51 protein-coding genes (2 of these 51 running past the window's edge) are annotated in these 57,671 nt (G+C 40.8%); 28 read left to right on the plus strand and 23 right to left on the minus strand.

Annotated elements, in window-relative coordinates:
- Window positions 1-2 carry a 2-nt sliver of an RrF2 family transcriptional regulator gene (locus AB0756_RS20920; protein ID WP_237265985.1) on the plus strand. 439 nt of this gene lie to the left of the window's left edge, so just 2 of its 441 coding nucleotides fall inside the window; its start codon lies off the left edge, out of view; its stop codon straddles the left edge of the window (only 2 of its three bases are visible, at window positions 1-2).
- Window positions 3-13: 11 nt separating this feature from the next.
- On the opposite strand, the gene AB0756_RS20925 is transcribed toward AB0756_RS20920, so the two are convergent.
- The 5 genes from AB0756_RS20925 to AB0756_RS20945 all read right to left on the minus strand — a co-directional run bounded on the left by AB0756_RS20925 (window position 14) and on the right by AB0756_RS20945 (window position 4,193).
- Entirely contained in the window at window positions 14-1,027 is a 1,014-nt protein-coding gene (locus AB0756_RS20925) for an ABC transporter substrate-binding protein (RefSeq protein WP_237265984.1), read from the minus strand.
- 91 nt (window positions 1,028-1,118) lie between these two features.
- Entirely contained in the window at window positions 1,119-2,156 is a 1,038-nt protein-coding gene (locus tag AB0756_RS20930; protein WP_038074354.1) for an aliphatic sulfonate ABC transporter substrate-binding protein, read from the minus strand.
- Window positions 2,157-2,978: 822 nt separating this feature from the next.
- Window positions 2,979-3,194 carry a hypothetical protein gene (locus tag AB0756_RS20935; RefSeq protein ID WP_050046626.1) on the minus strand — a complete coding sequence of 72 codons (216 nt, stop codon included), beginning with the start codon at window positions 3,192-3,194 and terminating at the stop codon, window positions 2,979-2,981.
- 102 nt (window positions 3,195-3,296) lie between these two features.
- Window positions 3,297-3,395 carry a hypothetical protein gene (locus tag AB0756_RS20940; RefSeq protein WP_137986623.1) on the minus strand — a complete coding sequence of 33 codons (99 nt, stop codon included), beginning with the start codon at window positions 3,393-3,395 and terminating at the stop codon, window positions 3,297-3,299.
- Between the two features lie 117 nt (window positions 3,396-3,512).
- Window positions 3,513-4,193, minus strand: a complete 681-nt coding sequence (locus tag AB0756_RS20945; protein WP_063779563.1) for a DUF1345 domain-containing protein — start codon at window positions 4,191-4,193, stop codon at window positions 3,513-3,515.
- 156 nt (window positions 4,194-4,349) lie between these two features.
- Between AB0756_RS20945 and AB0756_RS20950 the strand changes: the two genes are divergently transcribed.
- The 3 genes from AB0756_RS20950 (at window position 4,350) to AB0756_RS20960 (ending at window position 6,465) form a co-directional block, all read left to right on the plus strand.
- Window positions 4,350-5,186, plus strand: a complete 837-nt coding sequence (locus AB0756_RS20950) for a sulfite exporter TauE/SafE family protein (protein WP_050046899.1) — start codon at window positions 4,350-4,352, stop codon at window positions 5,184-5,186.
- 1 nt (window position 5,187) lies between these two features.
- Window positions 5,188-5,625, plus strand: a complete 438-nt coding sequence (locus AB0756_RS20955; protein ID WP_050046627.1) for a DUF1634 domain-containing protein — start codon at window positions 5,188-5,190, stop codon at window positions 5,623-5,625.
- Between the two features lie 165 nt (window positions 5,626-5,790).
- The gene (locus AB0756_RS20960) at window positions 5,791-6,465 is read left to right on the plus strand and encodes a hypothetical protein (RefSeq protein WP_050046628.1); all 675 of its coding nucleotides are present in this window, start codon (window positions 5,791-5,793) and stop codon (window positions 6,463-6,465) included.
- A 69-nt stretch (window positions 6,466-6,534) separates the two neighbouring features.
- Here AB0756_RS20960 and AB0756_RS20965 read toward each other — a convergent pair whose 3' ends face one another.
- Both AB0756_RS20965 and AB0756_RS20970 read right to left on the minus strand, forming a co-directional pair.
- The gene (locus AB0756_RS20965; RefSeq protein WP_038074361.1) at window positions 6,535-6,948 is read right to left on the minus strand and encodes a hypothetical protein; all 414 of its coding nucleotides are present in this window, start codon (window positions 6,946-6,948) and stop codon (window positions 6,535-6,537) included.
- Window positions 6,949-7,239: 291 nt separating this feature from the next.
- Window positions 7,240-7,365, minus strand: coding sequence for a hypothetical protein (locus tag AB0756_RS20970; RefSeq protein WP_408019754.1), 126 nt, complete (start codon window positions 7,363-7,365; stop codon window positions 7,240-7,242).
- A gap of 369 nt (window positions 7,366-7,734) precedes the next feature.
- Here AB0756_RS20970 and AB0756_RS20975 point away from each other — a divergent pair, with 369 nt between their 5' ends.
- From AB0756_RS20975 to AB0756_RS21010, 8 genes are all read left to right on the plus strand, one after another.
- On the plus strand, window positions 7,735-7,980 hold the full coding sequence (locus tag AB0756_RS20975) for a DUF7219 family protein (protein WP_038074363.1): 246 nt from the start codon (window positions 7,735-7,737) through the stop codon (window positions 7,978-7,980).
- Window positions 7,981-8,086: 106 nt separating this feature from the next.
- On the plus strand, window positions 8,087-8,314 hold the full coding sequence (locus AB0756_RS20980; RefSeq protein ID WP_038074366.1) for a hypothetical protein: 228 nt from the start codon (window positions 8,087-8,089) through the stop codon (window positions 8,312-8,314).
- A 171-nt stretch (window positions 8,315-8,485) separates the two neighbouring features.
- Window positions 8,486-9,034 carry a DUF2808 domain-containing protein gene (locus tag AB0756_RS20985; RefSeq protein WP_038074368.1) on the plus strand — a complete coding sequence of 183 codons (549 nt, stop codon included), beginning with the start codon at window positions 8,486-8,488 and terminating at the stop codon, window positions 9,032-9,034.
- A 29-nt stretch (window positions 9,035-9,063) separates the two neighbouring features.
- Window positions 9,064-10,797 (plus strand): ABC transporter permease, encoded by a 1,734-nt coding sequence (locus tag AB0756_RS20990; protein ID WP_038074370.1) that lies wholly within the window; start codon window positions 9,064-9,066, stop codon window positions 10,795-10,797.
- A 13-nt stretch (window positions 10,798-10,810) separates the two neighbouring features.
- Window positions 10,811-12,145: an ABC transporter ATP-binding protein gene (locus tag AB0756_RS20995; RefSeq protein WP_038074442.1), complete on the plus strand. Its 1,335-nt coding sequence runs from the start codon at window positions 10,811-10,813 to the stop codon at window positions 12,143-12,145.
- 325 nt (window positions 12,146-12,470) lie between these two features.
- Window positions 12,471-12,965, plus strand: coding sequence for a hypothetical protein (locus tag AB0756_RS21000; protein ID WP_038074372.1), 495 nt, complete (start codon window positions 12,471-12,473; stop codon window positions 12,963-12,965).
- A 109-nt stretch (window positions 12,966-13,074) separates the two neighbouring features.
- Window positions 13,075-13,566: a quercetin 2,3-dioxygenase gene (locus AB0756_RS21005; protein WP_038074374.1), complete on the plus strand. Its 492-nt coding sequence runs from the start codon at window positions 13,075-13,077 to the stop codon at window positions 13,564-13,566.
- 565 nt (window positions 13,567-14,131) lie between these two features.
- Window positions 14,132-14,809 carry a DNA-binding response regulator gene (locus AB0756_RS21010; protein ID WP_038074376.1) on the plus strand — a complete coding sequence of 226 codons (678 nt, stop codon included), beginning with the start codon at window positions 14,132-14,134 and terminating at the stop codon, window positions 14,807-14,809.
- 156 nt (window positions 14,810-14,965) lie between these two features.
- Here the strand turns inward: AB0756_RS21010 and AB0756_RS21015 are convergent, their stop codons facing one another.
- From AB0756_RS21015 to AB0756_RS21030, 4 genes are all read right to left on the minus strand, one after another.
- On the minus strand, window positions 14,966-15,961 hold the full coding sequence (locus tag AB0756_RS21015) for an RNA polymerase sigma factor, RpoD/SigA family (RefSeq protein WP_038074378.1): 996 nt from the start codon (window positions 15,959-15,961) through the stop codon (window positions 14,966-14,968).
- Between the two features lie 206 nt (window positions 15,962-16,167).
- The gene (locus AB0756_RS21020) at window positions 16,168-16,344 is read right to left on the minus strand and encodes a hypothetical protein (protein ID WP_153021428.1); all 177 of its coding nucleotides are present in this window, start codon (window positions 16,342-16,344) and stop codon (window positions 16,168-16,170) included.
- Window positions 16,345-16,380: 36 nt separating this feature from the next.
- Entirely contained in the window at window positions 16,381-16,908 is a 528-nt protein-coding gene (locus AB0756_RS21025) for a DUF3172 domain-containing protein (RefSeq protein WP_336604394.1), read from the minus strand.
- 3 nt (window positions 16,909-16,911) lie between these two features.
- Window positions 16,912-18,219, minus strand: a complete 1,308-nt coding sequence (locus AB0756_RS21030; protein ID WP_038074382.1) for an HhoA/HhoB/HtrA family serine endopeptidase — start codon at window positions 18,217-18,219, stop codon at window positions 16,912-16,914.
- A gap of 540 nt (window positions 18,220-18,759) precedes the next feature.
- Between AB0756_RS21030 and AB0756_RS21035 the strand changes: the two genes are divergently transcribed.
- The 4 genes from AB0756_RS21035 (at window position 18,760) to AB0756_RS21050 (ending at window position 27,768) form a co-directional block, all read left to right on the plus strand.
- Window positions 18,760-19,554: a PrsW family intramembrane metalloprotease gene (locus tag AB0756_RS21035; RefSeq protein WP_038074385.1), complete on the plus strand. Its 795-nt coding sequence runs from the start codon at window positions 18,760-18,762 to the stop codon at window positions 19,552-19,554.
- A gap of 67 nt (window positions 19,555-19,621) precedes the next feature.
- Window positions 19,622-23,374 carry a WD40 domain-containing protein gene (locus AB0756_RS21040; protein WP_038074387.1) on the plus strand — a complete coding sequence of 1,251 codons (3,753 nt, stop codon included), beginning with the start codon at window positions 19,622-19,624 and terminating at the stop codon, window positions 23,372-23,374.
- A 79-nt stretch (window positions 23,375-23,453) separates the two neighbouring features.
- Entirely contained in the window at window positions 23,454-26,582 is a 3,129-nt protein-coding gene (locus AB0756_RS21045; protein WP_167844788.1) for an ATP-binding protein, read from the plus strand.
- A 97-nt stretch (window positions 26,583-26,679) separates the two neighbouring features.
- Window positions 26,680-27,768 carry a hybrid sensor histidine kinase/response regulator gene (locus AB0756_RS21050; protein WP_202048674.1) on the plus strand — a complete coding sequence of 363 codons (1,089 nt, stop codon included), beginning with the start codon at window positions 26,680-26,682 and terminating at the stop codon, window positions 27,766-27,768.
- Between the two features lie 90 nt (window positions 27,769-27,858).
- Here the strand turns inward: AB0756_RS21050 and AB0756_RS21055 are convergent, their stop codons facing one another.
- The 4 genes from AB0756_RS21055 to AB0756_RS21070 form a co-directional block, all read right to left on the minus strand.
- Window positions 27,859-30,699, minus strand: a complete 2,841-nt coding sequence (locus AB0756_RS21055) for a sialidase family protein (RefSeq protein ID WP_167844787.1) — start codon at window positions 30,697-30,699, stop codon at window positions 27,859-27,861.
- Window positions 30,700-31,700: 1,001 nt separating this feature from the next.
- A complete protein-coding gene (locus tag AB0756_RS21060) occupies window positions 31,701-32,270 on the minus strand; it encodes a hypothetical protein (RefSeq protein WP_038108657.1) in 570 nt (189 codons plus the stop codon).
- A gap of 945 nt (window positions 32,271-33,215) precedes the next feature.
- Window positions 33,216-33,809 carry a hypothetical protein gene (locus AB0756_RS21065; protein WP_050046632.1) on the minus strand — a complete coding sequence of 198 codons (594 nt, stop codon included), beginning with the start codon at window positions 33,807-33,809 and terminating at the stop codon, window positions 33,216-33,218.
- Between the two features lie 19 nt (window positions 33,810-33,828).
- The gene (locus AB0756_RS21070; protein ID WP_050046633.1) at window positions 33,829-34,266 is read right to left on the minus strand and encodes a peptidoglycan-binding domain-containing protein; all 438 of its coding nucleotides are present in this window, start codon (window positions 34,264-34,266) and stop codon (window positions 33,829-33,831) included.
- Between the two features lie 244 nt (window positions 34,267-34,510).
- Here AB0756_RS21070 and AB0756_RS21075 point away from each other — a divergent pair, with 244 nt between their 5' ends.
- Window positions 34,511-35,842, plus strand: a complete 1,332-nt coding sequence (locus AB0756_RS21075; RefSeq protein ID WP_050046634.1) for an NB-ARC domain-containing protein — start codon at window positions 34,511-34,513, stop codon at window positions 35,840-35,842.
- A 315-nt stretch (window positions 35,843-36,157) separates the two neighbouring features.
- On the opposite strand, the gene AB0756_RS21080 is transcribed toward AB0756_RS21075, so the two are convergent.
- A complete protein-coding gene (locus tag AB0756_RS21080) occupies window positions 36,158-36,529 on the minus strand; it encodes a DUF2237 family protein (RefSeq protein ID WP_038082427.1) in 372 nt (123 codons plus the stop codon).
- Window positions 36,530-36,717: 188 nt separating this feature from the next.
- Window positions 36,718-38,130, minus strand: coding sequence for a D-alanyl-D-alanine carboxypeptidase/D-alanyl-D-alanine endopeptidase (dacB, locus tag AB0756_RS21085; RefSeq protein WP_237265981.1), 1,413 nt, complete (start codon window positions 38,128-38,130; stop codon window positions 36,718-36,720).
- Between the two features lie 326 nt (window positions 38,131-38,456).
- Between dacB and AB0756_RS21090 the strand changes: the two genes are divergently transcribed.
- The 9 genes from AB0756_RS21090 to AB0756_RS21130 all read left to right on the plus strand — a co-directional run bounded on the left by AB0756_RS21090 (window position 38,457) and on the right by AB0756_RS21130 (window position 50,534).
- The gene (locus tag AB0756_RS21090; protein WP_050046635.1) at window positions 38,457-39,095 is read left to right on the plus strand and encodes a hypothetical protein; all 639 of its coding nucleotides are present in this window, start codon (window positions 38,457-38,459) and stop codon (window positions 39,093-39,095) included.
- A gap of 691 nt (window positions 39,096-39,786) precedes the next feature.
- Window positions 39,787-40,722 carry a WecB/TagA/CpsF family glycosyltransferase gene (locus tag AB0756_RS21095; RefSeq protein WP_038082394.1) on the plus strand — a complete coding sequence of 312 codons (936 nt, stop codon included), beginning with the start codon at window positions 39,787-39,789 and terminating at the stop codon, window positions 40,720-40,722.
- A 456-nt stretch (window positions 40,723-41,178) separates the two neighbouring features.
- The gene (locus AB0756_RS21100) at window positions 41,179-42,144 is read left to right on the plus strand and encodes a glycosyltransferase family 2 protein (RefSeq protein ID WP_272900275.1); all 966 of its coding nucleotides are present in this window, start codon (window positions 41,179-41,181) and stop codon (window positions 42,142-42,144) included.
- An 8-nt stretch (window positions 42,145-42,152) separates the two neighbouring features.
- Window positions 42,153-43,118, plus strand: coding sequence for a glycosyltransferase family 2 protein (locus tag AB0756_RS21105; RefSeq protein WP_038082396.1), 966 nt, complete (start codon window positions 42,153-42,155; stop codon window positions 43,116-43,118).
- A complete protein-coding gene (locus AB0756_RS21110) occupies window positions 43,115-44,551 on the plus strand; it encodes an oligosaccharide flippase family protein (RefSeq protein ID WP_038082398.1) in 1,437 nt (478 codons plus the stop codon). Before AB0756_RS21105 ends, AB0756_RS21110 begins: the two co-directional genes overlap by 4 nt.
- Before the next feature lie 129 nt (window positions 44,552-44,680).
- A complete protein-coding gene (locus tag AB0756_RS21115) occupies window positions 44,681-45,610 on the plus strand; it encodes a glycosyltransferase family 2 protein (protein ID WP_038082399.1) in 930 nt (309 codons plus the stop codon).
- A gap of 24 nt (window positions 45,611-45,634) precedes the next feature.
- Entirely contained in the window at window positions 45,635-46,975 is a 1,341-nt protein-coding gene (locus AB0756_RS21120) for an O-antigen ligase family protein (protein WP_167844786.1), read from the plus strand.
- Window positions 46,976-47,147: 172 nt separating this feature from the next.
- Complete coding sequence (locus AB0756_RS21125; RefSeq protein ID WP_038082400.1) at window positions 47,148-49,178, plus strand: exopolysaccharide transport family protein; 2,031 nt, start codon at window positions 47,148-47,150, stop codon at window positions 49,176-49,178.
- A gap of 6 nt (window positions 49,179-49,184) precedes the next feature.
- Complete coding sequence (locus tag AB0756_RS21130) at window positions 49,185-50,534, plus strand: GH39 family glycosyl hydrolase (RefSeq protein ID WP_038082401.1); 1,350 nt, start codon at window positions 49,185-49,187, stop codon at window positions 50,532-50,534.
- A 184-nt stretch (window positions 50,535-50,718) separates the two neighbouring features.
- On the opposite strand, the gene AB0756_RS21135 is transcribed toward AB0756_RS21130, so the two are convergent.
- The 5 genes from AB0756_RS21135 to qhpR form a co-directional block, all read right to left on the minus strand.
- Window positions 50,719-51,369, minus strand: a complete 651-nt coding sequence (locus AB0756_RS21135) for a response regulator transcription factor (protein WP_038082402.1) — start codon at window positions 51,367-51,369, stop codon at window positions 50,719-50,721.
- Window positions 51,366-51,926 (minus strand): S1C family serine protease, encoded by a 561-nt coding sequence (locus AB0756_RS21140; protein ID WP_038082403.1) that lies wholly within the window; start codon window positions 51,924-51,926, stop codon window positions 51,366-51,368. Before AB0756_RS21140 ends, AB0756_RS21135 begins: the two co-directional genes overlap by 4 nt.
- A gap of 22 nt (window positions 51,927-51,948) precedes the next feature.
- The gene (locus tag AB0756_RS21145; RefSeq protein WP_038082405.1) at window positions 51,949-52,881 is read right to left on the minus strand and encodes a S1C family serine protease; all 933 of its coding nucleotides are present in this window, start codon (window positions 52,879-52,881) and stop codon (window positions 51,949-51,951) included.
- Between the two features lie 198 nt (window positions 52,882-53,079).
- Entirely contained in the window at window positions 53,080-53,760 is a 681-nt protein-coding gene (locus AB0756_RS21150; protein ID WP_038082406.1) for an NADPH-dependent F420 reductase, read from the minus strand.
- A 133-nt stretch (window positions 53,761-53,893) separates the two neighbouring features.
- A complete protein-coding gene (gene qhpR / locus AB0756_RS21155; RefSeq protein ID WP_082051873.1) occupies window positions 53,894-54,904 on the minus strand; it encodes an AraC-like transcriptional regulator QhpR in 1,011 nt (336 codons plus the stop codon).
- A gap of 201 nt (window positions 54,905-55,105) precedes the next feature.
- On the opposite strand from qhpR, the gene AB0756_RS21160 reads away from it, so the two are divergent.
- Window positions 55,106-55,603, plus strand: coding sequence for an MAPEG family protein (locus AB0756_RS21160; protein ID WP_038082408.1), 498 nt, complete (start codon window positions 55,106-55,108; stop codon window positions 55,601-55,603).
- Window positions 55,604-55,906: 303 nt separating this feature from the next.
- Here the strand turns inward: AB0756_RS21160 and AB0756_RS21165 are convergent, their stop codons facing one another.
- The gene (locus AB0756_RS21165; RefSeq protein ID WP_050046637.1) at window positions 55,907-57,409 is read right to left on the minus strand and encodes an HlyD family efflux transporter periplasmic adaptor subunit; all 1,503 of its coding nucleotides are present in this window, start codon (window positions 57,407-57,409) and stop codon (window positions 55,907-55,909) included.
- A 241-nt stretch (window positions 57,410-57,650) separates the two neighbouring features.
- Between AB0756_RS21165 and AB0756_RS21170 the strand changes: the two genes are divergently transcribed.
- Window positions 57,651-57,671 carry the 5' portion of a hypothetical protein gene (locus AB0756_RS21170; RefSeq protein WP_038082409.1) on the plus strand. It continues 183 nt past the right edge of the window, so 21 of the gene's 204 nt are visible here — the first part of the coding sequence; the start codon lies at window positions 57,651-57,653; its stop codon lies off the right edge, out of view.

Below are 57,671 nucleotides of genomic sequence, written 5' to 3' on the forward strand. Positions count from 1 at the left end.
AACGGCAACTAGTTTAGTTGCACTTGGAGATTGCCTCGTTAAAAGTATTATCCCATAAAGGTTGTACATCAACCTTTGATGGGATAACACTAGCTTTGTAAAAAGTGTCTGCAACCTTTTGCTGGGATGCGATCGCGCTTTTTGAGATAGGTAACAACTGAAAGCGGCGCTGTTGCAATCCTTCCTGGGCATCCTGGTAGACAATATTTTCATCAACATTAATGGCAGAAGCATAGTTTTTGGACCAAGCCCTAATATTGGAGTCGCGCCAAACTTGAGATTTTTTAATTCGACATAGAAAGTCGGAAATTGCTGCCTTCTTATTTGGATCGGCGATGGCACTGGGTGCTGCTATAATAACGAAGTTACCGCTTAAAATGTCTTTAGCTGACTTGAGAACCCTAGCACCATCTTTCTGAGCTTGTGGGATTGAGTAACCGTAAGTTGCCCAAGCATCAAGATCTCCCTTTCTAAAGGCAGAAAGCCCGTCGGGGATAGACAAAGGAATGGCATTGACATCCTTAATTGTCAAACCGACTTGTTCCAACATCCGAATTAGAAAATAATGAGCGGTTGTCGCTTTGACATAACCCACTTTTTTGCCTTTAAGATCGGCGATTGTCTTTGCCCTAGAGTTTTTTGGCACTAACACAACTTGACCTACAGTTGGTCCTTTGGTGGTTGCAATTATTTTTACTGACGCTTGGGAGTTCGCTGCAAAAATAGGTGGAATTTCACTGGCGGATGCAATATCAATAGCATTTGCGTTAATTGCTTGTACCATTAAATTTCCACCTGTAAACTCTGAGTACTTAACTTGATAGGGAAACTTATCTAGCCCAGCTAGTTTAAGCTGGAGATCCCAACCACCTTTGTACTTAGCAACACGCAGCGTTACATTTGCTAAATTAGCAGGCGCGGCATTTTGAGAATTGCTACGAGTACTAAATGCGATCGCCAACGTTACATAGCAACTGAGAGTTAACATTAACACTGCGCTCGAAAAGAGCCTTTGCTGGTAAGACACGTTTATTCTTCCTTAAAATATAGAGACAAGCTGATAAATTCTGCCCCTAAAGATTTGAGCAGTAGTGAGGATCTGTGGCAAACTTACGCAATTAAGTACCAAGCGGACACACCGCAGCAGAAATATCGACTCGTTGGGGAATAATCTTTTGCTCTAATAACCAATCAGCAGTTTTTTGAAGATTGGCTATATCTTCCGGAGTGGGAAAAGTGTATGATTCCGGACCTCGATTCTTAGTTGCTTGCTTGGCTACAGCCTTTGAGACTTTCAGTTCTTTGACCATAAAATCGGCTGCAGCTGTGGTGTTTTGATTCAACCACTCACCATCTTTACTTAAAGCAATCAGAGCAGCTTTGACAGCAGTTGGATTTTCACTAACGGCTCCGCTCCGCACAACCATAATGCCGTAGGTAGGAGCTGGATGCGTTGTAGTAATTCTTCTTGCGCTATGCTCTAGTTCTGCAATGGAAACATAGGGTTCCCACACAGCCCAAGCATCAACAGAGCTTTGGTAGAGAGCTGGTGCAGCATCATTAGGTGACAAGTAAACGCGCTGTACTTTTTCTTTAGGTATGTTCTCTTTTTCCAAAACTTTTAATAACAAATACTCACCCGCACCTCCTTGATTCACTGCTACTTTTTTACCAATCAAATCAGCAGGTTTGCGGATAGATGAATTTCCACGGACTAGGATGGCATTGCTTAAAGCATCGAGTTTGGGCCTCTGTACAGAGCCAATACAAAGCGGTTGTTTGGCAGCAATTCCAGAAATAGAAGGGATATCACCACAGCCACCAATGTCAGCCCGATTACCATTGAGAGATTGGAGAAGTGTAGCACATCGGTCAAATGGACCGCTCCATTCAACCTTGATATTTTGAGATCCTAACTCGCGTTCTAATTCTCCACGCTGACGCGCGATCGGGATAATGCCTCCTTTTTGATAGCCCAACCGAATCACGTTATTTTTTTCTTGAGTTTGAGTGCTAACGGGTTTGGTAGAAGAATTGGCCGAGCGATCGGCACCATTCACAGCCGTTTGGGTGCAACCAGATGCCATAAAGCTAATGCAAAAAATTGCAAATAACAAGCTGCTGTACCGAAAGCGGCTCTGTTGTAAAGGAATCATGACAATTCACTCCTCAATATCAATGAATAGGAGCTTAATTAGCTAAAGCACTTATATTAACGATCTGGGTGAGATAAAAGTTAATTACTATATCTCTACTGACAAACCGTATTTTACTAAACAAGACTTTTGCATAAATAAATAGAAAAATCAAGTTGAGTTTTGTTGAGTTTTTTGGATAAGCTAGGACTGAAACCCGAGCGCTTTGGTTTGAAGCTGTTACTAACCAACCTTTTGCAACAGATCTTAACTTAACGTGAGTTCGATGAAGCCAAAACGGACCTTACCTCAAAATTCTTTCCAAGGTTTATTTTGGCTGATTTTAACTGGTAAAGCGTGACAGTATGAATTCAAATCTACCGATTTTACAGATCTATGAAGATATTTGTAAAATTTTTAGTGATGTATCAAAGTTTCGCACGGCCCCTAAATTCACACTCGCTCCACACTCCCCTTAAAAAAGAGGATTTTGAGAATATTTCTCCCCTTTTTAAGGCTAGGTTTTACAAACCTCTGAAATAGTTTCCTCAAGGAAGTTGTAACCTCAAGTTTACCCTACCCTAACCCTCCACCCGTGAAAGGGGAAGTAGCTTAACTTCTTGTGACCCCTAATACATCAGGGTGATTAAGGGAGGTAAATCCGACTTTTGAACGGTATCCTTGATGAAGGGAAATGGAGGACTCAAACTTTGAAAACATATCCTAGGGGGCTCGTGCATAAAATCTGATATTTCGAGAGACATCTTCTGAGCAGCGTCTCACTCACAAATTGGAGAGTTTTTCATTGAAAGGTTTTTAACTCGTAACTGTCCCATCTGTCGTTTACTGTTCGCATTGCTTTCTGTACAAGTATTTAGCAATAAAATAGTTAATTAATAGAAAGACTAAGAAAAAAAATCCAGTAGTTTGATAAATCTCACTGATGTCGTTAGTCCCGCTAAATTCAATAGGCTCTGGAGCTACGGAAGCTTCAGAGTGATTGTATAGTTTTGTAACATTTTTATGTGTTTGAACATGATTTTGTACTGATACAATCATTGCTTCTTCTCCTAGTTGTTCCCGTATGTTCCTTTAAAGTTAGTGACAGGATATGAAAAAAGAGATCGGTGCTAACACGTAAATCCCAACAGATTCTTTTTTTCAGACATACTTGTTGAAAGAGTATATAAGCTGTAAGTCTTGAAAAAGCCAAAACTTAAGGCAAGAATCAATTATTACAGGTATAAAGGCAAGAAACAGATAAGTAACTTATTAGTCGGCTATATAGCGTTTCCTAAGTAACCTTGCGGTACACCTAAATCCGTGTACCGCAAGGTTACTAGTCTTGAATATGTACCTCACACCAAAGGGGGACCACTATATAAGCCCTGCTATTATATTAATACTCAGCGCCAAAATAATCGTGTTGAAAAAAAACGTTAATATACTGTGTACGAGAGTCAAACGTCTCATACTGCGCGAGCGTACAGGAACATCGGAAACCTGACAAGTCATGCCAATAACAAAGGAAAAATATAAAAAGTCCCAGTAATCTGGTTGTTCTTCGTCAGGAAAATCTAAACTGGTAATTGCTTGATTGCTAAGATTCGTACTATTTTCATGGCCGTAGTAGTACATATGCGCGTATCGCAAAGCAAAGGTAGTATGTATTAATACCCAGGAACTGATGACTGTTACTCCTGCCAATATAACGTGTAGAGTCTTGAAAAACTCTGACAACCCTTTCGTGTCTGCAAGCATATAAATAATAGCTAATAAGCTGCTACAAGCTGAACATATAACAAATGTCATCAAAGCCCATCGCTTTTGATACTGACGCTTAGCTAAAAGACGCATTCTTTCCGGAGTGGCTTGGAGTATCATTAAAAATATTAAAATGAGAAAACAAATTGCTCCTGAGTTCCAAGCTATTAGTATTGATGTTGCTGGTCGTAGAATAATTTTCAGTACAAGTATATAAACTAACAGGGCAACTGCAATGGAAATAATTAATTTGAGTCTATTATTTAAAAAACCAATTGCCTTTGCTCCAGACATATATTTCACAGCTATTGCCTCAATTTTATAAATTCACGATACATACTTTGCCTCAATCTCTAACTTATTACTAAGTGGGCTATCTTGCCTGGAACCATGTCGCAATTTAACAGACGATTGAACACATGAAAAGCGACCATCATGTTGGCTTCATTTATGAACAATCTTGAATTCACTTTAGTAGTAGGTATCTGCTCCATACTAGCTGGATTGTTAGGTTCTTTAAGTGGGTTGGGGGGAGGAGTCATTTTGGTACCAATGCTGACTTTAGGATTTGGCGTTGATATCCGCTATGCCATTGGAGCTTCTTTGGTTTCTGTCATTGCTACTTCTTCTGGAGCTGCGATCGCCTATGTTCGTCAAGGCTACACAAATATTCGCCTTGGAATGTTGTTAGAAATAGCAACCACTTTTGGAGCAGTTTTTGGCGCATCAGTTGCAGCGATCGCACCTACAAGAATTATTGCAATTGTATTTGGAGCCATGTTGCTAATTTCAAATTATCTTGCCAACCAACCTCACTTAAAGCACGCAATCAGTTTCCCCACAAATCCTCTAGCAACACGTTTGAAACTTAATGGTAGTTATCCCACACTAGATGGAGATGAAGCATATTGTGTTCAGAACGTTCTTGGAGGTTTTCTCCTCATGATAGTTGCAGGTATAACTTCTGGATTACTCGGCATTGGTTCTGGCGCACTTAAGGTGCTTGCAATGGATCGAGTGATGCAATTGCCGTTCAAAGTTTCTACTACAACTAGTAACTTCATGATTGGAGTGACTGCAGCAGCTAGTGCTGGAATTTACTTTAGTAGGGGATATATCGATCCTGAATTATGTATGCCTGTTGTCTTGGGGGTTTTGCTAGGAGCCTGGTACGGAGCCAGATTATTAGTAAAACTCAACACAAAAATGCTTCATGCAATCTTTAGCATACTCATTCTAACAATTGGCGTTCAGATGATTTACAAAGGATTTACGGGAGATCTTTAGTATGGCTCAATTTACAAAGTATTTACGCCGTTCCTCCTCCAAAAAAATACTCTCACAGCAATTATATTCTAACTGGACAGATTCACAAATTGAAATTAAGGTTAGCAACCTTTTATTTGTAGGAGTTACTTTAGCAGCAACAATCATCATAATAGGAGGAGTAATTTACTTAGTTCTTAATGGTACTGGCATACCTAAAGACCACATTTTCTATGGAGAACCAGCTGATTTACGCCAGTTTCCAGGAATTTTACACGATGTTTTAGTATTGCGAGGACAAGGAATTATTCAACTGGGCATTCTATTGCTGATTTTCACTCCCGTAATACGAGTGGGCTTTTCGGTCTTTGCATTCTGGAAACAAAAAGATTCACTTTATACAGCGATCTCTCTCATTGTACTTATAGTTTTAATTCATAGTTTGCTTTTAACAAAGTAAATTAAAAAATCTCTAACTTTTTTCTAAGTTATCAATCTTCACTCCACAACACTAAAAAAGCAAAGATACTTAAAGAGAAAGATAAAGCACACCGTAGGAGCGCAAGATCTTGCTACCCTACGTTACATAATTAGCCATTTAATCAGTGAAAGGAGTTTTCTAACTATGGTTTTTACAAAACAAATATCGAAACTAATTATTACTAGTAGCTTGTTCCTATCCTGTAGCCTAGCATTAGGTCCACGTTTGACTATAGCAGCAGAAGTTCCAGTACAAGCTACTTCCTTTGCAAAGGCTCCATATAGTAAATTATTTACTACTGGCTCAGTTTATGCTGTTAAAGACAAAGATTTTACCAGTGGCGATTCATCTGTTGGTGTCTTTACTCTTTGGAGTAAAAACCCTATCAACAATGACATACAAGTTACTATCAATTATGCCTTACACGATAAATACATTGCAAATCCAAGTGCTTATTTAACTGGAATAACGCTTATGGATAATAATCAGCCCTTGCTAACCATCAATCAACTTGTGAAAGCAGATAGCGCTCACACAAAAATCACCAGACCTGGGTATTACGAATCCTTTGATGCTCTTTGGGCTGATAATTTTTGGGATAACCCTTTTTGGGGCGATGAAGATCCTGTTTATATACCTCCATCAACTGCTAGTGGGGGATTCAGTCAGTTTGATATTTCTCAACTCTCGAATGACATCGCTCAATTACCAAACCACAATCTTCAGATGCGATTGATGTTTAACAATGGAGAAATACAAACATGGCATTTAGGCAAACGTACAGTAGAAGCGTTAAAAGATCTAGTGGCAATTGATTAAAAGCTTGCAGGGGTGTATCTATAGTACCCCTGCAACGCGATCTCTTAGCTCTTTTTTTAGGAAAAGAGACTACTTAATAGCAACCGTCATGTTGTATCTAGTCCATTGCGATGACGGGTTATCGATAACAAGCTTGTAGTTCTCTGACATTGGCAAATGTCCGTAATAAATATTGCTACCAGTTTTGCTTCCGTTACTTAATAGAGTTCCATCAAGCCCATACACTGTTAGAGTATCTCGAGAGGGAGTCGAGTTGACATTCACTGACATAAACTGTCCCGCTCTAGCTCTTAATATATATGTACGTTGACCGCAGGCAGGCATACTAGATTGAATAAATGTTGAGGTAGTTCCTGGAGCAAACTCAATTTGTTGCGGGGGAAGTTCATTAGCACCAGCCGCACCCGTTGGAATCGTTGTTGCTCCAACAATTTCCAAACCAAAAATTCCAGCAGCGATCGCGCCTTTTAGTATCTGTTTCATAGCATTCTCCTTTAAAGTTTGAAATGATTGGGTTAGATTTGCTCAGCTAATACTTGCATCAAATCTTATGAAGTTGTACTTAAAATTTAAATGTTGAAAGTCAAGAATGAGGAAAGATAAGATAAGCCCATTCTATTTAATTTTTGAACTATAGCAATCCTAAATGTTAGGTGAGAAAATACGTAGCAATTGTTTCTGCTCTTGATGTCAAATTTCATTCAGCCTTTGCAAATATAATTCGCAGCTATACAGGCAAAACCTGGCCAAACACGGGATATCTCATCCACAATCCTATTGCTTAAAAGGCTGATGCATAGGAGGATTTTGGCGATCGTATCCAAAGTTCAAATGGGTAGGCAATGCTAGCCCGGTCAAGGCTAGTATTGCCTGCTCCAGAGTATTTACAGCGCTTTGCATCTGAATGAGGTACACCCTTTCATCCCCCCTTACCAAGCTACGGTGGTGTACGAAGTCTTACAGAGTGCATTCATTGCGGTTTCGATCCCCCCTAACCCCCCTTAAAAAAGGGGGGAACTTCATTCCAATTCTCTCTTTTGACGATGTTTCATCTCTTTTCTAGAAATCTGTACACCATCGTAACCTTACTAGGGGGAGACAGAGGGGGTAATTTTTGTACCTCACCAAGTTGAAATCCGCTGTAAATCTTAAACTTCTAAGTTGTCCTTAACTTTTCCCATAACTTGCTCATCTTAACCCCATTTCTTTCAGGTATGAACAAAACTAGAGATAACGAAAAATGACAGCTAACAACTCAAAGGAGGAGATATGAAACAGCAAGATAAACAAAACCTTCTTTATCCTCAATTTCGCTATCATGGTAAATTCACACCGCAAGCTCTAGTATTTAACGCCAATTTACAAGAATTTACAACAAAAGTTAGTTATATTTCCAATTTAGAGACTGCTGGAAAAATATCTTCTCAAGAAGCGTACCAACAAATTAAAAATCTTTGGAAACAGTTAGAGTTTAGCTATTCAACACTGGAAATTGGTAAAGATAACATTTCATGAATCTTGGAAATTTACCATTTGCTTACTACGCAATTATTGAACTGAAAAATCAATAATTTCACAAGAATGCATTTACGTGTAAAACTCCAATAACATAATTTATCGAATGAATAGCAATCTTAACCTTATTTTTCTATTTCTGTCATGTTTGAGTCTTATCTGCATCGGGTTTTGGTATAGAAATTACCAAAGTTTAATACGATTTCAGCACATAAAGACCTTAGAACAAATTTGGGAACTGACAGAAGAACAACAAATGCCCGCATCAACACACTTCGAGCAAATCGAAGCTTTAGAAGAAATTTGGCAGTTACCAGCCAAACGTGAGTCATAGTATCAGTTATCGAAATCTGCGCGTTAATTTTACTGTTGACTTAGCGATCTTATCTAGTGTGTAGATAATAACATGACTTGCTTGCATATTGCAGAAATTGACTTATTGTAAGATGGGCATTCTTCGCGCCCGTTCATTGAAAAATTCAGTCATCAATTTCCGAGGTTGAAAATGAAAATTATTAGAAATATAGGATCGCTTACATATACTTTAATTATTATTCTAGGAACTAGTTTAATACTAGTTCCTACAGGCAAAGCAGTTCAATTAGATGACGGAACTGTTTATTTTAATGAACCTCCTAGCTTGGGAAAAGTGGAAACCAGTGATAATACGGTTAATAGCAAAGATGCAACTTATTTCTTTAATGTTAATATACCTGACATCGCTGACGAACCATTAAAGAAAATCAATCTTACTCAGAAAAAAGGAGAAGTTAACATTCAATTTAATCTAAAAAACGTTGTAGCTTTCCAAAATGACAATCATCAACAACGTTTATCACTCGAACAAGTCACTTATGATAAAAAGACACAAACAATTTCTATTATTTTTGCGTCTCCAGTAAATCCTGGCTCAAGTGTAACAATTGGCGTGCAACCTTTGCAAAATCCTTCTGAAAGCGGAACCTATTTATTTGGTATTGAAGCGTTTCCTCAAGGAAATAAAGCCCACGGACAGTTTTTAGGTTTTGGTCGATTAGAGTTTTTTAGTCGCTAGCCAAATTAGTAATCGGTGACCGTTTTCCTATGTTACAAAAAACTTTTCCATCTCCTGAAACGCTTCAACGTTTCTCTTGTGGTTTGTCCGACGTTGCGGTTACTCTTGGTACTTTAGTTTTATTGGGTGTTATTGCTTATATAAGTCAAGGAACGTTTGTACCTTTTGTACCGCCTAATACAGTCCCGAGCATCAGTCTCGATCCACACTACTTGCCTTATTATGCCGGACGTTCAACGTTACGGATGTTTATTGCCTTGTTCTGTTCGACGATATTTGCTTTAGTCTACGGTTATGTTGCGGCTCGCAACCGCTATGCCGAACGCATCATGGTACCGTTACTGGATATTTTACAATCTGTTCCAGTATTGGGATTTCTTTCTGTTACGGTAACAGGGTTTATTGCTTTGTTTCCCGGTAGTCTTTTAGGTTTAGAGGCTGCATGTATTTTTGCTATCTTCACAAGTCAAGCATGGAACATGACGTTCTCGTTTTACCAGTCTTTAAAAATGGTTCCTCACGAGCTAGATGAGGCTGCTACTCTCTATCAATTTACAGGTTGGCAACGGTTTACTCAACTGGAGTTACCAAATGCTACCATCGCTCTGCTTTGGAATGCGATGATGAGCTTTGGGGGTGGCTGGTTTTTTGTTGCTGTTAGCGAAAATATCAGCGTACTGAATCAAAAATATACGTTACCTGGGATTGGCTCTTATGTAGCAGCAGCAGTGGCTGCTAAGGATTTATCCGCTTTGGGTTGGGCGCTCCTAACTATTATTGTGGTCATTGTGTTGGTCGATCGCTTGTTCTGGAGTCCTCTAAATGCTTGGGCACAGAAGTTTCGATTGGAACAAAGTGTGACAACTACTGGTACTGAGTCTTGGCTGCTGGATCTACTCAAAGCTGCTCGATTGTTGCGTCTGATGCGTCAGATTTTTGCTCCCATAGGAGAAATTTTTAACCGCTTTATGTCTTTTCTGACACCGCCTAGATCGTTTCAACCCCGCGAGACGACTGGGCAACAGTGGAGCGATCGCATCTACAATTTAATATTACTGCTACTGGTTGGAGCTTTATTAGTTGCTGGAGTACATTTTATTCTTGCAACCGTTGGGCTAAGCGAAGTCTTTAAGACCTTTTTACTCGGACTCTTAACTCTTGGAAGAGTATTAATAGTCCTAGTTATAGGAACGTTAATTTGGACACCTGTTGGTGTCGCTATTGGCTTTAACCCCAAATTAGCAAATTTATTGCAACCAGTCGTCCAGTTTTTGGCATCTTTTCCTGCAAACTTTATCTTTCCCTTTGCTACGCTTTTCTTCATTCGCGCCAATATTAGCTTGGATTGGGGGAGCATTTTATTAATGTCCCTGGGAGCACAATGGTATATCTTATTTAATGCGATCGCAGGAGCAATGAGCGTCCCAACAGATTTGAGAGAAATGGCATCAGATGTGGGATTACGCAATGGGTTACTGTGGCGTAAATTAATCCTTCCCAGTATTTTTTCTGCATGGATCACAGGTGGTATTACAGCTGTAGGGGGTGCTTGGAATGCCAGCATTGTTTCTGAAGTTGTTTCTTGGGGACAAACAACTCTCACCGCCCGTGGATTGGGCGCATATATTGCCCAAGCAACAACCGTGGGAGATTGGTCTCGCATCACTTTGGGAGTTGGGATGATGAGTTTGTACGTTATTGGGATGAATCAACTGGTTTGGAGACGCTTGTACCAACTTGCAGAAAACAAATATCATCTTTAAAGGAGATAGAAAAATGGCGATCGCACAACAAATAGATAGCATTCTGATTGCCGTCGAACAAGTCAGTAAAACTTTTTCTCTCCCAGAAAGCAAAAGTGAGTTTACAGTTCTTCGCAACATTAACTTAACAATTAAAGCAGGTGAAGTCGTCGCATTATTAGGGCGAAGTGGTAGTGGAAAAAGCACCTTATTACGTATCATGGCTGGTTTAATTCCACCAAGCGAAGGGTGCGTATTCAGTAGTGGTAAACCTTTGCGTGGTTCCAATCAAGAAGTCGCAATGGTTTTTCAAAGTTTTGCCCTGCTACCTTGGCTAACAGTATTAGAAAATGTAGAAGTGGGGCTTCAAGCACGAGGTGTAAGTCGGAAAGAACGTCAAGAACGTTCCTTTCAAGCAATAAATTTAGTCGGTTTAGACGGCTTTGAAAATGCTTATCCAAAAGAGTTATCTGGAGGAATGAAACAAAGAGTAGGGTTTGCCAGAGCTTTTGTCATAGAGCCAAAAGTCTTATTTATGGACGAACCCTTTAGCGCTCTTGATGTATTAACCGCAGAAAACCTACGCGGAGAAATCGATGATTTATGGAATGCAAATCTATTTCCATCTAAAAGTATCTTGATTGTGACCCATAATATCGAAGAAGCTGTACAGTTAGCCGATAGAGTCATTATTCTAGGAGCCAAACCAGGTCATATTCGAGGTGAAGTTACTATCAATTTACCCAGACCGCACCAGCGCACCCATCCCCGCTTTAAAGCACTAGTAGACTATATATATACTGTCATGACTAATCCAGATGTTGAAGTCACTGGAGAAGTCGATACAACAAACTCTATATTCAAAAATCAAACACGTTCTCCTTATGCACAACCGTTACCCCATGCAAGAGTTGGTGGTATCAGTGGTTTAGTAGAACTCATATTAGAACAGCCACACGGACGAGATGACATATCACGCCTAGCAGAACGATTGCAACTCAACGTTGATGACTTACTACCAATTTTAGACGCAGCAGAATTACTAGGTTTTGCCGAAGTTGTTCAAGGAGACATCCAACTCACAGAAATTGGACGAGACTTTGCCACAGCAACAATTCTCTGGAGCAAAGAACTGTTTCAGCAACAAGCGATCGCAAACGTACCAATGATTGTCAGTATAGTAAAGACACTGCAAGAAAAACAGAATAAGACAATGTCAGCCGATTTCTTCTTAGATTTTCTAGATGAATACTATCCGCGTGAAGAAACCGAGCGACAATTTGCGACTGCAGTTGATTGGGGACGTTATGCAAAACTCTTCGAGTATGATGCACGAGAAGAATTACTGTATTTACCTGACGCAAGTTAAGTTATCTCCGCCTCAACCTCCCCGCACCCCCAACCTCCCCTCGTTCCGGTGGCTCCGCCTGGGAATGCTTTAGTAGAGGCTCCGCCTCTACACATCCAAGGTAATATAAGTAGGTGGGCAAGAAAAAATATAGCTATTATACATTTCAAATATTTACATTTTCTTGACATTAATTACCTATATTTAAATTAGCCAATGAGATAAGTAAGAATTAGCTTAAAAAGGTTTAAGAATAGTTTTTAATTCATAAATTTTCAATCTTTTGTAAGCTTTTATCATTTTTACGACTCATTGTTAATCATAGTAAAAACTGTGGAGTACAAAGATGAAAAATTTTAAACAAATTATGCAAAGACTAAAAAGATTGAGTCTAACAGCTTTAGCGACAACCTCTTTAGCAATTATTCCTGTTGCAACTTGGAACAAATCAGTCATGGCTGAACAACCTCACAATTTTAGCGTTGTTCCTGGAGTAGCGAATAATGCACTTAATGGCAATTGGAGGTTATTTTGGCGCTTTGACGGAGTCCCTCAAAATGCTTGGCTTCATATGAATGGCAACTATGGCACCATGACAGTTAATGCTGTTCTTCCCAATGGAAGGCGAATCATTGCTCGAGAATCTATGACTCTTACCCCAAATGGAAATGGGTTTATCTTGTCTGGTAGCCAACCTGTTTATCCAGGAACTTGGACTCCTAATTATAATTACAACCCTGATTCGTTTCAGATTCAGGAAAATTATAATGGCTCATTAAATGTCCAAGATTGTAGTAGTGGGGCTTGCGTTCCAGTCACTATGATCCACCAGTATTATTAATGTCTTATCAAGAAAGGCAGACGGCAAAAGATATATAGTTCGTGAAGAACTTTCTACCTTTTGTCTCTGTACTTTTGCCTTTGTTCACAACTCACACCCTAAAATAACCATGACGATTATTTCTGATAACCTATTAATGAAACCAAGTGAAGGCTCTGCTTCCTGGGTACTTGGGGACTTGTACACCTTTAAAGCTAAGGGCGAAGATACAGGTAAAGCTTATGCACTCATTGAGATTGTCATGCAACCTAACAATGGAGTTCCACCACACGTTCACACCCATGAAAATGAAGCTTTTTACATTCAAGAAGGTGAAATGGAATTCCAACTAGGAGAACAAACAATTGTAGCTACACCCGGAACTTTCCTCCATACTGCTAAAGGACAGCCCCATAGTTTCCGCAACATAAGTACAAAACCTGCTAAGTTCTTGTGTTGGTTAACACCAGCTGGATTGGAAGAATTCTTTATGGAAGTGGGTGTTCCTGTATCGGGGCAAAATCTTACACCCCCAGCTGTAACTCCCGCAGACGTTAAGAAATTAATGCTAACGGCTCCTAAATACGGTTTGGAAATTATTTCTCCATCCTCTGCAATTTAGACTTATCCCTCGTTCCCAGGCTCCGCCTGGGAATGCCTTACTAGAGGTTCCGCCTCCATCTAAGTTAAGGCAGTTCTGATGCAAAAATTTCACTGCTAAGTATAAAAAAGGTAAAGTAGTTCATATCTTGCACCAAAGTATTAATACTAGATTTTTGTATTTTTAATAAACATATATTTTTATCAATAACACGAAAAATTAGAATTTATAGCCTGCGTAGGCAGGCTTCATTTGTATAGCCTCACCCTTATAGGGTGTAGGTGCAAGATATCAGATAGGGCGAGCATTGTTAGCCCAGTCCGGTCAACTGCATTAAAGTCGAGGCGGAGCCTCGATCTATGCATTCCCAAACTGAGCCTGGATACGAGAATAACTGGTTACCGATCGCTAGTTATTTATTACTGGTCCTCGATTGCTAATTTTTAAATTTATGCTAAAAAGCTTTATCTTGCCTGGTATAAGCTAGAAAATAGGTAAAAAATAAATAAAGAAGTTAGTAATAAACAGGAATAAACACAAATGTATTACCGAATGTTAATGGATGCAACACTCTTACAACTGACCAATGACAAATGACATCAAGCACCCCCAATCTAATCAACAAAAATTCTTAATAATTGACGACCACGAGACAATCTTGGAGGGTACGGTTCCTGCTCTAAAGCAAAACTACCCGATGGCTCAAATTATTACAGCACAGGATGTGCAAACTGCTCAAACTCAGATAGAATATTATCATCCCACACTAGTCGTAATTGATTTAAGTTTACCAGAAAAGCCTTGCGGGTCTGCCACCCCGGAAGTAGGAATGGAATTTCTTAAACGCTTAATTGAGAGTCAGTTAGCTCCCAATATTCTGGTGCTCAGTACTAACATTAAACCTCTCATACAGCTAAAGCCGATGATTAATGCTTACGAAGGTGGCTTTGCTGCAATGGATAAGTCTCTACCCATCCGGGAGATGCTGCGATTGCTTGATTTTGCTCTCCGAGGTTCTATCTACTTACCTCCTGAGTTACGTTCTCGTTCTGAATTTGACCGCAGGTGGCTGAGAGTTTTGACGTTGAAGTTTCAGGAGGGACTAACCGATAAGGCGATCGCCAAGCAGATGCAGGTCAGCGAACGCACTGTTCGGAATTACTGGATCAGGCTCCAAGATGCGCTGGGTGTTTACGACGATCCAGATAAAGAACTCCGGATTCAAATTGAAATTGCAGCGAGAAAGTTAGGATTAATCAGTTAGTCAAAAATAGGATAAATTGATTCTAATTCCCCCTTTTTTAAGGGGGGTTAGGGGGGATCAAACCCACAAGAATACACTTGAAAAAACTTGTATCTACACGTACTTTTTTAAGGAAAGTTGAAGAAATTTAATAGTATAATGAGAGTTTGCCGAGCTTTAACTAACTAAGTAACCCCTTATTTTATCTTGATGACCGCGTAAGATATTCAAAGCTTGCATCTCTATTTGCCGTACTCGTTCTCGACTAATACCCATACGCTGACCAATTTCTGCTAAAGAAAATTCATGACCGTCTGTAAAACCAAAGCGCAAACAGATGACTTCTCTTTGTTGAGAAGATAAATTTGACAATAAGCTGTGAAGATCTTGCTGGAGAGATTTTTCTACAGCATAGTTAAAGGGAGAATGAGCTTCATCCTCTAAAATTTCTTGTAATTCTGTGTCTCGTTCCGGTCCTACTCGTAACTCTAGGGAAATAGGTCTGCGAGAAAATTGCATAACATCCCGAATTTGGCTTGGAGTTAAAGAAAGGGCTTTGGCAATTTCTACAGTTGTAGGAACTCGACCTAGCGTTTGAGATAATTCTCGTTGAACTTTCTTCATTTTGTTCAGCTTTTCAACAACGTGAACTGGTAATCGGATTGTACGTCCCTGTTGTGCGATCGCTCGTGTAATTCCCTGACGAATCCACCAATAAACATAGGTAGAAAGCTTGTAACCTTTAGTGAAGTCAAATTTTTCAATTCCTCGCTCTAGCCCTAAAGTACCTTCTTGAATTAAATCCAGCAACTCCATATTGCGTCTTTGATATCTCTTTGCGATCGCAACCACTAGTCGGAGATTAGCCTGAATCATTTTCTGCTTGGCTTTGTGTCCTTTATGAAGCACGTCAAGCACTATTTTTGGCTGTAGGTTCATTTCAGCAGCCCATTCTTCCAATGTAGGTTCATTTTCTAATTTAACAGCCAGCTTTTCCTTAACATCTAAAAAGTTCATCATTAACTGAATTTCTGTAGATAAAGAAATTTCTTGCTCTTGAGTCAATAGAGGTACGCGTCCAATTTCCTGAAGATAATAACGTATAAGATCTTCACCATAAATTGTTTTACTTTGACTTACAAAAGCTGTATTCGATGTTGTTGAATTAATCATTTCCTGAATCTCCCAAAGACAGTTAAAGTTTTGTTTGTTCTTTTATTTCTTCGATTATTGGATAATTTTTAATAAATAACCTAAAAACAATACCAATCCAAAAAACAAAAAAATAATAAGAAAAGAATCTAGAGCTAAAAATCCTATCAGCATATAGCAATCTTATTTCCAATATATACGTAGGGTATCCACCAAAAACTCACTCATCAAATGTTCACCTGGTTGAATAGTAGGTTCCATTGAGAAGGTACATAACGTGTTTCAACAATAAAGGTACGAATTATCAAAGCGGTAATAAAGTTAAAAATAACGGTTTTAGCAGAGTTATCCCAAAAGTTTTCTGACTGGATTTGGTTTATGTGTTGCTTGTTAAATACAGACATAAGTTTCAAACCTAAAGAACATTAAATATATTTAAACTAAGGTGTTGTTGTAGCAGTAGTTGCTTGAGGGACAAAGAGATTTCCAGCTGCATTATTTGGATAAACACAAGAAATTTGAGGCGAATTTTCTAATTTACCCGTGTAAGCAAAAGTATTTAAACTGTTTTTACAAGTGCTGATTTGTTGAGATGTTACCAAGTTTTTTTGTTGCAGAATTGACCAATCACTTGTACGCAAAACACATCCAGGTTGCATTCGCGGTTGAGAAACATACACCCTAAAGGGGTTCAGGGTAACAAAGATTCGAGCATCCGTAACAATAGCACTTGCTCCATACTGCACGCAGACATCAGCATCTGGCGCAGAACTGTCAATATAGGTGCTACTAGCGACATTATCTGGGCTGGAATTAGCAACAGTACTTACACTCACACCAATGAGAATTCCCACTACCAAAGCGGTTCCAATAATTGCTGCGATCGTGGTGTTAGTACGAAAAGAAAAAGACTTATTGCTGGATATTTGAGTTCGCTGTACCATAACTAAAATTTTGTCATTTGTCACTGATTACTGGTCACTGTCACTGTCACTGTCATTGTTATTTGTTGTAGGTAACACCCCCGGTTGCAAATTTACATTCAGCGTTTTTCCTTGGCGCTGAATTTGTAATTGTAAGTTTTTACCTATAGAAGTACTATCTACAATTTGTTGCAACTCATTTGAGCTATCAACAGCTTGATTGTTTGCCTTCTCAATAACATCACCTGCGCGGATTCCCCCACGAGCAGCAGGCGAAGAAGGTATCACTTTGACAACCAGCACCCCTTGAGATTCATCAACACTAATTGGAGAGTTGGGATCGCTGTTTAGTTCTTGTTTCACTTCAGGTGTAAGCGTTAACATTTGAATACCCAAATAAGGATGCTCAACTTTCCCTTTAGTGATGATTTGATTGGCGATCGTCTTAGCGACATTAATGGGAATTGCAAAACCCAAACCTTGAGTATCTTTAAGAATTGCAGTATTCATTCCAATGACTTGACCGGAGGAGTTTAACAACGGTCCACCAGAATTACCCGGATTAATAGCAGCATCAGTTTGGATATAGTTAACTCGTTCATCTGGCATTCCTACCTGAGAACTAGAACGACCTGTAGCACTGACGATACCTTGAGTGACGGTATTATCTAAACCGAGGGGATTTCCGATCGCTATCACCCATTGTCCTGGTTTGAGGCGCTCGGAATCACCCAATAACACTACTGGCAAATTATTAGCCGAAATTTTAACTACAGCAACATCTGTTACGGGATCGCTACCCATAACTTTACCTTTAAAAGTACGTCCATCTTTAAGGGTAACGGTTACTGTTTTCACTCCTTTTACGACATGAGCATTCGTTAGAATTTCACCATTAGGATTAATAATGAAGCCCGAACCAATTCCGTGGACAGTCTCATTTGATGGCACTTTAGGAATTTCAGAGCCAAAAAATTGCCGGAATAATGGATCGTTAAAAACACTAGCCTGAGGGTTTTTTACCGTTTGAGTAGAATCAATTCTAACAACAGCAGGTCCAGTCTGATTCACGACTGAGGTGATAAAGTTCAAACTATCAAGTGTAGAAGAATTAACAGGTGATTGAGTTGCATTAACTGGTTGATTGGAAGCTAGTGGTTGAGGTAGCAAAAAATGATTTGCTTGGTAGCGCATAGTAAGAACTGTCATTCCTGCGCCAACTAGCACGCATCCTAAATAAGTAATTGGTTTTTTCCATGCTCTATAAGATGGTTTGTCAGATTGTAATTTTGGATCTAATGTAAATTTATCAATTTCCTGAGAATTATTTCTGGTATCTTGGTTTAAATTATTCATGATTTTCAACTGGTTTATGCTTGTAGTCTGACTGTAGAAAGAAAAAGTTAAGAACTTGGGAAGATTTTCTTGAAAGGCAAATACGTCTGATTGGGACTGTCGCGATGGTGGTGGTGAGCACGATCCGCTTAGCCCTGTCATCGGGTAGGGCTGTTTGATTTTTTAGAGAAAAACTCTCAAACGCTTATACAAGAACCGCCTTACCATTCGTTCCTGAGATCCATCCTTGGGCTTCAACCACTGGCGACGATTTAGCAGAATTATTAAATCTGTTGTCAGTAGCTGTATCTTTTGGAGCGAGAGCATTCTCCTGTTGCGTTGAGATTGTTGCACGCAAGTGGTTACCGTGTTACAAGTATAAGTAAGTTTGCACGATCGCGTTTGTATTGGGAGATTGGATACCAAGCGGATTGTGATACCTATTTACCAGAACCCTTTAATGTTTTGTGATAAGTTATAGCTTTTCTATGCTATCTTGCCTGGACTTAATTCTAGTTTTAAGCCCATAATAACTATGTCACTCAATCATCTCGTAAATATATGGCTTTTATCAGACGCAGGTGGTTTCAAATATTCCTCAGTGGGCTGGTTCTGCTGTATCTTGTTGAAAAAGCTGTTATCACGACCAATAACCCCAACTTTATACCGAGTGTTATCTTACTAGGTTCATTCCTCGTTCCTGTTACTTTTGTAACTTATTTATATGAAAATTTACCTGATTGGGAAGACTTATTACCCCCAATGGCAATCTGTTTTCTTTGGGGTGGAGTTGCAGGCACGGTTATTGCAGGAAATTTAGAGTACGATGTCTTCAAAGCGTTGGGTTTTTTACCCATGCTTGGTGTTGGACTGATTGAAGAAAGTGCTAAACTAATTTTTCCTTTAATGTATTACTTACAAGGGCGTCATCGTTCTTTAACAGCAGGAATACTTCTAGGGACTGCTTCCGGGATGGGTTTTGCTGCACTTGAGACAATGGGCTACAGTTTCGTATCCCTTTTGGAATCAAAAGGAAATTTGGTCGTTCTTGATGGAGTTTTGCTTGCTCGTGGATTATTCTCTCCCGCCGGACACGCGGCTTGGACTGGGCTTGTATGTGCTGTTATGTGGAGACAGAGAAATCAAGTAGGGCACAATACATTATTGAATTGGCAAGTGGTAAAGGCTTTTTTAACAGCAGTATTACTTCATGCTTTATGGGATATCTTTAACAGTACAGGACGGGATACGTCTATTGAATTTATTATTTTAGAAATATTAAGTTTATCAGTTGCGTATACAAGTATAAGCTTGTTGAACAAGCAAGTCCGTGAAGCACAATTACCCTTTCAGTAACCAGTAACTCGTGCTAATCTTCTTCCAAAAGTAGTATATTAATATTTAATCTAACAGAGCCAAGATCATGGATTTGCCCGTAGGACAACGAAGTAGAGGTGTTGTACTTAGTCCTAAAGGACAAGCAAAGTTAGAGAACCGGATACGTCAGCTAGAAATCGAACGTTATCCAGTTCAAGAGTTCGTTCGTCGGTCTCAGCTTGAAGGTCAGGGTTTGCATCCCGCCACAATTAGGAAAATTTTGCGCGGACAGGGAGTCGATCGAGATTCAATAGCCTTAGTATTTAAGGCAGTGGGCTTGCAAATGGAGCCAGAAGACTACACTGGTGCAAAACAGAGTTTAAACGTAAGGACAACAACTCAAGAAATATCACCACAAGAACAATCGTCCCCCCCTCACCCCCTCACCCCTTCACCTCTTCACTCCACTCCCCATACCCTCACAGACTGGGGTGAAGCTGTCGATGTCTCCTTCTTCTGCGGTCGCGTGGAGGAACTGGCTGTACTCGAGCAATGGATTCTTCAAGAACATTGTCGGTTGGTAGCGTTACTTGGAAGCGGTGGAATTGGCAAAACGACACTGGTGACTAAGTTAGCCGAGCAGATCCAAGATCGATTTGAATTTGCGATCTGGCGGAGTCTGCGTCATGCACCTCCCTTCACAAATCTTTTAGACGATTTGCTGAAATTTTTATCCCCCCAACACGCGGTTCAACTACCAGAAACCAAAGCCGGGAAGCTTTCCAAATTGATGGAACTTCTCCGGGAACATCGCTGCTTGATTGTGTTGGACAATTTAGAAACATTAATGCAGAGTGGGGTGTATGCAGGAACGTTCCAAACAGATTGTGAAGGTTATGATGAATTGCTTCGCAATATAGGTGAAGTTCCACACCAAAGCTGTTTATTGTTAACTAGCCGAGAAAAGCCCAATGCAATCGCCATGCAAGCAGGAGAAGCTCTTCCTGTGAGAACGTTGCAACTTGCGGGGCTGAAAGCGGAAGCTCGAGAATTACTGAGTATTAAAGGGCTTTCTGTATCCCAACAAGAAAGCGAGCAATTGATTTCACGGTACAGTGGAAATCCTCTAGCCCTTAAAATTGTTGCTACAACTATTCAAGAATTGTTTGGTGGTGATGTTAGTGCTTTTCTAGAAGCAGGTATTTCTAGCTTCAACAGCATTCGCCTACTGCTAGATCGACAATTTGAACGCTTAACACATACAGAAAAAGGTGTAATTTACTGGCTCGCTATTAATCGTGAAGGGGTTTCGCTTGTGGAACTCGAAGATGATATTTACCCTAAGTTACTCAAGCATCAACTTCTAGAAGCTTTAGAATCCTTACTCAGACGCTCTCTTCTCGAGCAAAGCTTTCAAAAGAAGACAATGCAACCCGTCATTATGGAGTATGTCACTGAGCGGTTAGTTGAACAGATTAGTCAGGAAATAGGGGACTGGGGAAATGGAGTAGACCGGGGAACAGATTCTACCTTATCTCCTTATATCCCTGTTCCCCCTACTCCCCTCATTCACACTCACGCTCTCCTGAAAGCGGCTGCAAAAGATTATATTAAAGACGCACAAATTAAATTAATTGTCAATCCTATAATTGCCGAACTGCTGCGTAAATTAGGAACTAGAAAAGCCATTGAAGTGCAGTTGATTCAAATGCTTTCCTATCAGCGCCAACAAGCACCGAAGGAATCGGGATATTTAGGTGGAAACGTTTTCAACTTGCTTTCTCAACTCAAAACGGATTTAAGAGGCTTTGATTTTTCTGAATTACCGATTTGGCAAGCTAACCTTCAAGGACTCACTTTGCATCAAGTGAATTTAGCCCGTGCCGAACTTAGTAAATCTATTTTCACACAAATTTTTGGTAACGTATTAGCGATCGCATTCAACTCAAACGGTGAAATTCTAGCAACTGGTGATGATAAAGGCGATATTTATTTATGGCGAGCAACAGACGGTCAGTTGCTATTAACTTTAAAGGGGCATACAAGTCAGATAATCTCCATTGATTTTCATCCTGAGAGCCCCATTCTTGTCAGTAGAGGTCAAGACCAAATCGTTAAGTTTTGGGATGTGAATAAGGGGCAAGTTATACGAACATTGCAACGGTATACTAGCCAAGTTTTAAGCGTTCTTTTAACACATCAATGTCAAATTCTTATCAGTCAAGCAAGAGATAACACAGTCAGCCTTTGGGATGTAGAAACAGGGGAATGCTTGACAAGTTTGCAAGATAATATGAGCCCCATTCATTGCGTTGCTATAAGTTCCGATAGTCATATTTTGGCAACAGCAAGCAATGAAGAACCTATTAGGTTGTGGGATACAAAAACAGGGGAATGTTTTCTTACCTTATACGAGCATACCGAAAGAGCCCAATGTATGGCGTTTGCTCCATCCTCCAACCAGGGAACGGGAGAAATTTTAGTTATTGGCAGTGCAAGCGGTTCTGTAAAATTGTGGGATATCAAAACAGGGGAATCGATCGGAACATTACAAGGGCATAGCAGTCAAGTTCTGTGTCTGAAATTTAGCCCAGATGCATTAGTTGTTGCCAGTGGAAGTGCCGATCGCACAATTAGGCTGTGGGATACTGCTACAGGGCAGTGTATCGCAGTTTTACAAGGACACACCAATTGGGTACGAACCCTAGAGTTTAATCCTGATGGTTCAGTTCTTGCTAGTGGAGGCGACGACCGAACGGTCAAGCTATGGGATACGGAAAGCAACCAATGCCTTAAAACATTACAAGGATATACCAACCAGATACCTTCAGTATGCTTTGGTTTTTCCTTAAACAGGAGCGAACAAGCAGAGGTCGTTCTTGCCAGTGGGAGTAATGACCATTTGGTAAGATTGTGGGATAGCGAAACCGGGCAATGCTTAAAAGTGTTGCAAGGGCATACAAACCAAGTTTCCGCCATTGCATTTCACGAAACTCGAGAAGCAAGGAGCATTTTAGCAAGTGGTAGCACCGATCGAACAATCAAGTTATGGGATGTAGAAACGGGACAATGTTTCAAGACTTTAGAGGAACACACAGAAAAAGTTTTCTCAGTCGCCTTTAGTCACCTCAATAAGAGCAACTCGGGGGGAATATTAGCCAGTGGTAGTGCGGATTGTACTGTGCGACTGTGGAATATCGAAACAGGACAGTGCTTGAGAGTCTTGCAAGAACACGAAGGAAACGTTTTTTCAGTCTGTTTTAGCCCAGATGGTCAAGCGATCGCCAGTAGCAGCGCAGATCAAACCGTGAAATTTTGGACAATCAATACCGGACAGTGCTTTCAAACCTTACAAGGACACACCAACTGGGTTTTGTGTATTGCTTTTAGTCCGATCCCCTCCTCTCCGCCCTTAATAAGAGGTGTTGGAGGCATTCTTGCTAGTGGAAGTGCAGACCAAACCGTGAGATTGTGGGATGTAGAGACAGGGCAGTGTCTTAAAATTTTACAAGGACATAATAATCATATTTTATCAGTTAGTTTCAGCCCTGACGGGCAAACCCTTGCCAGTGCCAGTGCAGATCGAACCGTAAAACTTTGGGCAGTCAATACCGGACAATGCCTCAAGACTTTAAGAGGACACACAAGCCAGGTGTTATCCATCGGCTTTAATCCTCAAGGTAACATCCTTGCAAGCAGTAGTGCAGATGAAACTATCAAATTATGGGATATTAATACTGGAGACTGCCTCAAAACAATAAGAGCCGATAGACCCTATGAAGGAACCAACATTACAGGTGTAACTGGTTTATCAGAAGCACAACGAGCAACACTCAAAGCATTGGGAGCATTTGAGTAGCTGATATCAAGTTGCATTCATACATCCGACTCTCTTCCTTGTCCCCCTTGTCCCCAATCGCCAAGGATAAACCAAGTAGATGCGCCAAAACCCTTTGCAAAGCTGGCTTTCTCCTTTAGTAAGAAGCGTACCCCTCAGTCGGGTTCTCGTGGGATCGTTTCTCCTACAAATCTTGCTAGCTGTAGGATTAACTGCTTGGTTATCCATTCGTAACGGAGAGAAAGCAGTGAATGATGTGGCTGGCGAATTGCGTCGAGAAGTCGCCACTCGAGTAGAGCAAAAACTACAAACTTATCTGTCTACACCAAGTCAAGTGAGTCGCAGCAACCAAAATACCATTGATTTTGGGCTGCTCAATCTGCGAAATCTTGCAGATTGGGAACCTTACATGATACAGCAGTTAGAATTATTTGACCCTATGAGTGTTATTCTAGCGGTTGGAAATGAGCAGCGCGAGTTCTTATCGCTCCAACGCGTGAATGAAACAAGGTTTTTGCTGAGAAAAGCGGGAAAATCGACTAGATACGATTTAGAAACTTACGAAGTTGAGTATAAAGTCGGAAAACAAACTCGACTTATCAAGGTGTTTAAAAATTATGACGTGCGATCGCGTCCTTTCTATCAAGTTGCAGTTAAAAATAAAAAATTTAGCTTCAGTCAGATTTTCACCGATCTCAACGAATTACAACTTATTATTAGTGCATCACAGCCAATATATAACGAACAAAATCAATTATTGGGAGTCACAAGCACCTTAATTCCCCTAGACAAAATTGATAAATTCTTAGATTCCATCCGCGTCGGTAAATTGGGTCAGGTTCTCATTCTAGATCGCTCGGGGCATTTAGTAGCAAGTTCTACACCTAATGAGCCATTTCGGATAAAAGGGAATCAGCTAATACAGATCGCTGCAACTGAAAGTGAAAATTCTTTAACTAAAGCAACGGCTCAATATTTGGTTGGTAAATTTGGGAACTTTAGTCGGATAAAGAATTTAGAGCAACTCAAATTTCAATTTCAAAACCAACAGCAGTTTTTAGATGTCAGACCATTGCAAAGCAACCTGAGTGTAGATTGGCTGATTGCAGTGGTTGTTCCAGAAGCAGATTTCATGGAGCAGATCGATCGCAACACTCAAACCACCATTTGGCTTTGTATTGCAGCCTTTGGACTAGCCACAGTGTTGGGAATTTTCACCGCCCGCAGGATAGCGAAACCAATCCATTGCTTAAGTTTTGCTGCTAAAGAGTTAGCACTTAGAGCTACAGAAGAAGATTTTGCTCATGGGGATTCAATCCCAACAGTCACAGTAAGGGGGATCGATGAACTAGAAGCGCTGAGTGAATCGTTTAACCAAATGGCACAGCAATTACGCGCATCTTTTGCTGCCTTAGCAACTGCTAACGAAGAGTTAGAACAGCGAGTTGAACGGCGAACTCAAGAGTTACAGCAAGAAATTCAAGAGCGGATGAAGAACGAGCAACGACTGCAGCAACACAGTTTAGTCTTATCGGAACTGGCAAATCATAAGGCGATCGCAGATGGAGATTTGGAAACGGCATTTCAAGCGATCGCACAAAAAGCAGCCAACGCTTTAGAAGTAGAGAGAGTCAGCGTGTGGCTTTATAATAGCGATCGGACTAAGTTACAATGCGCCAACCTTTACGAACGCAGCCAGCAGAGACACTCCGCAGGAAGCGAACGCAACGCAGCAGACCATCCAATTTACTTTCAAGCGCTAGCAACTGCCCGTACTATCGCCGTGACCGACACTCGCAACGATCCACGGGTACAGGAATTATGGGATGAACTGCTAGAGCCAGAAAACATTATATCCCTGATTGATGCCCCCATTTTAATTGGGGGAGAAGTCGTTGGAATGGTATTTCACGAACAAGTCGGAACCGAACCACGCGAGTGGGAACTGACCGAACAAAACTTTGTAGGGTCAATTGCCGACTTTGTAGCGCTAGCACTAGAAGTAAACGATCGCAAACTGGCTGAAATCGCTTTGCGCGAGGCGAAAGAAGCTGCCGAAGTTGCCAACCGTGCCAAAAGTAGCTTCTTAGCAAATATGAGTCACGAACTGCGGACTCCCCTCAATGCCATTCTAGGAATTACAGAAGCACTCAACGATGAAGTGTGCGGACCTGTGACAGAAGAACAGCGAAAATCTCTCACCACCTTAGAAAAAAGCGGTAAGCACCTACTGGAACTCATTAACGACATCCTCGACCTTGCCAAAATTGAAGCTGGTAAGATGGAACTACAACTGGGTTTCACATCGGTTCGGGGATTGTGTGACTACAGCCTCAGCTTTGTGAAACAGATAGCATTTAAGAAAAAGGTTCAATTGAGTTCGCATTTACCAGAAGGAATAGATCTTATTCAAGTGGATGAAAGACGCATCCGCCAAGCACTCATCAACTTGTTAAGCAATGCCGTCAAATTTACCCCAGAAGGAGGCAAAGTATCGATTGAAGTTCAAGCAGATTCAACAGCTAAACTGATTTACTTTACCGTAGAAGATACAGGTATTGGCATTGCTCCTGAGAACATACCCAACTTATTTCAACCTTTTGTCCAGTTAGAAACCTCCTATACCCGTCGATTTGCTGGAACGGGGTTAGGATTATCATTAGTTCGGCGAATTGTGGAAATACACAACGGTACTGTAAGCGTTGAAAGCGAACTAGGAGTTGGTAGCAGATTTACAATTGCACTTCCGTGGGAAGAAGTAAGAGACAAGGTAGGACCGGCTTCCTTATCTCCCCCTTCTCCCCCCTCCCCCTCATCTCCCCCCTCTCCCTCCTCTCCTCCATCCCCCTCTCCTCTATTGCTGCTTGCAGAAGATAATGAAACAAACGTCTTCACCATGACGCAGTATTTAAAAGCGAAAGGATACCGGATCTTACTGGCTAAGAATGGACGAGAAGCAGTAGAGATAGCAAAAACACAACAACCCGATCTCATTTTAATGGATGTACAGATGCCAGAAATGGATGGTTTAGAAGCTACGCGCTTCCTCCGGGCGGATGCTGAAACAGCAAACATTCCCATCATTGCTTTGACCTCATTTGTCATGGCAACAGATCGAGAAAAAGTTATAGCATCTGGGGTGAACGACTACATACCAAAACCAGTCAGCTTAAAAGAGCTAGTCGCTGCTATTTCCAAAAATCTTAACCCAGTCACAACTGACAACTAAAGCAATCCTATTTAAGATCCGAACAAGAGGGACAAGGAAAAGGTGTTTGTAATTCCTACACCGACTGCTATAACAACTAACAACTAACAACTAACAAATGGCAAGAGCAATGGAACGCAAACAATCTGTGTGGATAGTTGATGATGAGCCAAACGGATTTGAGGTTATTGAGTTGCTGCTGCGGCGCGAAGGATACCACCTGAACTACTATAACAGTGGCAAAGAAGTTTTAAACCGTCTGGAAACAAATCTTCCCGATGCTATCTTACTGGATGTAATGATGCCAGAAATAGATGGGATTGAAACCTGTAGCCGTATAAAGGCAAATTCTCTTTGGAAACATATTCCCATTATTATAGTAACAGCGCTGGATTCTAAGGAAGATCTAGCACGTGCTTTAGAATCTGGAGCCGATGATTTTCTCACAAAACCCGTTAACGGGCTGGAATTACGCGCTCGTGTCCGTTCCATGCTGCGGATTAAGCAACAGTATGATGCACTGCAAGCCACTATTAACCTGCGTCATGATTTATCTAAGCTAGTGGTGGAAGATTTAGGACAACCAATGTCTACTCTGTTACTGGGAAGCCACTTATTACTGCAAAGCAATCTAGAGTCTAAAGACCGGGAACGTGCAGAAATGGTTTATGCAGCTGGTCTGGAGATTGATGCGATCGTCAACGGTTTATTGCGATTGGCGAAGATGGAATCGAACAGGTTATTGCTAAATCGCGTTGAGGTAGACCTGAATGAACTTGTGGAAGTAGTCATAGCGAATTTTCAGGCGATCGCTAATTCCAAGCAAATACAATTAAAAACCGAACTCCAAAAGCAACGACGCTGGCTCTCCATAGATACCAATCTGTTCCAGCGCTTGCTAGATAATCTCCTGACTAACGCAATTGAGTCGTCTCCTTCTGGGAGCACGATTACATTTCGCGTTAATTATTCAAATACAACCGAACCTCTCAAACAAGCAACTATTACCATTACCGATGAAGGAACTAGTAGCAAACACTTACAGCAATCCATTCTCGAGCAGTATGAGTTAGGGAGTTTGGTAAGTGGAGCTTCCCAAATTGGGCTGAGACTTACATTTTGCAAAATGGTAGCTGAAGCTCACGGTGGAGCGATCGCAATCAAAGATAATCAGCCGCAAGGTTCAATTGTGACAGTAGATATATGAGTGTTGCTCGTAAATCTCGTAAATGTTTTTACTGTGCATCAATCAGATTCTTGTAGAATGGGCGTTCTCGCCCGTCCAATTATACAAAATCTAGAAAAGCTTCATTATATTATCAACTACACTTTTGGTAAATGTGAAGACATTGAAAGTTTGAGAATACTGAAGTTCACCAACCATAACGCCACGACCGATAGTAGCGACATAAATAATATTCTTCTGGCGCATATCGCCTTCCATCCAATAAGCTGCTGGAAATTGGAGTGTCTGAGGATCGCTAATAGCTTTCCAAGTTTTTCCCATATCTTCTGATTTATACAGAGTATCTTTCTGTGCTCCATTCACGCGTCCAAACAGGTAGATAGCAGGAATATTGTTGTCTCCTTTACCAAAAGCAACGAGCTCGCTAGAATCGACAGATTTAACCTTACTAAAAGTTTGACCTCCATCAATAGATCGATACAGAGGATTGCGTTGTATATCTTCTGGATTGCGTTGAAAGCTGAGCCAAACATCTCCTGGCTTAAGTGGATTAGAGAGAATAATGGGGCGCAAAATCAAGCTGGGGAAATCTCCAGCCTTGCTTTTAGTCCAGATTGTACCACCATCTTTACTATAGTAAAATGCAGTTCCATCAAAGTAATAAAATGTTTTTCCTTCAGAATCAGCTTTGTCAGCTGTAACGATGTAGGAACTTACATATGGATGAATCCTATTCCCCCAAGAATTAGGTAAAGGTTCTCCGTTATTCGTCAAGGCAGGTTTCCATGTTTTCCCACCATCCATCGTATAATGTGTACTGGGTCCCCATGTAGGTGCCCACACCATATTAAGTGGATTGGTAGGTGAGATAGCAATCTGACCTCCGGAAGCATATTCACTTGAGGAATCTTTCCCAACAGGAAATGATTCAAAAGCTTTCCAAGTCTTTCCATTATCGGAAGAATACCCATGAATTGGCCAAAATCCTTGCCAATTATGAAACCCTACTACCGCCATGTAATTGGGTTTGGTGTAAGCGTAGTCTAAACTTGTTCCGGTTGCTACATGAGGAAATGGTATTGGATAGACATCCCAGTTAGGATTAGCCCAAGATTTTGTAGCTGGGTTGACAGGAATTCCCACAGGATTAATCTTGTTTTTAGGAACTTGGTTGCGAGAGGATACCCGAAACCCGATCGTATCCTGAGATGCAATGACTAGTTCTGCTCCGCCGTCTGACAGTGCTTTTGGCGGTACCCTTACCATTGTAGCAGCCAGCTCGTTCAAATTTTCTTGTACCCAACTATACACTGGCTTTTCACTATCTGCATTGTCTGTGCGTGCAACTCCCCAGCCATTTGTCCACCAAACTTTTTGTGGATTAGAGGGATCTATAACGATGGATGCTGCTCCTTCACTGGCATAGGATAAGAAGTATTCAGGCGCTGATGAATTAACAGGGGCATCTGGAAAATTAGGGTCTTTACTTCCCATAGCCATCTCAATGCGCTGCCAGGATTTTCCACCGTCCTTTGTTCGATAAACCATCCGATCTGATATAGCCATAGCCACCGTAGGGCGATCTCTTTGCACGCTAATAGCTGCGTAAACTCTGTTTTTTGTATCGGGCGTAATATCCCAGCATCTTCCATTTTGAAATTTTGCTATACCACCAGTTTTGTTATTCTCGCCATAAGTTCCATAATTAACGTAAAGCGTTCCATCAGAAGCAACTGCGGCACGTAATGGATCTTGACGACCCCCAATATTTCTCCAGGATTTCCCGGCATTTTTACTTTGCCAAACACCACTACCGTGAATACCAACGTACAGAGTCGGTGTTAAATTTCCTGGTTTACCTGTTGTCTTATCAAAAACGACGAAGGTAAAGCCAGGACCGGGCTTCTCTTGTTTTTCTTTCTTTTTATTTTCAGTACTGGTAGAAGTTGAACGCTCGGAAGTACATGAGCTTTTTTCAATATTGGTTGCAGCTACAGATAAAGAACCAGGAGCGGGTAGACCTCCCTTAAGATTTGTCCAATCATTCTGTTTTTCTTTTCTCCACAATCCGTGTTTGCGGGAAGCAAAATAAATAATGTTAGGATTATTAGGATCGATCGCTAACCGTTCTCCTGTTTCATTACGGTAATCATCGTTTGGACCAACATAAATACCGTGTTTAACAAAGCTAGTTGGATTCCACGTTTTACCCCTATCATTTGAAACTAAAACCTCCCCTGCATAAGTATTAACTTTTTTACTTCCGTTGTTGCTAACACCTGATATTGATTTGACAACAGCATAAACTCGAGACGGGTTGACCGGATCGGCAGCTATACTTTCAACACCAACAGATCCCCCTGAGAAGCTTGAAGAGAACATATCCATCAAGGGAATCCACTTTTCATTCTTTCGATCGTAGCGGTACGCGCCTCCTATATCTGCTCTGATATAGACATCGTGTGGGGCAACTGGAGAAATAGACATACCAGAAATATACCCCATGCCGTTGAGCCTGACATTTCGCCAAGAAAAGAGATTCTTCTGCTTGGGGCTGCTCGTGCTTTCAATTGTTTGCTCTATGGCTCCATCTGCTGTGTTTTCTATAGGTAAAGCTAAGAAAACAGTTGCCAGAAGCATTTTACTTCTCATATTATCTGAGAAAATTCCAAATCCTGCTCTTTGTAAAATCCTCAAAAGCTGTTGGTTAGAGTGTGCTGGAAATCTTGTCCCTGGAACAGGCGCTTTCTTGTCCTCAGTAGCGATCGCTTTTCTTGCAGGTATCCCAGCTAAATCAGCGATCGCATTGTTAATTAACTTGTTTTGGTTAGTCGTATCTGGTGCGACTGTAATGAAAGAGGATTCAGCAATCGCAGGTGCGATCGATAAGACAATAAAAATACTAAGTAGGGCGGTAGGTGCAGCCCTACGTTTGTTCTGAGGAGAGAACATACGTCAGGATTGGTATAAGGTACAGCCAAGTGATTGACCGTAAACATCCTCAATCATACCAGGTTGATTGGATACAATTTGTCAACAAAAATATTTAATGCAAATCGCGATCGCTAATATGTTATTTCCAAATAATCCAGCACTCTCAATACGTAAGAATTTCGATATTACTATATATTCGGTGAACTGATGGCTATTTGTATCGCATCAAGTGAAAATGGCTGAAACTAGTCTCTAACCTTTTGTGCTTGAGCATGAAGGCGTAATGCCCTGGTTCCCTAAACTTCGCATCTCTCGTTCCCAGGCTCTATCTGGGAATGCCTGAAGAGAGGCTCCGCCTCTCGTACTCAAGATGCAAGGTGGGAGATATTATGCACGTATAACTATAATAAAATTTCTATTTTTTGTAGTTGTCATTTGAGTTGTTAAACGCAAGGCATTGTGCTCTTATACCAATTCTATGTGAAGTTGCACATTATTGCCCTCACTCTAGAAGAGTGGACGGCAGGCGCTTCAACGCAGGAAACCTCCGTTGAAGCACCTGTCGTCTTTGCCCAAGTGAAGCATCTGACGTGGAAACCCCCAAGCCGCAACTTCTCTGGGCACGGCGCTGCTCTGGGCAACGCGCTGCCTCGGCTATACAAATAAAGCCTGCCTAAGCGCAAAGCGCACGCTACGCGATGCCGCAGGCTATGCCCGTAAGGGCTATACGCAGGCTAATTGTATGCAGCTTCATATTAAATTGGTATTATGGTGGTTCGTGTTAGTTTGTATCAACACTCCGTTATGCAAGCTTATTTGCTGAAACTGCTGAAGGAGCAAAGCTGCCAAACGTAATTGTCCTTAGAACGAGGTGGAGAGATTATGCACGCACAACTGTGATAGAACGTCCATTTTTTGGTGACTGGGATTTACGCGTAGCCCCTCTTGGTAAGGTTTGGAAGAATTTAGAACGCATAAAATCCTCAAAAAACAGTTGAGGTTGCGTAAATCCCAGCCAGTTAAAAGTTATAACCAACGCCTACTTGAAAGCCCAGCGCATCTGTAGAACTGTTGCGGTAAGCATCAAAAGCCAAATCAGTACTGGCATAAGCATTCACATTTTTGCTGATTTTAGTTTCTACACCACCAGTAATGATTGGAGCATTTTTATTTCCCAATGGAGTATCTCTACCCTCGTCTGTAACAAAAGAATAGCCACCACCACCAAATACGTTAGTATTTTTAGCAACGGGCAGATCGTAAGTAACAGTTGGGACAAGATCTGCACTGTGGCGACTGATAATCGCAGAAGGACGTACTGATAATTGTGTCTTTGGTATGGCAATACGTGCAGTAACATCACCTCCTAAGTCTGATTTATCATCACTATGTCCGCCACTCGTTACACCAGGGTTAATACCAACCCCAATGTAATCACCCGTCAACCCCAGTTTTTTAGCGCCAGGATTTTGTTGTACTGGCTGAGACTGAGCAACTGTAAACCCAGGTGCAGAAGCCACTGGCATTTGTGTACGTACTTCAGCAGCTGTTACTGTTGTTTGTGCAGGTAGGTAGGTGGAGAAATACATAATCTTGGCTCCTCTGTATGAATGTTAAACCTAATAATTTTTCATGAAAGAACTCAATTAGCTCTTTAATGTTGATGAGCAAGGTAATATATAAAAGCATTTAACCTTGCAAATCTCTTCTGTTGATTTCACTGTAGGCAGTAAATGTCAAGAACTTGGAAAGATTTATGTCTAAAACAGCAGAAACTCTAAATGGGTCGGTAGACTCTCTAACAGATGTAAAATATTTGTCATCATCAACACGATATCTTGGAGTATCAATTTTTCTTATTCTATAAATGTAAGATTGCTATATTGAAGCTTTCTAACTTACGTCTTCACTGGTTTATCTTGACTGTTAAAAATTCCAACCAACCAAGACAATACTTATAGATTAGATTTACACAATACACTATCTCTTCAAAATACCAACTCGATATAGCAGTCCTAAATGAAATATAAAAATAAGAGTGAAAACTGCTAATGGTGAGACCAGAGAAAGCAGGCGGTGAGTCCAGTGCTGTAGGCGGGTTTCCCTCGCCCTGGGGACTGGCGAACCCGTATAGCCCTTACGGGCATAGCAAAAAGACATCGCGGAGCGTGTGCAAGGCACATAGCGTCTGTGCTCCTGAGATACCTAAAGGGCTAATAGCTAATGGTCAAAAAGCCATTAGCTATTAGCCATTAGCCATTAGCTATTAGCAATCCAAATTTTTTCCAAATGATTTAGGATTGCTATATCTGCATGACTTTTAAATGACAATATGAAAATTGACAAATCCTTAGAAACCCGTTATTGGACAAACAGTGGGTTTCTTTTTCTTACACTTTGCATCTAAATGGAGTTCCCCCTTTTTTTAGGGGGGTTAGGGAGGATCGAAACCACTTTTAATGCACTTTAAAAGACTTGGGTGTACACCGTAGTTTTTTTAGGAGAGGGTGGTGGGGTAAAACTGACGCAAAAACTTAACTACCAGAATTATATAGAGTAATAATCCTATCAGGCGAAATAGTAACAACTTGATGGGATGAAGAAGAAGTTGCAGCCCCTACAGCAGCACCAGCCGCAGCACCACCTAAAATATGGCCCAAAGATAAGTGGTGACCAAATAACTCATCTATTGCAACCCCAGTTGCAGCCCCAATTCCTGTATCTTTAGCAACGGCATTCCTGCTAGTACTGCCATACCCTTCAATGAGATCGGAAGATGCGTTAAGCCCGTAAGTCATATCATCAAAGCTGACTGAATTCGCTACATAGCGCAAACCTCCACGAGTAGGCTCAAACTTTCCTTCAATAACTGCACCAGCAGGGATATAAGTATTGCCAAAATATGTACCTCTGGGAACTCGTAAGTGATATTCGTAGCTCCGATTGGCATCTAGATAGACAGGGCGATCGCCAGTACTTACCCCTTTAATAACAACGCCTGTAGGTGCTATGAGTTCATAACCCCCTTCCTCTTGAGCAACTACAGGCTTAACAGCACATAAAGATGTGCTTGCAATACCTGTCATCACCAAACCAGTTAAAAATACGCTTTTCAAGATTGCTTTCATAGTTCTACCTTATAAATGCTTAAATCATTACAGACTCTGCTGTGATATCCTGCATATTATCTTGTAAAGATTCAAAAAGTTCCTCACGAACTGGAAAACTAGCAAGACCATCAATTGTAATGATGTACCTTCTTTGAAACTGCTGAACTGCATTAATAGTTTGGCGTCCGTAAAATGGTTGATTGAGAGGGATCTTTGTTCCCACAACCTGATTCAACTTGTAGTGGAGAGTGTTAATTTCTTCCTGCATTTTCGCAATTGTTTGTGAATTCACAACACCATCCACTCTAAGATCGCAATCTACTTGAAATTTCATAATCGCCTTTCGTGTCGGCTCATCAGTTAATTCTGACTCATCCTGAGAAATGGGAAAATCAGGATCGTTAGTATGGACCTGGCTTCTGTAACCCAAACCATTCAAAATGCTGCGGATTTCAGAATTTTTATAATTAATCATCTTTAGAGGTCTCAAATTGCAAGCTTAATAATTTGAGTTTCTCCTCAACCAGGGTATTTGTGGGTGAAGATAGATAACTTAAAGTAAAAGATAAGGAAAACTCTATTCTTAAGTTTTCTCTAACTTAACAGCTAACTTAACCTTCTTCACCCACAACAGACCTTTCCTCAAGCGAATATTCAATTGAGAACGAGAAACCACTCGTTGTCCTAAACCCTTGGAAATACTTTTGCTCTAGTCGTCTATGTTAATTTCAAAATCTGTTCGCAAGCGTGGTGTTATCCTTTCAACTACTGGTTGGGACAAACTTCAAACCGTCAAACGCTCCAGTGAGTTCCGCGATAACAATGGTAGTCGCTACACGTATGAAGAACTGAGCGATCGCACGGGTTTATCATTACATACCATTTCTCGAATTATGGGACGCACCGAAGCAGTCGATAAACTTTCCCTGGAATACTGCTTTCGAGCCTTTAGTTTAGAATTAGAAAAAGCCGACTACACTCGCCCAGCTGAACGTAACGCTGTTGATTGGGGCGAAGCAATGGATATTTCTACGTTCGTAGGTCGGAATGAAGAACTGACACAACTCTATCAGTGGGTTGTAAAAGAACACTCTCGTTTAGTAGCAATTCTGGGGATGGGCGGAATTGGCAAAACCGCATTTGCTCTTAAGTTTGCCAAACAAGTACAGCACGAATACGATTATGTCAAATGGCTTTCCCTATCCCATGCTCCATCATGTGACACCACGATCGCAGAGCTAGTATCTTTCCTTTCAAACCAACAAGAAAATACACCCGATTTAGGACGGCTCAAACATTACCTGCGTACCTCTCGTTGTTTAATAGTCATTGACAATTGGGAAATAATATTAGAAGCGGGTCGTGCTGGCAATTACCTTCCCAGTTATGAGAGATATAATGAGTTACTCCAAATTGTAGGAGAGACGCAACATCAAAGTTGTTTAATTTTGACCAGTCGAGAAAAGCCAGCCCTAGTAGACGCCATTGCAGGAGATTTCTTGACAACACGTTCTTTAAAGTTAAATGGTTCCAAAGAAGTGGCAATGGCTGTCATCAAAGCTAAAGGACTTACAGCAACTGAAATTCAACAGCAACAATTATGCTCTCTCTACAGCCATAACCCTAAAGCCTTAAAAATTGTTACCAGTTCAATCCTAGAACTATTTGACGGCGATGTTAAAGCATTCTTTCAGCAGAATGTGATAGTGTTTAATGGAATTCGTCGTTTGCTAGATCGGCAGTTTTACCGCCTTTCTAAGTTAGAGCAAAACATTATGTACTGGCTTGCCATTAATCAAGGCTGGACAGCGATCGCACAACTCCGCTCACAAATTGTACCCCCAGTCTCCACAGCCGATTTGTTAGAAGCACTAGAAGGATTAAATTGGCGGTCTCTCATAGAGAAACAATCTGGATGCTACACCTTGCAACCCATGTGGATGGAATATGTGGCTGAGAAAATTACTCAACACATAGATATTGATGTAACTATTCGTCAAGCTTATCAGAAGAAACAAAATTTAGCCCATACTCGCTTAATTGCAGTATGAAACTATATCTTTTCTCTCTGTGCTCTTTGCGCCTTTATCACTGACCGATGACCGATGATTGATAAATCCAACTATGGAACACAATTTGTCCTACACTTTTCAACCCTATAATTTTTTACCCTTCAAAACAATGCTTATAATGAAGGATTGTTTTTAGGTCTTTATGTTTTTAGTTTCCATACACAACACCACTTCTGTGGGCGAAGAAGGATAAGTTAGACTGAAGTTAACAAAGAGTTTTTAGAGAGATTGCAATTTAAAATTTGTGCCAATTCTGTCTTTGGCACAGTTGCATAAAAATCTGTTGGTACTGCGTTACTTTAAATCAGCGGCGTGCTGCTTCAATTCCTCCAGAGAAACGTATTCTAAAGCAGATGCGTGAGTTGCTGATAAAACTATGGGTGGTGCAACTCCTGCGTCTAGAGCCTCCTTCCACCGAGATGCACACAAACACCATCTATCTCCTGGTTTTAAACCGGGAAAATTAAATGCGGGAACAGCAGTGCTCAAATCGTTACCTCTAGACTTAGTGAATGCCAAAAACTCTTCTGTGACTTGAGCACACACAACGTGTGCGCCAAAATCACCTCCCCCTGTATTACATTTACCATCCCGATAATAACCAGTCATGGGAGAAGTACAGCAGATTTCCAGCTGTTGTCCAAGAACATTTCTAGCTTCTGTCATAACGTTAAGCTTAATCCTTTGTTCTGGTTTCATAAATCAATAACCACGCTAACATAATACCCGTTACTGCTGCATTCCCAGCCCAACCTATACCTTGGAGAAGCAGCTAGCTTTCCCCGTCTCTCTGACTCCCCCCTCTCCCCCTCGGTCAACATAAGAAAATTAAATGCTTCAAAGCTGACAGTGGCTTAACACCGCTGTAACCGAGCTAACATCACCACAATTTCATCCATTGCTTGGCGAATCACTCTTGCAGGTTGTTCTGTCTGATTCACCATAATACTGAAAACAACAGGGTTGTAGTTAGGTGCATTCACATATCCAGCCAGGGAAACAACACCTGTCATCGTACCTGTTTTTGCTTGTACAATTCCCTCTGCAGGTGTTTTGAGAAAGCGATTTTTAAGAGTCCCACTTCTACCTGCAACGGGTAAAGATGCTCGGTAAACTGCGCCAGCGGGAGATTTTGCCATTGCTTGTAAAGTTTGGACTAAAGTTTCTGGGCTGATCAGGTTTTTACGAGATAATCCAGAACCATCGACTAGGGAATAACCTGTTGGATCGACTCCTAGCTGGGTTAAGGTCGCTTTCATTAATTCTAATCCCGTATCAGCGGTTGCTTGGTTCAGAGAAGGCGGTTTTTTGATAGCTAACGCCCTCAGTAAGGACTCAGCAAAAAGATTATTGCTGTTGGTATTGGTCTCGATTAACAATTCTGATAGAGGCGGAGAATCCACACCCGCTAGTTCTTGACCGTATTGTCTGCTAAAAGGAGACACAAATGTTTGTGCAACGCCAATCTCCTCAGTTTTTAAAACACTCCGAAAGCGGCGCAAGAAGTATTCTGTAGGGTCGATCGCAGGTAAATTAACTGATGCTGGTTCGGAGTTGACTGGCAATTGCCCTTGAATGTGTAAGATTGAGCCTTTGAAGTCACGGGTGATATTAATAAAGGAGGGTTGATTTTCTGCTGTTGTGACTGACAGATTGACTACGCGCCACTGTTTTTCCTCATCAGTGTCAGTCCAGATAACACCTAAAGGTTTGCCAACGGTTTGCGGTTGGAGCTTTAAACCAAACACGTTTTGATTTAAGATGAAGCTATTAACAGGCGCTCCATAGTCAGACTGTATATCTTCCCATTGCCAAGAGGGATGAACAATATCTCCTTGAATATAATTATCATCAGCAATCAAAAGTCTAATATCTCGGATACCCTTTTCCTGCAACTGCTTTGCTAGGATGGTAAGCTGAGCATCGGTTAAACTGGGGTCTCCCCTGCCAACAACACGCAAAACGCCATCGCGATCGCTGTATATAGATGTACGAAAGCGAAAATCCTGACCCAGTTGCTGCAGTACGGCGGCTGTTGTGAGAAGTTTGGCAACAGAAGCGGGAGTAAAATATTTTTGGGCATCCCGACTGTAAAGAGTTTGCGTGGAAGATAGAGTTTGTACGAGAACACCCCAGCGAGAGCGAAGCAGAAGGGGGCGATCGAGAACAGCATTGATAGCTGATGGCAGTTGAACGGGGCAAATTGATTGTGCAGTCTTTTCAGTCGGCGGAACTTGTGTTTGTGGGTTAGCAGGTTTTCCAAACAAACCTAGTTGGATACCAATCAGCAGCAGTAAACAACGAGTAGAATTTTTTTTAGAATCATTCTTTATCCTTATTAGCTTATTGAGTCAAGATAGCAGCCAACTCCATTTCTCGCAAGACTACCGATAGCATAAATGTTATTGATAAGTTTGATTGCTATAGAATTGACTTTTTCTATAAATGTAATGCGGCTCTGTATGATTACTTAGGAAACAAGCCGATCCCTCAGAATCGATATGCGAACAGTCAAACAAACATTTTCACCCCATTACAAAGTTAAGAAGTCTGTGTTTTTCCCTATTTTGAAGCATTAAGTAGAGGTAGTGGTGTGAGTACATTTTTGTCTACTGTAGCTGTTTTACTTTCAACCTTGGCTTTATTATGCAGTGGTTATGCAGCTTACCAAGTGTTCACGCTGCAACAAACTGTCAGTACGAATGCTAGAGATACCACAACAACCAGCCAAACAACTTCAACTCAAACAACTAGCAATTCGTCTCCAACAACTGCGCCCCCGCCAGAAGCAACTCCATCTCCATCTCCCACTGCAAAAGCAGAATCAAAAACCACTGCATCTGCTACCATTCAACCCGGTCAATACCTACAGCCTGCTTTTGGGAATAAAGCACAGGTGGAGTTACTGTCAGTCAAGCGGATTAAAGATCCGGAAACTGGAAATCGAGATGTAGTCAACGTACAAATGCGAATTCGTCGTCTTGCTACAGATGGTGTAAACCCCGCCGAACTGATTGGGGTTTCTAACACAACAGCTCGAAACCCCGATACAAGCGAAACATACAAGGGAGTAGATTTTAAGCGATCGACAGGGAGCGTTTCTCTGTTTTCGCTTCGTCCTAAAGCTTCTGCTGATGCTTATGTATGGTTGCGAATTCCCGAAGGGGTTAACAGTCTAGATATTTTTGTACCCGATACTGGGGCGTTTAGTAATGTGCCAATCACTAGTTAGATAACGGATTGGGAAACGCTGTAGCTCAATTGGGTTGAGATAAAACCAAAACTCCTATCGAGAAAGTAATGTAGAGACGTGCCATAGCGCGTCTTTTTTTTTCTTATATAAATTTAGGAACTTTTTCAGAAATAAGTTGTCTGCGCTGTGGAATGCCAACCTTACAAAAAGCAGACATGGTGTTTTTTTGGGATATTCTTAATCATTCTTTTATCGTTTTCTTAAAAAAGATAGAAAAAATACACAAAGATTGCACTCGATTGAGACGTTGATAAAAAGCATCAAAGACGTTGAATGCAAAATCAACCGACGCAAATATACCTGCATAGCAGACAATGGCAACGCAAAAATAAGCGTTGTATGCATTCTACAGTTAATTTTGTATTTTTTTTGTAAAAACAAAATAAGTAATTTTTGCGAGAAGACGTATTTTTTTAAACCAAAAATTAAAAATCTTAAGTACTGTACTGGAGTTCGCAATCGTATGCTTTGAAGGCAATACTTGCTTTTTAAAGTCTTCTTTCACGTAGATTTATAGTCAATTTCCGAGTAACTAATGATGCAATCTCAATATTAGCTAAGCTAGTATGCATTTTAGAGCCAACTTCTTAGCCCTCAATCCCCTGTCTGGTTCCTTATCTCAAGTGCTTTTATCTCCCAACAACCTAATAAAACCAAAGGTATCATAAGAATGATAATAAATCCTAAAATTCAAGAATTACCAAATCTCAATATTTATTTATTAGAGCGTCGCATTACTTGTATAACTATCCCCTCCCTGGTGGATGCCATACATACGGCATGTGTTTCTAACAAAAAAATAACTGTTGCGAATTACAACGTACACAGTTTTAATCTTTCGATGCAACTTCCTTGGTATTATAACTTTCTCCAAAGTTCGGAAATAGTCAATTGTGACAGCGTGGGCATTTTAAAGGCAATTGGTTACATGGGGTTAAACTTGCCTTTGGAGTACCGAGCTTCTTATACACTGATGATGCCCAAATTATTGGAGAAATGTAACGAGAAAGGATTGAGTGTATTTCTCCTTGGAACCAAACCTGAATATTTAGAAACTGCATTGCAAAATCTGAGAAATCAGTATCCTAATGCTAAGTTTGCCGGACATCACGGTTATTTCGACAAGCAAGATCCCCAGCAAAACCACACAGTTGTTCAAAAAATCAATCGTGAAAAGCCCAACATATTAATAGTGGGTATGGGAATGCCAGTTCAAGAAAAATGGGTTTACGAGCATCGCCTCCGCTTAGATGTTAATGCTATTTTGCTTGGTGGAGCAGTGATTGACAGACTTGCAGGCGTTATACCTGATTGCCCATCAACCCTTGCCGATTTAGGCTTAGAGTGGTTGTATCGTTTGTGTCGCGAACCAAAACGTTTAGCTGCTCGTTATTTGCTTGGGAATCCAGCTTTTGCACTGCAAGTTGCTTTGGGCAAGTTTTATACTCCACTACGAGTAGAACTTTTATCATCAATTGACACTTTCAATCCAGAACTTGCTGTTCCTGTCAGTAACTCTTACTTAAATTTCAACAATCGCAATCAAGAGCAGGAGATCCCTGTTGCAGTTGCGCCTGCACTGTATTCTAGTAGCCCATCTATTTAATAAAATTTTGGATTGAGAAAGCCTTTCATAAATTTAACTCGATCTAACTAGCTATCCTTTTCTTATTTCCATTTGGTATGAGGGGGAAAGTTTTATCTTTATCTATCCTCAAAGGTTTGAGTAATCGTTAAGCGCTACCGTAATTTTTCGGTTGACAAAGTCAATAAACTAGAATAGCTGTTGATTGTCAAACAAAATTTGAAAAAAAAATCAAATTACGAAAGATCTGGGATGCTACTTTAGAAAAAAAGTGCCATAACTGTTGTTAGCTTGTTCGTTAAAAAAAATATCAGGTTTTTAAACTCTTATAAGTGCATTTATCCGAGCTAATTACCACACATTACAATTTCTAGCGTCTTAGAACAAAGCTTCTTTTAAAAAGAAAACAGACGTTAGTACTGCCATGTTTGAGAGAAAAATTAGGAGGGAATTGACTTGGAACCTTTGGTCAGTGTAGTGATCCCGACGTATTGCAGACCTCAATTAGTTAAACGAGCGGTCATGAGTGCTCTAGCACAAACACTCAAAGACATCGAAGTCATCGTTGTGATTGATGGTCCACAACCAGAAACTCGGACTGCGTTATCAGAAATTGATGACTCTAGACTGAGACTGATAGAATTGCCTACAAATCAAGGTTCTCGTGTTGCGCGAAATACTGGAATTTCGGCAGCTTCTGCCAAATGGTTAGCTTTTTTAGATGACGATGATGAATGGATGCCTAAAAAATTAGAAATGCAACTTGAAACTGCTAGACTTTCCCAGTTTAAGCTTCCCATTATATCCTGTTATTTAAAAGCTCAAACACCACAAGGAGATTCTATTTGGCCGAGAAGAGTTCCTAAAATATCAGAGCCATTAAGTGAATATTTGTTTGTTCGCAAGACTTTATTTCAAGGTGAAGGTATTATTCAGTCTTCAACTATCTTTACCGCAAAAGAGTTATTGGAAAAAGTTCCTTTTTCGATCGCAATACAAAGACATGATGACTGGGATTGGATATTACGAGCTGTAAGTGTTGAGGGCGTAGGAGTTGAGTTTGTGCCAGAAGTTCTTTCTATATGGTATGTAGGAGATGCGCGTCCTACTTTAAGTAGTAGCAAGAATTGGCAATTTTCATTGGACTGGATTAGGGAAAAACGTTCCTTAGTTACTTCTCGAGCTTATTCCTCTTTTATTTTAGCAGAAGTGAGTGCGCGAGCTGCTCGTACTGGTGATTGGAAAGCATTTTTCTTCCTTTTATGGGAAGCCATTCGTTTTGGTAAACCTCAACTAATGGACATTTTTTTATGTTTGGGTATGTGGCTGATTCCTACAGAGAAACGGACTTGGTTGCGTCTTCTCTTAACAAAGAAACCCAAATCTGTATCGCACGAGCAAACTCCTCCAAAGGAGTCAGGATATGAGAGCGTAGGAGTGTAATTGTAGTTATGGTTTTTATTCCTAAAGTTAGCGTTGTAGTTCCCGCCTACAACGTAAGTTCTTATATTGAAGATGCATTGCGATCGCTACAAAAGCAATCTTTTCAAGAATTTGAAGTTCTCATTGTTGATGATGGTTCTACCGATAATACAGCAGAAATTGTTCGGCCTTTTGTAAAAAGCGATTCGCGCTTTCAGTTATGGCAAAAACAAAATGGGGGTTTATCATCAGCACGCAATCACGGTATCCGTCATGCACGTGGAGAATATATTGCCTTACTAGATGGAGATGATGTCTACCACTCAGATAAACTCGCCCGTCACGTAGCAACCCTCGATCGTTATCCAGAGATCGGGGTTGTTTATAGTGCATCTAGAGCAATTCGTGATGATGGAAAACCGATACCCATTTACCTAAGTGGTAAACCCGTTCATTCCGATCCACTGCTTGCTTTACTTTGTAAGAATTTTGTAGGTCATGGTTCTAATGCAGTCTTCCGCCGTTCATTAATAAATGAAGTGGGGGAATTTGATGAAAGCTTACGCAGTTCGGAAGACATTGATTTTTGGTTGAGAGTCGCAACAACCAGAAAATGGCAATTCTACCGCGATAAGAGGACTTTATGTTACTACCGCGTTCGTCCATCCGGTCTTTCTTTCAACGTAGCACAAATGCAGCGATGCAACGAACAGGTGATTCAAAGCGCTATGGAGCGATCGCCACAGTTGGTAGAACCGATGTTACCAACTGCCTACGCTTATATGTATCGCTACTTAGCAAGATTGTCTCTCCAAGGAGGGAATCTCGACCAAGCCAGCCACTTTATCAACCGGGCTCTAGCTTGTAATTGGTCAATTTTTTACAGCGATCCGCGATCGCTGTTGACTTTACTTGCAGTGCGTTTGGCACCACTAGCCAAGTTAGGAATTCGACAAGCGCTTGGTTCAGTGAGATATACCCAAAAGCAGCCATGAAACTTTCCGCTATACTTAAAAATGGATTTTGGGCGACCTATGGAGCGATCGCAACACGCTTCCTCGCCTTGTTCAGTAACTTGCTGCTAGCAAGGCTGTTGCTTCCAGATGAATTTGGTGTTATCAGTACTGCCTACATTTTTTGGGCTTTTGGAAATCTATTTAACCAAGGCACATCTGGATCTTTTATCGTTTATAAGGGCGTTGAAGATAAGCGTTATTTAGACACAACCTATACCATCAGTTTAGCAATTGGGTGCTTTTTAGCTCTAGTGCTTGGGTTGATATCCCCACTAGCAGCGAGTTACTACAGCATACCAGATCTAGTATGGATACTACTGATATTTGGCATTAATCTCATACTCTCCTCATTCCAGTCCGTACATGAAGGAGTTTTGAGAAGACGGATGCAGTATCGAGAGTTAGCAAACTCTAATTTAATTGCCTCATTCGTCAGAGTATTTTCCACGGTTGGAAGTGCCTTACTGGGTTTCAGTTACTGGTCCTTTGTCATAGGAGATACTGCGGGTTGGGTTACGGGGTGCATTCTCATGCATCACTATGCCAAACAGAAATTCAATTTGCGTATTTATTCAGAGGTCAGATGGGAAGTTTTGTCTTATTGTTTAGGCAATACTGGGTTTAGCTTGGGGTATTTCGTTATTTATAACTGTGACAATTTTGTGGTTAGCATCGTTCTAGGAACTACTAGTCTTGCTTTTTACAATCTTGCTTACCAGTTAACAATGGCGATAACAACTATTCTTTCTCAGGCAATGAGCCAAGTTGGGATGTCGGTGTTTGCTCAATTAGAAGATGACCAACAGAGAGAAAACGCTTTGGTTAAAGTCATTGAACAAACTTCTTTCCTCGCTGCTCCCTTATACGCCTTATTCTTTTTAGTTGTTAACCAACAAACTATTGCCTTTATCTTTGGAAATCACTGGATTCCTGTTTGTACAGTTATTCCAGGATTGCTCATTTTCGCTTACTCGCGCCTGATAAACAGTCAGCTTTTTTCCATGCTGTCTGCAAAAGGGAAACCGGGTGTTAATGCGAAGCTAAGCCTTAGCATTGCTCCTGTTGCTGTCTTAAGTTTTGCAATTGGTGCCAAGATAAACGGAATTATTGGTGTCAGTATAGCGGTAGCTGTAGTTTTAGGAATTATTTGGACTATTTACTGTTGGTGGGAGGCTTGTCGTCGATTAGACTGGTCTTATAAAAAGTTTTTAATTTTTGTGTTTAAAGCACCTTTAATAACGCTTTTACCAATTGTGATTTCTTTAAATTTTCCAATTATTATACAGCCCATCTTATTTCTAATTTTATATTTAGCATTTGTTCGCTTATTAGCTGCCAAAGAATTTTTACAATATCAAAATTCATTAAGTTATATTCGGCAACGTTTAGTAACTAAATGGCACAGTAAATAAAAGAACGAAGAATAAAGCACAAAGGATCAAAAACAAATTTTTTATCCATAATGAAATTAGAAATTACTCAATTTATTGATGTGTTATTCTTATTCATCCCTTGATGCTTCAGTTGAACTCAGGAGAAAAATGCGAGTCGCTATTTGCTTAAATACTTGTCAGCGTCCAGGTGGATTGAAGCGACTGTTAGATGGTCTTAAGCAATTAACTTTCCATCACTGTGAAACCCCTAACCTAGAAGTTCTTGTTGTTGATAATGATTCAAGCGGTCATGCTTGTAAATTCTGTAAAGAAATCAGTGCGGAATTTAAATGGGCTTTAAAGTGCTATATTGAACCCCGGCGGGGTATTCCCTTTGCACGCAATAAAGCTATTACTTGTGCTCTTGCAGAAAATGTAGACTTTGTCGCTTTTATCGATGATGATGAAGTTCCCGAACCCAATTGGCTGGATGAACTTTTGTACGTTCAAAGCTCATATAATGCTGATGTTGTATGGGGAAAAACTATACCTTACTTTGCTCATTCTATTCCTAATTGGCTTGCCAAAGGAAAATTTTTCGATCGCCCCTGTTATCCTACAGGTCATGAACTGAAAAGTGCAGCTAACAACAATACACTGATACGTGTAGAAGTTTTTAGAGAACAAGATAAGTGGCTAGATGAGAGATTGGCACTTTCGGGTGGTTCTGACTGGCACTTTTTTATGCGATTGCAACGTGCGGGCTATAAAATAGTGTGGACAAATGATGCTCTAGTACATGAATGGATACCTCAAAGTCGCGCCAATTTAAAATGGTTGTTGCAAAGAAGTTACCGAATTGGCATTACAGAGAGCTTCTGTGAAATAGACTTAAAACCATCAATTGCAGTTAAAACTCAGTGTATTTACAAGGGAATTAGGCGAGTTTTTAAAGGTATACTATCCATTCCTTTGTCTTTTATGATGGGGCAACATCAAGGTATTAAAACTTTATTATATATTTATCACAGTTTGGGAATGGTAGCAGGTGTTGCAGGAAAACAATTTGAGGAGTATAAAGAAATTCATACTCTTTAAAAGAGGCATTCTCAAAAAATTTAAATGTTTAATATATTCCCTAAGAAATTAATTCTCTTAGAGGCAAAAAACAAATTAGAAAACCTGTCACATCCAGAACGAGTGGTTTATTGGACGATTGTGCTAACGCCGCTGTGGTGGGTCTTGGGGGTACAGACTCTGCTTTATCCCGGTGTTGCTCTTTATTTGCTAGCTTATGATTTTCATTTAGACAAACTCGTTAAGCGATCGCTACCACTTTGTCACTGGACGTGGTTGTTACTGAGTCTAGCAGTACTGTGGACTAACATCCAGGGGTTATCGTCAATGAGCTTTAATCCTATGAAAAGTGCTGCTACAGTAGTCACGCTCTTAAAAGGTTACTTTTTAGTTTTTTCTTGCCTAACACTGCCCTTTTGGCATCGTATTAGAATGAGTGTTGTGACAAGGGCTGTTTCTTGGATGACAGCTGGTTACTTAGTATCCCTTAGCATTCAACTCCTTATCTTATTTGGTACAGGTCCGCAGCCACCTATTATGCCACCTCTGGCTAGAGCAATTCCAGGGGATAAACTTAGTTTAATGGTTAAGTTTGCAGTGTTCCAACCCTTTTTTGGGCTTCCACTTGCCCGGACAGAGCTATACACTGCAGATCCACCGATTCTAGGAGTTTGTGCTCTGTTGTGCTTTTTTATGTGCTTTGGTGAAGCAGATAAATATTTACGTAAGTATGCTTTAGCAGGTTGCACGGCAACATTAATTATTGCTCAAAGTCGCCTAGCATGGATATGTTTCCCGATAGCACTTTTAGCAGTCATTTGCTTTCGCAAAGCTTCAGCACGTCAAGGCTTCCTTTGGTTTGCAACCTTAATTTGTTTTATTTGTGCTCTCATAGGGATGGAGGTAACCGAGTTACTAGACAAACCCATGGAAACTTTTAATGGAGCTCGAGCGGATTCATCAAAAGACCGAGCTTTGGTTGTTGCTGCAACTCTTAAGGCGTGGAAGGAATCTCCATGGATTGGGTGGGGAATTGTCGAACGAACAGTTACCTGGGGTAACGGAGCTTTTGAACTTCCTCTTGGGACTTTTTCAACTTACGCACAAATTCTGTATTTACACGGAATGTTTGGATTTGCATTCTTTGCCATTGCCGTATCAACAACGTTATGGTTTTTTTGGCAGTCGTCATTGCGAGGCAAAAGAACTGCTCAACGGGCATTTGCTAGCTTTATTGCTTTGTTAATACTGTGTCAAGCAACTAACTTAAGCTGGATGATTGTTTATTTCTGGTTCTACTTTTTGTGGTTGGGCACAATCCTTGCAGAAGCTTATCCTCAGTCTGTTTCAGATTGGCAGGAATTATCGGGGAATCTGAAAAGTTAAAAGGAATTGACCATTTGCAAATGAGTGCCGATCTCCGATCCCTATCCTTTTCAGTATATTCACCATTGCCAAAGCTGTCTTTAATAGACGAATATTTTGTTTATTTTATGTTTCTTAGAAATTTCTCGATATTTCCACTTTGTAGAAGGAATAAACTATTTATAATCTCTTTATGAATAAAATAGCGACGATCGTAACTAGACGATGGAAATTATTAATTGCTTTTAATTTGTTTGTTGTTCTCAGCACTGGTTTTGCGCTTGTAACTGCTAAACCAGTTTGGGTTGCAGGGACACAACTGATTTTGCCTAAAACCAATAGCAAACTTGATGCTAATTTAGGAACTCTTGGTTCTTTAAGGAATGGTGAAGTTGGTTTTTCCACTGAAGTCAATCCACTCAATGTACAGGCATCTATTATCAATAGCGATACTTTGCTAGAGAAGGTGTTAGCAGTAGATCCGGAAAAAAAGAAATTTAAGAGTATCACTCAGTACAAAAAGCTGTTTACGGTAAAACCAGAGGAACAATCTACGATCTTATCGGTAACAGTAAATGCTTCTAGCCCGGAACTGGCATTACAAAGAGCAATAGTTTTAACAGAAACTTATCAAAAACGTTTAAATGAATTGCGGCAAGCTAACAGTCGAGCACGCCAGGAATACAATAAGCAAGAACTGGAACAAGTTAAATTAAAATTAACTTTGGCACAAAACAAATTAGCAAAATTTAAAGAATCCAGTGGTATAGTCAACAACGAAGAACAAACTAAAGGTATTGTTACTACAATAAATAGTTTAATCAATGCTAGAGCAGAAGCTTTAGCTTCTGCCAAGGCGAATGAAAATCGCCTCAAAGTTCTTTCAAAACGCTTAAATTTAAAACCAGATCCTGCAATTCGCTCTCTCAGTTTGGGTGAAAACCAAGAATATCAAATTGTACGTCAGCGTTTATCTGATGTAGAAAACTCTTTACGTCAGAAACAATCTCTCTTTACTAATGAGCATCCAGAAATTCAAACCCTACTTATACGACGCAAACAGTTACAACGTGTTTTACAAGAGTATGTTGCACAAACCGCAGATGGTACAAGAGTAGACACGACAGTAGTGCCCAATTATCCTCAAGGTCGTGCTGCTTTAATTCAACAACTGGTTCTGGCAGAAAGCGAAGCTAGCGCTCTTAAAGAACAAGCAAGGCAACTAGACACTCAAATTACTCAACTGAAAGACACCTTAAAATCTGTACCTGAAAATCAGGCAAAGCTGTCAGAACTACAACGACAAGTGGATGTTGCGGCTGGTGTTTATAATGGTTTACTAGCTCAAATCCAGCAAAACAATATAGACGCTTTTGATGCATATCCAAATGTACAGGTTCTAGATGCACCCCAGGTCGATCCCAAGCCCATCAGTCCAAAAAAAATGTTAATGACAATCAATGCTATTCTGGCATCTGTTGTTGGTAGCATTGCTCTTGTTTTATTTTTAGAAAGTCGCAATCCCCTATTAAGTGCCAAAGATCTACAGGCTCGAAAATTTGCACTGATGCAAACTATTCCTCGGATGAAACATTCTATTACGAAATTTGAAGTGATTAATAATGAAATAGAAGTCGAGTTTCAACGTCTTGCCTCTGCAATTAGCTTGCAACCTCTCAAAAATCGTCGGTTGTTAGTAACAAGTGCCATTATGGGAGAAGGTAAAACGACAGTTGCTATTGGACTGGCTTATGCCTTAGTGGATTTAGGTTTTAAAGTGCTGCTTGTGGATGGAGATTTTCGGAGATCTGAACTTAGCCGTCGTTTGGGTTATATTTCAGGATCTACAGTAGAGCAAGTGGCGGTACAACGAAATTTAGATCTGCTTCCAAGTTTTCCTAAGGAAGGCAAGATTATGGAAACGATCAAACGAGGACACTTTGAAAGAGTATTAGCAACTTGTGAAGAGAATGGAGATTACGATTATGTCATTGTTGACAGTGCTCCAGTCAGTTTAACAAGTGAAACTGCACTAATGGCTACTATTATTTCCAATGTGCTGTTTGTGATTCGTCCAAATAGCAGTTACAAAAACCCTGTCAATGATAGTTTTGCACAACTGACTCAACATAATGTCCAAATTTTTGGTCTAGTTATCAATGGAGTAGAAAGCAAGACTACGCCCTATTCTCAACCCTCCCATGCTCCCATAGCTAACTCATAAATCTTTATGCAACGCAGAGCTATTATTAAACTGACCGCAGCTAGTGCTGTCACGCTTGGAGTGTTGGATACGGTATGGAAATCTTCCACAGCTGCATCTAAAAAAACTGCTCAAGTCAGTATTGATTGGACAAATCAAATCGCGAAGTCTACCCCGTTTACTTTTGGTTCTAATGATTATGAAATTTTGTCTCCCGAACGTGCCGCCGATCGCACTTTCCAAAATCATATTCAGGAACTTGGTATTAAGCTAATTCGCATTCACCACGCTGCATTATGCGATCGCTGGACGGATGCTGCAACCAAAACTTGGAATATTCCCAAAATCAAAGCTGGGTACGATGCTTCCTATCCTCACAACCCTACTATTATCCAAAATCTTCCTGCTTGGCCTAAGTGGATGGCACAGAGCAAAGACGGGCTGTTGGATAAGTCCGAGTACGATCGCTATGCTACCTTATGTGCTCAACTCGTAGAAATTCTCAACCGTCGCCTTCAAAAAAAAGTTATTTATTGGGAACCGTTGAATGAAAAAGAAGTTCTTTACGATAAAGCTTGGAAGTTAGACGAATTATGGATAATTTACAATAAAGTAGCAAACGCAATGAAGGCTGTTGACCCTCAAATCAAGGTAGGGGGACCAGCGCTGACGTGGGACAATTCAAGAAGATTGGAAGCTTTTCTTGCAGCCTGCAAGCAGAATGTAGATTTTATCTCCTGGCATCGTTATGGCAGTAAAGATGCAAAAGAACCTACTGATGGGATTATGTCTTACACACCTAACTATGCACGTCAAGTCAAGGACTTTCGAGCGATCGCAAAGAAATATATACCAGAACGTCCAGTACCTCTGTTGCTCGGAGAATACAATATCAACTATTTGTGGACGTCCGGCGAAACAAGACAGCACAACCATATAGGCGCAGTTTGGTTTGCTTCAGTCTTGAAACATCTTGCTGATACAGGCGTTGATATGGCAACTTCCTGGCATCTTAAGGATGGAATTTACGGTATGATTGACCCAAACAACAAACTGCGACCTCCGGCAACAATATTTGGTTGGGCAAATAAATACTTGATAGGCTCGGTCATGCAAACAACCAGCGATCACCCTTTTGTAGAAGCATTAGCAGTACAAAAACCAGATGGCAAACGCAGTTTGCTGCTTATTAATAAATCTTCTCAAGCTGTTAAGTTGAGCCTGCAATCCAAGCGAGCGCTGACTCAGTCTAAAAATTTCCAAATGCTGTCTTTAAATGCTCGCGGAGTCACTACAAAATCGATGAGCTTAGCAGCTTTGCAACAGCCACTACTCTTAGGTTCATACTCCGTTACATTACTACTAAGCAATACTTAATTAAAAAAGGTAAAGGTAGATGCTTCCCAGATAAGACCACTTCAGACTAACTTTGAGGTAGCGTGGTTTTATGTGCTTGACCCATTAGACCACGATTTATTTATAACTAAAGTTTGAGAAAAAAGCCTCTAACTCAAGAGTGATAAATTGGGGCTTGAGCAAAGGCTAAAAAAGATTACAAACACTACAACATAATCAATCCCAGGCGCACGCCAACAGCCACCGCTTCTGTACGAGTAGAAACACCTAATTTTTGGAAAATAGAAGAGACGTGAAACTTTACAGTATGCTCGGAAATTTGCAATCGTTTGGCGATCGCTTTATTACCCATCCCCGCACCCAACATTTCTAAAACCTCGATTTCTCTTGGTGTTAATGTTTGTACGGGAGTTGCGACTACTTTTTCTCGCCCACTCGCATCTTTAAGAGCAAGTACAGATTCCACAGCATCCAAGTGCAGCACTACCAGCCCAAAAGCAACAGCCTCAACAGCAGCAATAATTTCTGATTCAGTGCTGGTTTGAGGTAATATACCCCTCACACCCCCACGCAAACCAGCCACAAGATCGATACTATCAAGTTCATCGGCAAGAACGAGACATACAAAAGGATCTTGCTGTTGTTGTAAAGAAAGCAGTTTTTCCCAGCTCGATTGTTGAAAATTACTGCTCAAATCCACCAGTACAACATCGGGCTGTAGTTGCTCGATTTCTCCCCCTAAATTATCCAAGCCTGATGCAGTACCCACAACTATCAGTTTGGAATTAGTTGCAAGCACGGCGGATAATCCCGCTCGTACTACCGGGGAAGCAGCAACTACCAATACCCGAATCATATTACCCCCACAACGGGATGGCGATCGCGTAAAAAATTCTCTACTGTCAGGCTGGGGATCGCTATAGCCAAACCGTAAGCAATCATGGTGTTAATTCCAATAACTCGTCCGCGACAATCAGCAAGCGGTCCCCCAGAGTTACCAGGAAAGAGCTGGATATCAGCCATAACTGCGTGCTGTTTGCTGGCATGGATAATACCACTTGTCACAGCACCACTGTCACCAAAAGGATTACCGACAGCCAGTACCAACTCCCCAACTCGTAAAGCATTGGAGTTGCCAATAGTTGCTACAGGTAGATCGGTTCTGGCAATTTTTAGAGCAGCTAAATCCTTTGTCGGATCGATACTGATGCGTACCGCTTCATATACTTGCCCATCCCACAGTTCTACAATTGCTTTATGATGAGTGGCAACATGAGCGTTAGTAATAATTAACCCGTCACTTCGCCAAATAACACCGGAACCACTTCCAAAAGAACTACTGCGAACTTTTACAGTACTTTGACGCAGTTGTCGTGCGATCGTTGCAAACTCTGCTGTTATATCTTGAAACATAATTTTGGTCGCTGGTTACTAATTACTGGTCACCAGTCACTGGTTTTTCACCAACGACTATTTCTAACTCAACTAACGCTCCACCCCTAATAATTTGTAGCTTCACAGTTTTCCCAACGCGATCGCTACTATTCAAAAGCGCCAATATATCACCCGTGTCGTTGACCGCAGAATTATCGAAAGTAATTATGACATCCCCAATCAGTACACCTGCATTGTCAGCAGGTCCATTTGGCTCCACGTTAACAGCGATCGCACCACTTGCTGAAGTTAAATTAAGTGCTGTTTTCAAATTATTCGGCAAACGAACGGCTTGCATTCCCAAACCAAGATAACCGCGTGTTATTCGTCCCTTCGCTAACAACTGGTTGACCACGCGATTAACTGTAGAAGCAGGAATAGTCAAAGCTGTACCCCGTCTTCCTGACGTGTTCATCCCGATAATATAACCTGCAGCATCTACGAGTGCTCCTCCAGCAAAGCCACGATATAGGGTAATATCTGGACGGATAAATTGGTCAATATTGCCACCGCTCATACTCCGCCAAGCACCACTAACAACACTCACAGCACCTATTGCTGCACGGATATCACCTTCGTTACTTCTTGCTAATCCCAGTACGAGATGACCAACTTTGAGAGCTGTCGCATCCCCAATCTGCGCTACGGGAATTTCTGATGATTGCAATTTAAAAACAGCAACATCGGTACTGGGATCGTGTCCTACAAGATTGAGTGGTACGGTTTGTCCGTTGAATAGGGTTGCTGTAATATCTTCGTAGCGGTGGAGTGCTTCGTCTGAGGTAATAATAATACCATTATTCCAGTGAATTCCGCTTGAGGAAATACGGGAACCAGAGTTAATAGCAACAATCGCGCCTCCAACTTGCTCGACTGTTTCTGCTATATTGTTGGAGAGGGCTAGTAGGGTATTTGATGTATCTGGTGAAGGCATTTTGTTTCTCTAAGGAGTGATGAATTGGGAATTTTGAACTGCACTCTAAACGCGGATATTATTTGTGCTTATCTGCGTTCGGGATGCAGTTGCTATAAATTGATAATGCCGTTTTACACCTAAGGCTGACATCAGAAAAATGAGGAGATGAGTACCTAGAAAAATGGCTAGTATTTATTTCAAAGCAAAATACTGAATTTATCGAAGGTTAGAACTTTGCCGTCCGCCCAGTCGTTCCGATTGAGCAGGGGGTAACACGTCAACTGAAATCGTCGCATATGGTCCCAACTTCTGACCAATAATTAAGAACCGAATAAAATCTCCCAATCCCTCAATTAACCGTGAATTTCGTAGCCCTCCACAATCCACTGGAGTGAAGCCAATTTCAAGAGCAAGTTGCATCACCATTTTTCGAGCGTTTTCGTTATCTGATGCAACAAAAACAGAGACTTTATAATCTTCCAAAGGCGTCGGTGCTAGCTCAAAAACCTCCTGAGCAAAAGTGTTAAATGCTTTCACTACATAAGCATTGGGGACTTCCGCAGCCAACTTTTCTGCTAGGGATTGCTCAATAGGCGGGTAGGTAAATCCTTCTGGAATCTCAAAATTGTTGCAATCTATTAGGATTTTGCCGTTTAAAATCTCAATTGAGGAGATGGCTTCTACTGGATCGACTCCTCTAATAGTATAAAGTAAGACATCTCCAAAGGCAGCAGCTTCGTCGTTTGTTCCACCCTGCGTATTGTGTCCCGCCAACTCAGCAACAGCTTCACCCTTTTCTTGAGTTCGAGCACCGAAGAAGACTTGATGTCCCTGCTCTGCCCAAAGAATACCAAGAGAGCGACCCATGTTGCCACTGCCAAGAATACCAATTTTCATAATTGACACCTGGAAAGCGTTTAGTTTATATCTACCACATCGCTACGGCACCATTAAATAGAAAAATTATTCAGAACCCACCAAAACTTCGGGGTGTTGGAACATTGCCAATACATTCCACGCGCCAGAGTCTTTATGGTTGAATTGCACGGTACTTGTTGGGAGCTAATCCCGTCCACCGTTGGAAAGCGCGATCGAAAGCGCTTAACTCTGAGTATCCTAATAGCAAAGCTATTTCAGTCAATGATAATTCAAGTTCTTTAAGATACATCAGCGATAGTTGATGTCGGGTTTTGTTTACCAATTGCTTATATGTAGTATTGCGATCGCGTAAATACCTTTGTAAAGTACGACTGCTGAGTCCCAAACTTAAGGCTATATCTCCTATTGTTGGACATCCTTGCGGCAATGAACGAGCAATTGACTGACTCACCAAGGTTACTAGTTCATTATCTACTTCTTTCTCAACAAAGAACTGATGCAAACGACTTTCTAAAATAGGTAAGAGACTTAAATCGGCAAACGGAACTTTTTGTTTGAGAAGTTCGCTTTCCATTGCAATAGCATTAACAGATTGGTTAAAAAGTACGGGTGTATTCAGCAGTTGTTTGTATTCTGAAGTATTTTTAGAAGAGTTATGCTCTAGCCACACTGTTTTGGGGTACCAATGTTGACGGGTGAGAGTGCGAATGCTATTAATGGCAAACGCGATCGCTGTTTCGGCGTCTTGCTTGCGAACTGGAATTCCTGCATCTGTCACTTGATAAGATAACCATGCTGTATTGCCATCAAGTGTCAGAGCAACTTCAGTCCCTTGTTGCCATACACCAAAATATTGAACCAAGCTATTTAGAGCAGAACCAACGGTAGCAGAGTTTAGTAAAACATAGCCCAATATGCCAAAGTTAGACACGTGATGTGTAAAGCCATAATGCAACCCAAAAAAATCGTCGTTGCTGAGAACAGCAAGCTTCTCTAATAATTGAGTGTGCTGGTAGAGTGAAACATTTTTCGTTGGATTGGTAATATCTTCAATTGTTAGCCCAGCCATTTTTAGAAGAATTTGTCGGTTAATGCCCAGTTGAACAGCCCTCTGGATGGCGTTTGCAACAAATTCCATTGCTATTATGGGAGGCACCGTCATAGAAGCCTTTACTCCAAACCTATCAAAACGGATAAGACATCACAATCGCTTTTTGAGAATTGAATTTCTATCTATACTGGCATCTTATATCAAATTCTGTGTCCTGTAATATCAAGACAAATGAGGAAGCAATATTTTACTGTAGATGTTGGTAAAGCCGACAAGAGTTAATGTCGCTTTTGTAATAATACACACACAAGCATGATTCCAATCTCAACTTTTTTTATTGGACTTAATGGTCTCATAGCTTTTGCTCTGTCCTATATTGTGGTAATGGAACGGACAAGAACTAGAATTTGGCATGGTGAGTCAAAAGAGGATGTTTTGATGCAACCCGATCCCCTAACAAATCCAACAGCATGGGTTGCGACAGTTGAAAAAATCAGCCAAGGGTTGTCTGTTAACAAAACTATGGATGAATCTGTTTTACAGCGCAAAGTTCGCGCTCACGGAAATCTTACAGAGTATGTACCTATTGGCTTGCTGCTGATTATTGCGCTGGAATTAATGCATTCTGAGGTTTGGCTGCTGTGGCTTCTTGGTGGAACGCTCACATTAGCTCGAATTGTCTACGCTTACGGCGTCATTACCAAATACGGTCCTTCTGTTGGACGAGCCATCGGTTTTTTTGCAACTGGGTTTGTCTATATATTTGGTAGTTTAGCTTGTGTCTACTACGGTTTAAAAGGAATTTTGTAATTTTTTTTCAAATAACAATAGAAAAAAACAGCCTAATTGATATCTTTCAACTAGTGGTTCACCACATAAGTTTTGATGGACACTCACCTCGTTCCCTGGCTGAGCCAGGGAATGCTGTTTTTGGAGGCTCCGCCTCCAGTGGAGCTCGAGGCAGAGCCTCGCCGACTGCGTTCCCTGGTAGAACCAGGGAACGAGAGTGGGTAGTGCGTTCACTTACCCATCGAAATTAATGTGGTGAACCACTGGGCTGTAGAGCTACCGAAATGATGGGTATCCAAATACCCGACTTCTTTAAGGTAGAATTTACAAATCTGTTAACAGTCTGGCTTTTCTAAGCAGAAACTGTAGCACTGTTTCTGAAGAAGAAATAATATCTGCCCTGACTTCCATACCTGATTGAATGATACATTGGCGCTCGCCTAGCTTAAGTTCCAAGCTTTCTGGTTGGATAAATACCTCATACACAGCATTTGTTTGAGTTATGGTGTTGTCAGAGGTAACAGAATCTGGAGAAATAGAACTCACGCGAGCTTTGAGAGTTCCGTAATCGGTATAGGGACAACTAGAGACTCGTACTTGCACCAATTGATTCTGTTCCACTTGGCGAATATGAGAAGAAGAGACCAGTGCTTTAATGACTAAAGGAGAATCATTAGGTGCAATTTCAGCGACAACATCACCAAGATGTACAACTTGTAAAGTATTACGCAGTTTAAGCTGTTGAATTACACCAGACGCAGTCGCCCGCAGAACTGTAGCTTTTATATCATCTTCTACTTGTTGAAATTCTTCTTTCTCGCGGTTTAACTGTTTCTGAATTTCTACTCTTCGTTGGATCAGTTGTTCTCGTTCTTGATTTAATTTAGCTAGGGTCACTTTCACTGCGGCGGTTTCTTCCGCAATTTTCGCTTGAGAGATGGTGAGAATCGCACCATTGGAGTCGAGAGATGCAAAGGCTGCTTGCAATCTCGCTTCTGCTGCTTTTACCGCCTGTTGTTGCTGCTTAATAGCTTCTTGCTGTGCTTCAAAAGTGGTTGTTTGTAATATCAACAGTTGTTCTTGCTGTTGTACGGTCAGTTGTGCTTCTTGAAATTGATCTACAGAAATTGAGCCGATTTTTGCTAAAGGTTGATATCTATCTCGCCGTGCTTTAGCTGCTTTTAATGAAACTTCACTAGATTTTAACTGAGCTTGGGCTGATTTTAACGCAAGTTGAGTTTTGCGTAATTCTACCTGAGCTTGCTTTAAATTAGCTTGAGCTTCTCGTAATTGAGCGGATGCGATCGCTTTCTTTTGTTGGACATCCTGTTGGCTGCGCTCTAGCTCGGCTTGAGTTATGGCAATAGCGCGGTTGGTACGTTTGCCTTCTGCTCCTATCTGCCCATCTAATGCTTTAATTTGAGCATTCAGTTGAGTCAGTTGCAGTGTAGCTTCTTCAATATTGGTTAGCAGTTGGTTTTTTTTAGTTTGCAAACGGTCATCATTCATTGTGGCAATGACATCACCTTTTTTGATAACTTGATTCGCCTGTACTGCAATACTTTTAATCGTGCCTTCCGTGGCGGCTTGTACCAAACGCAATTCCCCATTAGGACGAACCACAGCCGGAGTTTTAATCGTAACATTAAATTTTATGAGATTGGCAAGTGTCAGCGTAACACCAAAGATAGCCAGGAGAACAATGCCACCAATAGAGCACCAGTTGCTAATGGGAGGCAAAAATTCTTCTGGCGTGGCAGAGTGGAGAAAGTCTGGATTCGGCACCCCTTGGTTCTTGGTTTTTGAAGGTGAATCTGCATCAAGCATTAAGAGTTAGTTATAGGAAGAATTTAGCTCTGCTATTTTAGTAGATTTTTCTTAAAACCGTGTTCTAAATTAAACTTTTGATTAAGTGGTTTTCTGGAGCTTGTTAAACCCGATATCTATAAATTAGAATTTACGCACGCGAGAAAATAAGTAAGTGTGTCTCATTCTATGAATGAAGCTCTCATACTTGTAACTTCGTGTTTTTTTGGCATTTTATTTATCCTCATACAAGGACAAAAATATGTTCCCTATGAAACACAAG

It is taken from the genome of Tolypothrix campylonemoides VB511288_2, from assembly GCF_045999855.1.
GTDB lineage: Bacteria > Cyanobacteriota > Cyanobacteriia > Cyanobacteriales > Nostocaceae > Scytonema > Scytonema bouteillei_A.

Excerpts from the sequence above, each read along its gene's own strand:
- AB0756_RS21010 (WP_038074376.1), top strand. The coding sequence starts at position 14,132 with ATGACAAATGACATCAAGCACCCCCAATCTAATCAACAAAAATTCTTA.
- AB0756_RS20990 (WP_038074370.1), top strand. The coding sequence starts at position 9,064 with ATGTTACAAAAAACTTTTCCATCTCCTGAAACGCTTCAACGTTTCTCT.
- AB0756_RS21080 (WP_038082427.1), bottom strand. The coding sequence starts at position 36,529 with ATGACAGAAGCTAGAAATGTTCTTGGACAACAGCTGGAAATCTGCTGT.
- AB0756_RS21015 (WP_038074378.1), bottom strand. The coding sequence starts at position 15,961 with ATGATTAATTCAACAACATCGAATACAGCTTTTGTAAGTCAAAGTAAA.
- AB0756_RS21075 (WP_050046634.1), top strand. The coding sequence starts at position 34,511 with ATGTTAATTTCAAAATCTGTTCGCAAGCGTGGTGTTATCCTTTCAACT.
- AB0756_RS21040 (WP_038074387.1), top strand. The coding sequence starts at position 19,622 with ATGGATTTGCCCGTAGGACAACGAAGTAGAGGTGTTGTACTTAGTCCT.
- AB0756_RS21150 (WP_038082406.1), bottom strand. The coding sequence starts at position 53,760 with ATGAAAATTGGTATTCTTGGCAGTGGCAACATGGGTCGCTCTCTTGGT.
- AB0756_RS20985 (WP_038074368.1), top strand. The coding sequence starts at position 8,486 with ATGAAAATTATTAGAAATATAGGATCGCTTACATATACTTTAATTATT.
- AB0756_RS21050 (WP_202048674.1), top strand. The coding sequence starts at position 26,680 with ATGGCAAGAGCAATGGAACGCAAACAATCTGTGTGGATAGTTGATGAT.
- AB0756_RS20965 (WP_038074361.1), bottom strand. The coding sequence starts at position 6,948 with ATGAAACAGATACTAAAAGGCGCGATCGCTGCTGGAATTTTTGGTTTG.
- AB0756_RS20975 (WP_038074363.1), top strand. The coding sequence starts at position 7,735 with ATGAAACAGCAAGATAAACAAAACCTTCTTTATCCTCAATTTCGCTAT.
- AB0756_RS21060 (WP_038108657.1), bottom strand. The coding sequence starts at position 32,270 with ATGTATTTCTCCACCTACCTACCTGCACAAACAACAGTAACAGCTGCT.
- AB0756_RS21065 (WP_050046632.1), bottom strand. The coding sequence starts at position 33,809 with ATGAAAGCAATCTTGAAAAGCGTATTTTTAACTGGTTTGGTGATGACA.
- AB0756_RS21110 (WP_038082398.1), top strand. The coding sequence starts at position 43,115 with ATGAAACTTTCCGCTATACTTAAAAATGGATTTTGGGCGACCTATGGA.
- AB0756_RS21020 (WP_153021428.1), bottom strand. The coding sequence starts at position 16,344 with ATGTCTGTATTTAACAAGCAACACATAAACCAAATCCAGTCAGAAAAC.
- AB0756_RS20995 (WP_038074442.1), top strand. The coding sequence starts at position 10,811 with ATGGCGATCGCACAACAAATAGATAGCATTCTGATTGCCGTCGAACAA.
- AB0756_RS21030 (WP_038074382.1), bottom strand. The coding sequence starts at position 18,219 with ATGAATAATTTAAACCAAGATACCAGAAATAATTCTCAGGAAATTGAT.
- AB0756_RS21145 (WP_038082405.1), bottom strand. The coding sequence starts at position 52,881 with ATGCCTTCACCAGATACATCAAATACCCTACTAGCCCTCTCCAACAAT.
- AB0756_RS21115 (WP_038082399.1), top strand. The coding sequence starts at position 44,681 with ATGCGAGTCGCTATTTGCTTAAATACTTGTCAGCGTCCAGGTGGATTG.
- AB0756_RS21005 (WP_038074374.1), top strand. The coding sequence starts at position 13,075 with ATGACGATTATTTCTGATAACCTATTAATGAAACCAAGTGAAGGCTCT.
- AB0756_RS21165 (WP_050046637.1), bottom strand. The coding sequence starts at position 57,409 with ATGCTTGATGCAGATTCACCTTCAAAAACCAAGAACCAAGGGGTGCCG.
- AB0756_RS21000 (WP_038074372.1), top strand. The coding sequence starts at position 12,471 with ATGAAAAATTTTAAACAAATTATGCAAAGACTAAAAAGATTGAGTCTA.
- AB0756_RS20930 (WP_038074354.1), bottom strand. The coding sequence starts at position 2,156 with ATGATTCCTTTACAACAGAGCCGCTTTCGGTACAGCAGCTTGTTATTT.
- AB0756_RS21035 (WP_038074385.1), top strand. The coding sequence starts at position 18,760 with ATGGCTTTTATCAGACGCAGGTGGTTTCAAATATTCCTCAGTGGGCTG.
- AB0756_RS21070 (WP_050046633.1), bottom strand. The coding sequence starts at position 34,266 with ATGATTAATTATAAAAATTCTGAAATCCGCAGCATTTTGAATGGTTTG.
- AB0756_RS20950 (WP_050046899.1), top strand. The coding sequence starts at position 4,350 with ATGAACAATCTTGAATTCACTTTAGTAGTAGGTATCTGCTCCATACTA.
- AB0756_RS20970 (WP_408019754.1), bottom strand. The coding sequence starts at position 7,365 with ATGCAAAGCGCTGTAAATACTCTGGAGCAGGCAATACTAGCCTTGACC.
- AB0756_RS21120 (WP_167844786.1), top strand. The coding sequence starts at position 45,635 with ATGTTTAATATATTCCCTAAGAAATTAATTCTCTTAGAGGCAAAAAAC.
- AB0756_RS20935 (WP_050046626.1), bottom strand. The coding sequence starts at position 3,194 with ATGATTGTATCAGTACAAAATCATGTTCAAACACATAAAAATGTTACA.
- AB0756_RS20945 (WP_063779563.1), bottom strand. The coding sequence starts at position 4,193 with ATGTCTGGAGCAAAGGCAATTGGTTTTTTAAATAATAGACTCAAATTA.
- qhpR (WP_082051873.1), bottom strand. The coding sequence starts at position 54,904 with ATGACGGTGCCTCCCATAATAGCAATGGAATTTGTTGCAAACGCCATC.
- AB0756_RS21105 (WP_038082396.1), top strand. The coding sequence starts at position 42,153 with ATGGTTTTTATTCCTAAAGTTAGCGTTGTAGTTCCCGCCTACAACGTA.
- AB0756_RS21055 (WP_167844787.1), bottom strand. The coding sequence starts at position 30,699 with ATGTTCTCTCCTCAGAACAAACGTAGGGCTGCACCTACCGCCCTACTT.
- AB0756_RS21125 (WP_038082400.1), top strand. The coding sequence starts at position 47,148 with ATGAATAAAATAGCGACGATCGTAACTAGACGATGGAAATTATTAATT.
- AB0756_RS20960 (WP_050046628.1), top strand. The coding sequence starts at position 5,791 with ATGGTTTTTACAAAACAAATATCGAAACTAATTATTACTAGTAGCTTG.
- AB0756_RS21130 (WP_038082401.1), top strand. The coding sequence starts at position 49,185 with ATGCAACGCAGAGCTATTATTAAACTGACCGCAGCTAGTGCTGTCACG.
- AB0756_RS21095 (WP_038082394.1), top strand. The coding sequence starts at position 39,787 with ATGATAATAAATCCTAAAATTCAAGAATTACCAAATCTCAATATTTAT.
- AB0756_RS21160 (WP_038082408.1), top strand. The coding sequence starts at position 55,106 with ATGATTCCAATCTCAACTTTTTTTATTGGACTTAATGGTCTCATAGCT.
- AB0756_RS21140 (WP_038082403.1), bottom strand. The coding sequence starts at position 51,926 with ATGTTTCAAGATATAACAGCAGAGTTTGCAACGATCGCACGACAACTG.
- AB0756_RS20980 (WP_038074366.1), top strand. The coding sequence starts at position 8,087 with ATGAATAGCAATCTTAACCTTATTTTTCTATTTCTGTCATGTTTGAGT.
- AB0756_RS21045 (WP_167844788.1), top strand. The coding sequence starts at position 23,454 with ATGCGCCAAAACCCTTTGCAAAGCTGGCTTTCTCCTTTAGTAAGAAGC.
- AB0756_RS21135 (WP_038082402.1), bottom strand. The coding sequence starts at position 51,369 with ATGATTCGGGTATTGGTAGTTGCTGCTTCCCCGGTAGTACGAGCGGGA.
- AB0756_RS20955 (WP_050046627.1), top strand. The coding sequence starts at position 5,188 with ATGGCTCAATTTACAAAGTATTTACGCCGTTCCTCCTCCAAAAAAATA.